This is a genomic window from Serratia entomophila, from assembly GCF_021462285.1.
Lineage (GTDB): Bacteria > Pseudomonadota > Gammaproteobacteria > Enterobacterales > Enterobacteriaceae > Serratia > Serratia entomophila.
Window position 1 is genome coordinate 4,947,956 of sequence record NZ_CP082787.1, and the last position, 46,039, is coordinate 4,993,994.

Sequence of the window (46,039 nt, forward strand, 5' to 3'; positions counted from 1 at the left end):
GAGGTGGTGTCCTCCTGGCCGGGAGTGAAAGGCGCGCATGACCTGCGCACCCGCCAATCGGGCCCGACGCGCTTCATCCAGCTGCATCTGGAGATGGAAGACTCATTACCGCTGCGGCAGGCGCATAGTTTGGCGGAGCAGGTGGAGCAGGCATTATTGCATCGTTTCCCGGGGGCAGACGTCATCATCCACCAGGATCCCTGTTCCGTGGTGCCGCCGGGCCGCCGGGGGCATTGGGAGCTATAATCAGATCGAGGCGTAACGCGCAAAGCGTTATAACAAATGTTTGAGTTAGCTCAGCGTGCCATGCGGTTTTTTTACCGCTATATTGCGTGACTTGAATCAATTCAGCTGGGTGTTTTTGATATAATATCCAGCAATAAAGCCCTAAAGCTGGTTTTCTGCAGCCGGAGAGGTTCCAAGGTAATCGGCGAAGACAGAATTCTTAAGAAATTGCATCTACAGTTCAGAGGTAGTCATGATCAAGAAAATCGGTGTACTGACGAGTGGCGGTGATTCGCCGGGTATGAACGCTGCGATCCGCGGCGTTGTGCGTGCTGCACTTTCGGAAGGTCTGGAAGTTTTTGGTATTTACGATGGCTACCTTGGCTTGTACGAAGATCGCATGGAGAAGCTGGACCGCTACAGCGTGTCTGACATGATCAATCGCGGCGGCACCTTCCTCGGTTCGGCGCGTTTCCCGGAGTTCAGGGATGAAAACGTGCGCGCCAAGGCGATTGAAAACCTGAAAAACCGCGGCATCGATGCGCTGGTGGTGATCGGCGGCGACGGTTCCTACATGGGCGCCAAACGCCTGACGGAAGAAGGCTTCCCTTGCATCGGTTTGCCGGGCACTATCGATAACGACGTAGCCGGCACCGACTACACCATCGGTTACTTCACCGCGTTGGAAACCGTGGTGGAGGCGATCGACCGCCTGCGCGACACCTCATCCTCACATCAACGCATCTCGATCGTCGAAGTGATGGGCCGTTACTGCGGCGACCTGACGCTGGCGGCGGCCATTGCCGGCGGCTGCGAGTTCATCGTACTGCCTGAAATCGAGTTCAACCGCGAAGATTTGGTGTGCGAAATCAAGGCCGGCATCGCCAAGGGCAAAAAGCACGCCATCGTGGCGATCACCGAGCACATCTGCGATATCGATGAGCTGGCGCGCCACATCGAGCAGGAAACCAAGCGCGAAACCCGCGCGACCGTGCTGGGCCACATTCAGCGCGGCGGTTCGCCGGTCGCTTACGATCGCATCCTGGCGTCCCGCATGGGCGCATATGCCATCGAACTGCTGCTGCAGGGCTACGGTGGCCGCTGCGTCGGCATCCAGAACGAGAAGATGGTGCACCACGATATCATCGACGCCATCGAGAACATGAAGCGCCCGTTCAAGGGCGACTGGCTGGAAACGGCGAAAAAGCTGTACTGATCCGCTATGGGTTCCCAAGCCTGAAGGCCTCCGCGAGCGGGGGCTTTTTTTATGCCCGCGGGCGATATATTCCAGAATCGTCTAGCCCAAAATTTTTTATTCTTTAATTGCCGGGAAAGTTTCTGGCAGGCTCTGATGCTAAATCAACCGATTGAGGTTGCGCTTAATTTTCTGGGAGAGCCTTCGATGCGTAAATGGGGTGTAGGTCTGACAATGGTGCTGTTGGCGTCCGGCGCCATGGCGAAAGATATTCAACTGCTGAACGTCTCATACGATCCGACGCGCGAGTTCTATCAGGAATATAACACCGCGTTCAGCAAGCATTGGCAGCAGCAAACCGGCGATAAGGTCACGGTGCGCCAGTCGCACGGCGGCTCCGGCAAGCAGGCGACGTCGGTGATTAACGGCATCGAGGCCGACGTGGTGACGCTGGCGCTGGCCTACGACGTGGATGCCATCGCCGAGCGCGGGCGCATCGACAAGGACTGGATCAAACGTCTGCCGGACAACTCGGCGCCTTACACCTCAACCATCGTGTTCCTGGTGCGCAAAGGTAACCCGAAGCAAATTCATGACTGGCCAGATCTGATTAAATCGGGCGTTTCGGTGATTACGCCGAACCCGAAAACCTCCGGCGGTGCGCGCTGGAACTATCTGGCGGCCTGGGGCTATGCCCTGCACCACAATAACAACGACAAAGCCAAGGCGCAGGACTTCGTGAAGAGCCTGTACAAGAACGTCGAGGTGCTGGATTCCGGCGCGCGCGGCGCGACCAATACCTTCGTTGAGCGCGGGATCGGCGACGTGCTGATCGCCTGGGAAAACGAAGCGCTGCTGGCGGAAAAAGAGCTGGGCAAGGATAAGTTCGAAATTATCACTCCGAGCGAATCCATTCTGGCCGAACCCACCGTCTCGGTGGTGGACAAGGTGGTGGATAAGCGCGGGACCCGCGATGTGGCTACGGCTTACCTGAAGTACCTGTACACGCCGGAAGGGCAGACCATCGCCGCGAAGAACTACTACCGCCCGCGCGATCCGGCCGTTGCCGCCAAGTTTGCCGAACAGTTCCCGAAACTGAAGCTGTTTACGGTGGATGATACCTTCGGTGGCTGGACCGAGGCGCAGAAGGTGCACTTCGCCACTGGCGGCGTGTTCGATGAGATAAGCAAGCGCTGATCCCGTTTAGCGGCGATAAAAAACCCCGGCGAGCCGGGGTTTTTTTATGGGCAAGCCGAATGAAATCAGGCTTTTTTCGCCGCGGCAGCGGCTTTGACGATCACGGCGAAAGCGTCGGCTTTCAGCGATGCGCCGCCAACCAGCGCGCCGTCGATGTCCGGCTGAGCGAACAGCTCTGCGGCGTTTTTGTCGTTAACCGAACCGCCGTACTGGATGATCACTTCAGCGGCGACGGCCGCATCGTGTTTGGCGATGTGATCGCGGATAAATTTGTGCACGGCCTGAGCCTGCGCTGGGGTGGCTGACTTGCCGGTGCCGATGGCCCAAACGGGTTCATAGGCGATCACTGTGCCTTTCATGGCCGGCGCGCCCAGGGTTTTCAGAACGGCGTCGATCTGGCGTGCGCAAACTTCTTCGGTTTTACCGGCTTCGTTTTCTGCTTCGGTTTCACCGATGCACAGCACTGGGATCAGACCGGCTTCTTTCAGCACGGCGAATTTCTCGGCGATCGCTTCGTCGGTTTCTTTGTGGTAGGTGCGGCGTTCGGAGTGGCCGATGATGATGTATTGGGCGCCGACGTCTTTCAGCATGTTGGCGGAAACTTCACCGGTGAAGGCGCCGGACAGGTTGATGTCCACGTTCTGCGCGCCCAGGGCGATGCGGCTGCCGGCCAACGCGTGCTTGGCCTGATCCAGGTACATTACCGGCGGTGCGATAGCGACGCCACAACCGTCAACGCTGCTCAGCTCATGGCGCAGGCCGGCGATCAGTTCGTTGACCATGTGGGTGCTGCCGTTGAGTTTCCAGTTACCCATAACTAATGGATGACGCATGTTTTTTCCTCCAACAAGGGAACGCGAGAGTCGAAATGACAACTGCCGGACCGGCAGTTTACCTGCCCAACAGTATAGAGATGATTAAGCGCGAAGGCTTTGCTTTTCGTCATTAAATGCCGTGCCGCTAAGGCTCGGATAGCGCCAGCTTAACCGGTTCAACCGCGAAGGTTACCCCTTTATCGCCGTTGTCCGACACCACATAGCGAATGGCGCCGACCTGCCGCTGGTAAAAGCGCGAACCTTTGCCTTTTTCCAGCAGGTTGGTGACTTTGCTTTGGCTTTGCTCCACCGTCAGCGCCGGTTCAAACTGGCGCATCAGCGCCGCCATATAGCTGATGGCGATGGCGCGCGCGGCCTTTTCTTCGGCGCTTTGCTGCAGCGGCAGGTGGGTTATCTGCAGCGTTTTGATTTTGCCGGTGCCTTTTTCCAGCGCGGTGGAGGCATACAGGTTCTCGTTGAGCTTGCTGGCGGCGCGGGTCAGCAGCGGCGAGTCGTCTTCGGCGGCCGCGATGGCGCGAAATTCGCCAATCGGCAGCGCCGGGTTGTCGCGGTTATATTTTTCGCGGAATTTCACCACCGTCAGATCGAAAGTTGGCGCCCCGGCCAGCAGGTAGGGGGCTGCGGGTGTCGCAGTGGCGGCATCCGGCGGATCGGCCCAGGCGCTGGCGGTCGCCAGCAGCAGGCAGGCAATGGCGGTGATTTTTCTCAGCATGGCGCATGGCATCAATAACAAAGATGGCTCCGATTAAAGCGATAAGCGGGGGGCGTTGTCAAAGATCCCGGACCCTCATCGGCTCGCTGAAGGAAAAGCTGTGCGGCGTGCCGCGTAATGCGGGGCGGAAATCTCGGCCCGACGGCGTCTATGTTACACTGCGGCGCAGAATATGGGCAGGCTTAGAGCGCAGGAATCGATGACGTTACAGCAGTGGTGTTTTTCTTTTAAGGGTCGCATCGGGCGGCGTGACTTCTGGATCTGGATAGGCGCCTGGCTGGTGCTGATGGCGGCGGCCTTTACGCTGGCGAATTATCAGCTGGTGGCGATTCAGTCGATCGCATTCTTTATCGTGGCGCTGCTGTGGCCGACGGCGGCGGTGTTGGTCAAGCGTCTGCACGATCGCAACAAGGCCGGTTGGTGGGCGCTGTTGCTGATCCTGGCATGGATGCTGGCGGCCGGCAACTGGCAGATGCTGGCGCCGCTCTGGCAATGGGGCGTCGGGCGTTTCATTCCGACGCTGATTATCGTGATGATGCTGATTGATTTGGGCGCCTTTGTCGGCACCCCCGGCGATAACAAGTTCGGCCCGGAGGCCGAACCGGTGAAGTTCCGCGCTCGATAAGCCTGCGGGGTTACCAGTAGTGTTCGCTGGTGATATGGCCGGGTTTGCGGCGCAGGTGCTTGCGCATCTGGCGCTGGTCCTTCAGGGTTTGCTGGGTATCCCGCACCATCTGCGGGTTGCCGCACAGCATCACGTGGTCGGTTTCGGCGTTGATGGTCAAACCTATCGCCGCCTCCAGGCGGCCATCTTCGATCAGCGCCGGCACGCGCCCGGTCAGTGAGCCGGCCGCCTCTTCGCGGCTGACGACGGTCTGAATGCGCAGCTTGCCATTGTAGCGCTGCTGCAGTTGCTGCATCAGAGGCAGGTAGCTCAGATCGCGCGCAAAACGGGCGGCATGCACCAGCACCAGGTTTTTGAAGCGGTCCAACCCGATACCTTCCTGCAGGATGGAAAGGTAAGGGCCGATGGCGGTGCCGGTCGCCAGCATCCACAGCGTTTCACATTCGGGCACTTCGTCCAGCACGAAGAAACCGGCGGCCTCTTTGGTGATCATCACCTCCGAACCGGGCCGCAGCTGATTGAGCCTTGGGCTCAGTTTGCCTTCGGGCACGGTAACCAGATAAAACTCCAGGTTGGGATCGCTGGGGGCGTTGACGTAGGAATAGGCGCGCTGCACGCGCTCGCCGTCGATTTCCAGCGCCAGTTTGGCAAACTGCCCGGCGGTAAAGGGATCGACAGGCGCATTGACGGTGATGCTGAACAACCCGTCAGTCCATTGTTCCACCTGTGTAACCTTGCCGTTAACCCATTCAGCCATACTCTAAAGCTCCCGTGGTCGAATCAAATAAGCACAATGTCGTGAGCCGGAGATGGCATGCGCCATGCGATCTATCTGGTAGCCGTTGCCCAACAGGCGGTGAAACAGCTGCAGTTCCGCATTGCACAGGCTGCTGCAAGAGGCGGCCGCCACGCCAATCGGGCAGTGGTTCTCTACCAGCAACACGCCCTGCGGATGTTCCACCAGCTCGGCCATATAGCCGTCATGTTGCCGCAGGCGCACCAGGCGGGCGAGTTTATCCAGATGGCTGGCCTCGGCGGCCAACGCGTCGGCGTAGCGCTGGTACAGCCTGTCTGCGCGCGCGCAGAGCAGCGGCGCCAGGCCTTCGTTGCCGAACAGCTGTGCGTGCGTTGGCGGCCGGTGCTCGCTGGCGGCGATGCTGGCGTAACCCTGATGGGTCAAAGACCAGTAGCGCGTAGGGCGGCCAACCTTGATGCGCGACTCCTCGTAACAAACCAGCTCACGTTTTTCCAGGGATTGCAGATGCTGTCGAATGCCCATCGGCGTAATGTCCAGACGATCCGCCAGCATTTTGGCCGACTGCGGGCCAAGACTCTCTAACTGCAATAAAATCAGCTCTGGTGTTTTCATGAACCAAATCCCTATGGTGTTATTTTATTTCAAGTTGATGAAAATAATTATCGATTAAATGCTAAAGCCAAACTACTGTCGGCGCGGTTTTTTTGCCTCGTTGCGCCAGACGTACAGTTTAATTTACGAGGCTGGTTGCGTTTGCTGCCAGTGTGACCTGGATCAATATCTTCCTGAAACTCGCTAAAAAAATCAGATTTGTTAGCTTATGCCGCCATAGAGGGCTGCTCGCCGTTCTGGCTGCTTCAACGGCCATACCGGGACGCTGTGACGAGTTGAAACGTTAACGAAGATAATGAGAAAAATTGAAAACTTTCACCTGTTGGTGATGCTTATCCTGTTGGTGGCCGTCGGCCAGATGGCGCAAACCATTTATGTTCCCGTTATTGCCGATATCGCGCACGACTTGTCGGTTCGTACCGGCGCGGTGCAGCGCGTGATGGCGGCCTATCTGATGACCTACGGCTTTTCCCAGCTGATTTACGGCCCGTTGTCGGACCGCATCGGCCGCCGGCCGGTGATCCTGGCGGGCATGATGATATTTCTGGTCGGCGCGTTGGGCGCGTTGTTGTCCAGCAACCTGACGATGCTGGTGGCCGCCAGCGCCATCCAGGGCATGGGCACCGGCGTGGCGGGCGTGATGGCGCGCACCATGCCGCGCGATCTGTATGCCGGCACCGCGCTGCGCTACGCCAACAGCCTGCTGAATATGGGCATTCTGGTCAGCCCGCTGTTGGCGCCGGTGATTGGTGGCGCGCTGGCGATGGTGTTTGGTTGGCGCGCCTGCTATGCCTTCCTGCTGGCGCTGTGCGCAGGGGTCGCCTTCGCCATGCTCCGCTGGCTGCCGGAAACCCGGCCGGCGTTGACGGAAAAGCGCCGCATGCTGGCCAGCTTCCGCCAACTGCTGACGGACAGCACCTTCAGCTGTTACCTGGTGATGTTGATCGGCGCGCTGGCGGGCATCGCGGTGTTTGAGGCCAGCTGCGGCGTACTGATGGGCGGCGTGCTGGGGCTGAGCGGTCTGACGGTCAGCATTCTGTTTATCCTGCCGATCCCGGCGGCGTTCTTCGGCGCCTGGTACGCCGGGCGCGACGGCAAGACCTTCCACGGCCTGATGTGGCACTCGGTGATCAGCTGCCTGTTGGCGGGGCTGATGATGTGGATCCCGGGCTGGTTCGGGGTGATGAATATCTGGACGCTGATCGTGCCGGCGGCGCTGTTCTTCTTCGGCGCCGGCATGCTGTTTCCGTTGGCCACCACCGGGGCGATGGAGCCGTTCCCTTATCTGGCGGGCGCTGCGGGCGCACTGGTCGGCGGCATGCAGAACATGGGCTCCGGCCTGGCGACCTGGCTTTCCGCCATGCTGCCGCAGACCGGGCAGTTTAGCCTGGGCCTGCTGATGTTCGCGATGGCGCTGCTGATTTTGCTGTGCTGGTGGCCGCTGTCCAACCGGATGCAGCATCAGGGACACACCGCATAAAAAAACAGGGCGCCCTCGGCGCCCTGTTTAATTACAGCAGGAACTCATGCAGCGCCGGATCCTTGCGGTCCAGATAGTGGGTCGAGCGGATGCGGCGGATGGTGCGCGACTTGCCGCGGATCAGCAGGGTTTCGGTGGTGGCCATATTGCCCTGACGGCTGATGCCGTCCAGCAGGTCGCCCTTGGTGATGCCGGTGGCGGAGAAAATGACGTTATCGTTGCGCGCCATCTGGTCCATCGGCAGCACCTTGCCGGCTTCAATGCCCATCTCCCGGCAGCGCGCCAGTTCTTCTTCACCGATGCGGCGGTTCTCGGCGCTGTCGCCCTTCACCTGATGGCGCGGCAGCAGGCGCGCCTGCATGTCGCCGTCCAGCGCGCGGATCACCGCGGCGGAAATCACCCCTTCCGGCGCGCCGCCGACGCCATACATCACGTCGACTTCGCTTTCCGGCATGCAGGTGAGGATGGAGGCGGCTACGTCGCCGTCCGGGATGGCGAACACCCGCACGCCGAGCTGCTGCATCTGCGCAATCACGCCGTCATGGCGCGGCTTGGCCAGCACGATCACCGTCAGCTGGCTCAGCGGTTTACCGAGGCGCGCGGCGACGTTCTTCAGGTTCTCCGCCAGCGGCAGGTTGAGATCGATGGCGCCGCGCGCCGCCGGGCCGACCACCAGCTTTTCCATATACATGTCCGGCGCGTGCAGGAAAGTGCCGCGATCGCCCACCGCCAGCACCGCCAGCGCGTTGGACTGCCCCATGGCGGTCATGCGGGTGCCTTCGATCGGATCGACCGCGATATCCACCGCATCGCCCTGGCCGCTGCCGACCTGCTCGCCGATATACAGCATCGGCGCTTCGTCGATTTCACCTTCGCCGATCACGATGCGGCCATCGATATCCACTTTATTGAGCATGATGCGCATGGCGTGGACCGCGGCGCCGTCGGCGGCGTTTTTATCGCCGCGCCCCAGCCATTTGTAGCCCGCCAGCGCGGCGGCTTCGGTAACGCGGGAGAATTCGATGGCTAATTCACGTTTCATGGCAAAACCTGTCTGTGAGAAAGGGAAGAAAATATCGGCAAAGTTTATCACAGCGCGGCAGCAGCGGGGCGGGGCAAAAAAAAAAGCGCCGCCCGCAGGCAGCGCTTATTGGAGTGACGCAGCAGGTCGGGCTTACTCGTGATCTTCCCACGCCTGCGCACGGGCGACCGCTTTTTTCCAGCCGCTGTAGCGGTAGTTGCGCTCGGTGGTTTCGATGCTCGGGCGGAACTCGCGCTCGATAACCGCCTTGCTCTTCACCTCATCCAGATCGTTCCAGTAGCCGATGGCCAGGCCCGCCAGGAAGGCGGCGCCCAGCGCCGTCGATTCGCGCACTTCAGGGCGCTCTACGCGGGTGCCGAGGATGTCGGACTGGAACTGCATCAGGAAGTTGTTGGCGACCGCACCGCCGTCCACGCGCAGCGATTGCAGGCGAGTGTTGGCGTCTGCCTGCATGGCGTCCAGCACGTCGCGGGTCTGATAAGCGATCGACTCCAGCGTAGCGCGGATGATGTGGTTGCTGTTGGCGCCGCGGGTCAGGCCGAAGATGGCGCCGCGAGCATACGGGTCCCAGTAAGGCGCGCCCAGGCCGGTGAAGGCCGGCACCACGTAGACGCCGTTGCTGTCTTTCACCTTGGTGGCGAAGTATTCGGAGTCGGCGGCGTCGCTGATCAGCTTCAGCTCATCGCGCAGCCACTGGATGGATGCGCCGCCGATGAACACCGCCCCTTCCAGCGCGTAGTTCACTTCGCCGCGCGGGCCACAGGCGATGGTGGTCAGCAAGCCGTTCTTGGAGCGCACCGCTTCCTTGCCGGTGTTCATCAGCAGGAAGCAGCCGGTGCCGTAAGTGTTCTTCGCCATACCCGGCTGAACGCACAGCTGGCCGTACAGCGCCGCCTGCTGGTCCCCGGCGATGCCGGCGATAGGAATACGGGTACCTCCCTTACCGCCGATGTTGGTCTGGCCGTACACTTCTGAAGAAGGGCATACCTTCGGCAACATGGCGCGCGGGATATCCAGCACTTCCAGCATGCGTTCGTCCCAGTCCAGCTCATGGATGTTGAACATCATGGTGCGCGAGGCGTTGGTGTAATCGGTCACATGCACCCGCCCCTGGGTCATTTTCCACACCAGCCAGGTGTCGACGGTGCCGAACAGCAGTTCGCCGCGCTTGGCGCGGTCGCGGGCGCCTTCCACGTTGTCCAGGATCCACTTGACCTTGGTGCCGGAGAAGTACGGGTCAACCACCAGGCCGGTATTGTGGCGAATGTATTCTTCCAGGCCGTCGCGTTTGAGTTTCTCGCAGATCTCGGCAGTGCGGCGGCACTGCCAGACGATGGCGTTGTAGATGGGCTTGCCGGTCTCTTTTTCCCAGACGATGGTGGTTTCGCGCTGGTTGGTGATGCCGATGCCGGCGATCTGATCGGAGTTGATATCGGCCTTCGCCAGCACTTCTACCAGCGTGGAGCTTTGCGATGACCAGATCTCCATCGGATCGTGTTCAACCCAGCCGGCTTTCGGGTAAATCTGCGTGAATTCACGCTGCGACACCGCGACGATGTTGGCGTCGTGATCGAGCACGACGGCGCGAGAGCTGGTGGTCCCCTGGTCGAGGGCGACAATGTATTTTTTTTCTACTGTCATGATCTTAATCCTGCTGTTGTTAACCGTTTAAAACTGCACCAATCACGCTTTGCGCTGCTGGGTCTTGGCGGCGGATTCTTCTTCCGTTACGCAGACGTCGCAAGGCAGATGGCGGCCAATCAGCGCGCGGTAGCCGAAGGCACCCAGGCCTGCGCCGATGATTGGGCCAAAGATCGGCACCAGGAAATAGGGGATATCGCGTGCGCCGGTAAAGGCCACTTTGCCCCAGCCGGCCAGATAGGCGAACAGTTTAGGGCCGAAGTCGCGCGCCGGGTTCAACGCAAAGCCGGTCAATGGTCCCATAGAGGCGCCGATGACGGCAATCAGAATGCCGATCAGCAGTGGCGCCAGCGGGCCGCGCGGAATGCCGTTGCCGTCGTCGGTCAGCGCCAGGATCAGGCACATCAGAATGGCGGTGATCACCGTTTCCACCAGGAAGGCCTGGCCGACGGAGATATGCGGATTAGGGTAGGTGGAGAAAATGCCGGCCAGATCGAGGCTTTCGTTGCTGCCGCGCACCATATGGTGTGCCGCTTCGAAATCGAAGAACAGGTTGTAATACAGCCCGTAAACCAGGGCTGCCGCGCAGAAGGCGCCGGCGATTTGCGCCAGGATGTAAGGCAGCACCTTGCGACCGTCAAAGCAGGCGAACAGCCACAGGGCGAGGGTGACCGCCGGGTTGAGGTGCGCACCTGAGATAGCCGCGGTCAGATAAATGGCCATGGCGACGCCCAGGCCCCAAATGATGCTGATTTCCCACTGGCCGAAGCTGGCGCCCGCCAGTTTCAACGCGGCAACGCAGCCTACGCCAAAGAAGATCAGCAGACCGGTGCCGAGAAACTCCGCGATGCACTGGCCTTTTAATGTCGGACTGGTGGTTTGGCTCATAATGTTGTTGTCCTGCAAAACGGCGGTTATAGGTTTATAGGCTCAAGCTTGGGTATCTGCCTGGCCTATGGGTACAGTTTTTTTCATCTCGTCCAATTATTGAATGAGGACGTGATGTAAATTTATCGTTAACGAACATAAACGAGAAATAGCGAAATCAAAATGTGTGTGCCCCGTCATAAAATTGAGCGATTTCGCGTCGTTTGGTGTTCTTTCTGAGCCATAAAACTGTGATCTGACCAGTGCTTTGCCCGCAGGTTGTTAACAACTCACCGGCGAAGGGCGCAGGCATTTTCAGTTTTTGCTGATGGCGGCGGCGGGAAAATTGCAACAGACTGCGCGATGAGCCGGTATGTTGCTAGACAGTCGGGGACAGGCTACTTACAATCGTTTTTATCGAAAGAAGCGTTTTATCGAGACAGGCGCGTTATTTTCAATAAAAGCGTGTGTCACTTGGCGCGATGCATATTCGCAGCAGTTGCAACAGACGTTGCGGCCGTTACCTATAGATGTACGCCTTGCTATCATGAGGGGACTGAAGAATGTCATTTGAAGTATTTGAGAAATTGGAAGCAAAAGTTCAGCAGGCGATTGATACCATCACTTTGTTGCAGATGGAAATTGAAGAGCTGAAAGACAAAAACAACACGCTGTCGCAGGAAGTTCAGGCGGCCTCCGGCAACCATGAGTCTTTGGTGCGTGAGAACCAGCAGCTGAAAGAAGAGCAGCACGTATGGCAAGATCGCCTGCGCGCACTGCTGGGCAAGATGGAAGAGGTCTGATTCCCTACCGCCTTGCAGCAATGAAAAAGGGCGCCTGAGGCGCCCTTTTTCATTGCTGAGGATTACTCGATGTCGAGCGGATCTTCGGAAAGGATAATACCGGTGTTGTCGGCGTACAGGTGGTCGCCGGAGAAGAAGGTGACGCCACCGAAGTTAACGCGGATATCGCTCTCACCCACGCCTTCGCTGACCGCGCCGACCGGGATCGCCGCCATCGCCTGAATGCCGATGTCGAGCTCTTCCAGATCGTCCACCTGCCGCACCGCACCGTATACCACGATGCCTTCCCATTCGTTCTGGGCCGCCAGGCGCGCCAGTTCGGCGTTGATCAGCGCGCGACGCACCGAACCGCCGCCGTCGATCAACAGCACCCGGCCGCGGCCGTTTTCTTCAAGCAGGTCGAACAACAGGCCGTTATCCTCGAAGCATTTCACCGTAGTGATCTGCCCGCCAAATGAAGTACGCCCGCCAAAATTGGAGAATAGAGGTTCAACAACGTTCACCTCTTCATGATAGATGTCGCAAAGTTCGGAAGTATCGTATTTCATAGGATTTTACGTCTGTTTGCCGCTGGAATAACCAGTATATCCCTTTATTCGCCCTGTTGGCAAAATCATCACTTTTTAACTGAGCGCAACGCCGATGGCGAACAGCAGGTTGGCCAGCAACGCCGCCTTGACCATGTGCTCCAGCATCGGCCGCATGCCGACCGGCGTCGGGTCGCGCAGCACGCGCAGGGCATGGCGGACCAGCAGCGGGATCGCCAGTACGAACAGCCAGCCCCATGGGCTGTGCAGGTTGAACAGCGTGAATAGCGCAAAGCACAGCACGGCGCCGCCCAGCAGCAACGCATGGTAGACGCGCGCGTTGTGCGGGCCGAGCCGCACCGCCAGGGTATTTTTGCCGTTTTCGCGATCGCTTTCGATATCGCGCAGGTTATTGATGTTGAGTACTGCCGTGGCCAACAACCCGCAGGCGGTGGCCGGCAGCATCACCACGCTGTCGAAGGTGTGGGTTTGCAGATAGTAGGTGCCCGCCACGCTCAGCCAGCCGAAGAACACCAGCACCGAAATGTCGCCCAACCCCAGATAGCCATAGGGTCTGGTGCCGACGGTATAGGTGATGGCGGCGACGATCGACAGCCCGCCCAGCACCAGGAAGCCTATCACGTCGCTGGGCTGCTCGCAGGCGACGGCGATCAGCGCACCGCCGGCGAGGGCTATCAACCCCACCGTCACCACCAGCGCCCGTTTCATCTGCGCCTGGGTGATCATGCCTTTTTGCATGCCGCGCAACGGCCCGATGCGGTCTTCTTTGTCGCTGCCTTTTACCGCATCGCCATAGTCGTTAGCCAGGTTGGAGAGGATCTGCAGCAGGCCGGCGGTCAGCAGCGCCAGCAAGGCTACGCCGGGTTTCAGGCTGCCGTGCCAGGCGGCGATCGCTGAGCCGACCACGATGGAGGCGAAAGCCAGCGGCAGGGTGCGGAGGCGTAAACTTTCCAGCCAGGCGGTGATCGGGGTGGTAGCGGTTGATGAGCTCATGTTTCGCTTCTGTCAGTAAGTTGCTGTGTCTGTTATAAATAATTGTGGGAGGCAAGGCCTCCCACACAGATGACTGACAGGACAGTGATAGAGCGATTATAGGATAAAACGACTCAAATCTTCATCCGCAACCAGTTCATCCAGATGACTACGTACGTAATCCGCATCAATTGTAATGGATTGGCCGTTAATTTCACTCGCATCGTAGGAAATATCTTCCATCAGACGTTCCAGCACGGTGTGCAGACGGCGCGCGCCGATATTTTCGGTGCTTTCGTTAACCTGCCATGCGGCTTCGGCGATGCGGCGGATACCGTCGGCGGTGAACTCGATATTGACGCCTTCGGTGCCCATCAGCGCTTTGTACTGTTCGGTCAGCGAGGCGCTCGGCTCGGTCAGGATGCGCTCGAAATCTTCGGTGGTCAGCGCCTGCAGCTCAACGCGGATCGGCAGGCGGCCCTGCAGCTCCGGGATCAGATCCGACGGATTGGCGGTCTGGAACGCGCCTGAGGCGATGAACAGGATGTGATCGGTTTTCACCATGCCGTGCTTGGTGGACACGGTGCAGCCTTCCACCAGCGGCAGCAGGTCGCGCTGCACGCCTTCGCGTGACACGTCTGGGCCGGAGCTCTGGCCGCCGCGCTTACAGATTTTGTCGATCTCATCGATAAACACGATGCCGTGCTGCTCAACCGCTTCGATCGCCTGTTCTTTCAGCTCTTCCGGGTTCACCAGCTTGGCGGCTTCTTCTTCCACCAGCAGCTTGAAAGCCTCTTTGATCTTCACTTTACGCGGTTTCTGCTTCTGGCCGCCCAGGTTCTGGAACATCGACTGCAGCTGGTTGGTCATTTCTTCCATGCCGGGAGGCGCCATGATTTCCACGCCCATCGGCGCGGCGGCCAGGTCGATTTCGATCTCTTTGTCGTCCAGCTGGCCTTCACGCAGTTTCTTGCGGAACGCCTGGCGGGCGGCCGAAGGTTCCTGATGCTCTTCCGGCTGGCCCCAGTTGTTCTTGGCCGGCGGGATCAGCACGTCGAGAATGCGCTCTTCGGCCAGCTCTTCGGCGCGGTTGCGGTTTTTCTCGATCGACTGCATGCGCACCATTTTGATGGCGGCGTCGGTCAGATCGCGGATGATGGAGTCCACTTCTTTACCCACGTAGCCCACTTCGGTGAACTTGGTGGCTTCAACCTTGATGAAAGGCGCGTTGGCCAACTTCGCCAGGCGGCGGGCGATTTCGGTTTTACCGACGCCGGTCGGGCCGATCATCAGAATGTTTTTCGGTGTCACTTCGTGACGCAGCATCTCGTTGAGCTGCATCCGGCGCCAGCGGTTGCGCAGGGCAATGGCGACAGCGCGTTTGGCCTTGTTTTGGCCGATGATGTAGCTGTCCAGTTCGCTGACGATCTCGCGCGGAGTCATTTCAGACATGGTATTCGATCCTTACGCTTTGGAAGGCAATTCTTCGATGGTGTGGAAGTGGTTGGTGTAAATACAGATGTCGCCGGCGATGTTGAGAGACTTATCAACGATCTCGCGGGCGCTCAGCTCGGTATTTTCCAACATCGCACGGGCAGCGGCCTGGGCATAAGGGCCGCCGGAGCCGATGGCAATCAAATCGTTCTCCGGCTGAATGACGTCACCGTTGCCGGTGATGATCAGCGAGGAGTGCTCGTCGGCGACGGCCAGCAGCGCCTCGAGTTTGCGCAGCATGCGGTCGGTGCGCCAGTCTTTCGCCAGTTCGACGGCGGCTTTCACCAGGTGGCCCTGATGCATTTCCAGCTTGCGCTCAAACAGCTCGAACAGCGTGAAGGCATCCGCAGTGCCGCCGGCGAATCCGGCAATCACTTTGTCGTTATACAGGCGACGCACTTTCTTGACGTTGCCCTTCATCACCGTGTTGCCCAGGGTAGCCTGGCCATCGCCACCGATCACTACCTGGCCGTTGCGGCGTACGCTTACAATTGTTGTCACGAGCAAACCCTCGTTGAAGACGGAAAGAAGCCCTCGCGGCCCCTGCTTGCGCAGAGGCTACGAGGCATATTGAGAGTATAGATGGGGGGGGATTGACGCTTTTCAACCCCCAACGGAGAGGGGAATGCAACTCGACATGCCAACGCCCTTCAGGCGCGAAAGGGTTTTGTCCGCGGTTGCGCGGCTGCTGTATGGGCCGAGGACTACGCGATTCCAGCCGCCGCCGGCGGTAATGCGGCTTTCGATACCTTCAAACGCCAGGCGCGCCCGCACGGATTCGGCCTGATCGGCGGCGCGGAATGAACCGCACTGCACCATCCATTTCTGTTTGGACTCAGGCTTGGTCTCCTGCTTGGCCGTTTCTTGCTTCGCTTCCGGTTTGGCTTCCTGCTTCACTTCAGGCTTGGCCTCAGGTTTCGGCTGCGGCTTAGGCTCCGGCTGTTTCACCTGCACTGGCGGTGGGGTGACCGGTTTCGGCGCGGCCGGCTTCGGTTGAGCCGCCGGCTGGTGCTGCTGCACCGGCGCGGTGGTCGCGCCGTTGTTGAACGGATTGCGCGGCTGAGCGACCTGCTGCTGTTGCTGAACCTGTTGCTGCATCTGCTGTTGCTGCATCTGCTGCTGGCGGCTATTGCTGCGCGCGGCGGCCTGTGAAGGGTCGTTGTACGGCACTTCATTCAGCTGCGTTGGGCGCTGTTGCATATCGGCCTGCATTTGCTCCAGCAGTTGGCGCTGTTCGGCGGTCAGCTGGGTTTTGGAGTTCACTTCACCGCCGGCCGTAGGTTCGGTCGGGGTCTGCACGCCAATCTGGCGATTCTCCAGCTCTTTGATGTAACGCCAGCGCTCTTCCGGTTTCGGCGGCAGGCCGTTGCCTGGGCGATTGCCGTGCGCAGGCAGCAGCGGCGCGTCGTCCGGCTTGTTGTGCGTAATGAAATAGAGGCCACCGATAAAGACAACCAGCAGTGCGGCGGCCAGCGCCAGCACGGTTTTGGAAACCTTCGGAGAACTGCGTTTTTTACGGCTGGGGGTTTTGCGCTTAGCTCCTGCTGCGCGCCCACGGCTTACATAGTCTTTTTGTGCCACTATTATTCCGCTGTGTCCTGATGAGGGGATAAGTCCGTCATGTTACTGAACCCTAAAATATTTGACTAGCGTTTAGGGGCAGCCGTGCTGCCTCTGATAATCAACTCGCTGTCCAACAGCCGCGAGCCGCTTGCCACCGTTTGCCCGTGCAGCTGCTCTAACAGCAGCAGCATCGCCTGTTGGCCAATCTGGTAACGCGGTTGCGCCACCGTGGTTAACGGCGGATCGCAATACTGCGCCAGTTTGATGTCGTCAAAACCGACGATGGACAGGTCTTGCGGCACCCGCAGACCCATTTTCTTCGCCTGCGACAACACGCCGATCGCCATCACGTCGCTATGGCAGAAGACGGCCGTCGGCGGTTTCGGCTGGGCCATCAACGCCGCCAGCGCCTGAGCGCCGGCTTCGTAAGTAAAATCACCCCGGGTAATATAGCTGCTTTCGACGCTAATGCCATTACGGCGTAGCGCCTGAATGTAACCCTGCAGCCGATAATGGCTCAGCGGCATCTGCTCCGGCCCGGCGACGCAGGCGATCTGCTTGTGGCCCAGCTGATGCAAATAATGTACGGCTTCGAAGGCCGCGGTCAGGTTATCGATATGCACCGTCGGCAGTTCCAGCTCGGGAGCAAACTCGTTGGCCATCACCATCGGCGGCAGATTGCGCTGCTCTTCCTTGCTGGCGTCGAACGGCAGGTTGGAGCCCAGCAGCAGCATGCCGTCGATCTGTTTGGTGATGATCAGATTGACGAAGGTGCGCTCCTGCTGATTTTGCTGCGCGCAGTCGCCGATCAGCACCAGATAGCCCTGCTGTGCGGCGGTTTGCTCGATCCCCTGGATCACATCGGCAAAAAAGGGATCGCAAATGTCGGGAACGATCACCAGGATAGTGCGAGACTCGTTGCGCTTGATATTGCGTGATAAGGCATGAGGAGAATAACCCACGGCCAAAACGGCCTGTTCCACTTTCTGGCGCGTCGGCGTTGACACCTTTTCCGGATTCATCAGCGCGCGCGATACGGTAGCCGTTGAAACGCCCGCCATTTCGGCGACGTCTTTCATGGTCGCCATGGATAATTCTTTCTTGTGTTCCAACGCCTTTCTCCTTGCGTCAGCCCCATGCCAACGCGACTACTGCTGTTTGCTCACAATGTCTGGCGTGCGGTGGTGTTGTTATCGTTTAGCGCCATCCGCGTTTGAACATTTTGGCCGCCGCCGCTTTCCAGCGGCAAAATTTACCTTAGCGGACATTCTAAACAGAATATGTGCCGCCTTTGTTACCTAATTTGCATAAAAAGTGTGACTTGAGAAGGTTTTTTAGCGTTCGCTCGCAATTTCAAGGGTAAACGTTTGCATTGCAGCACTTGAATCAGACTTTTCTGGGATCAGCTGTCTATCGGATCGACGTCCAGCGTCCATTTCACCTTGCGCGCCTGCGGCAGGGTGCCGATCAGCGGCAGCGAACTCTTCATTAACTGCTGCAAGACTCGCCGTGAAGGGTGCTGCAACAGCAGTTGCCAGCGGAAGCGGCCGCCGCGTTTGGACTGCAGCGCCGGCACCGGACCCATCACCCACAGCGCGTCATCCTTCAGCGGGCTGGCCTCCAACAGGTTGCGCAGCTGCTGCAGGAACTGCGGCGCCTGCTGGTTATCGTGGTCTTCCGAACGCACGATGATGTGGCTGGTGTACGGCGGCAGGAATACGCTATTGCGCTCCGCCAGCGTCTGTTTGGCGAAGGCGTCGTAACCTTGTTGCAGCAAAATTTGCAGCAGCGGATGCTCAGGATGGTGGGTTTGCAACAGCACCTCGCCCTGCTTGCCCGCCCGGCCGGCGCGCCCGGAAACCTGGGTATACAGCTGGGCGAAGCGTTCGGCGGAGCGGAAGTCGGCGGAAAACAGCGCGCCGTCGACGTCCAGCAGCGCCACCAGGGTGACGTCCGGAAAGTGGTGACCCTTCGCCAGCATCTGGGTGCCGATCAGAATGCGCGATTCGCCGCGGTGGATATCCGCCAGGTGCTGTTCCAGCGATCCCTTGCGGCTGGTGGTGTCGCGGTCGATGCGGGTGATTGGCGTTTCCGGGAACAGCGGCGCCAGCTCGTTCTCCAGCTGTTCGGTGCCGACGCCGACCGAGACCAGGTGCGTCGAGCCGCACTGCGGGCACTGGTGCGGCACCGGCCGCTGGCTGTCGCAGTGGTGGCAGCGTAGCTGGCGCTGGTTTTGGTGGAAGGTGTAGTAGTGGTCGCAGCGCTGGCATTCGGCGATCCAGCCGCACTCATGGCACAGCAGCGCCGGGGCGTAGCCGCGGCGGTTAAGGAACAGCATCACCTGATTGCCGGCCTTCAAATGGTGCTGCATGCTTTTCAGCAACGGCTGCGACAGGCCGACCTTCAGCGGCAGGCCCTTCAGATCGATCAGGTGCTGCGCCGCCGGCTTGGCGTTGCCGGCGCGCTGGGTGAGCTTGAGTTGACGGTATTTGCCCAATTGCACGTTGTGCAGCGTTTCCAGCGCCGGGGTGGCGGACCCCATCACCATCGGGATGTTTTCTTCCCGGGCGCGGAACACCGCCAGATCGCGGGCGTGGTAGCGCCAACCTTCCTGCTGTTTATAAGAGCTGTCGTGTTCTTCGTCGATGATGATTACCCCCAGCCGCTGGAACGGGGTGAACAGCGCCGAGCGGGTACCGATAACGATAGCGGCCTCGCCGCTGCGGGCGCGCAGCCATACCGCCAGCCGCTCGCTGTCGTTCAACCCGGAGTGCAGCACGTCCACCGGCGCGTTAAAGCGTTCGCGGAAGCGGGCGATGGTCTGCGGCGTCAGGCCTATTTCCGGCACCAGCACCAGCGCCTGCCGCCCTTTGGCCAGAATGTTCTCCAGCACGCTGAGGTAGACCTCGGTCTTGCCGGAGCCGGTCACCCCGGCCAGCAGCCAGGCGGCGAACTGCTCGTCCTCGCTTCTGATGGCCCCCACCGCGGTGGCCTGCTCGGTGTTCAGCCGCAGCCGTTCGCCCAGTACGGCGAAATGAGGGCGCCAGTCCTGGGTGGCGGCGAGCTGTGAGCGCAAATCGATCAACCCTTTCGCGCGCAGCGCCTGCAGGGCGCTTTCCGTCAGCTCGAGCTGGCTCACCTGGTGGCGATAGACCGGGCGCTGCAGCAACGCCGCCAACGCCTGCTGCTGCTTGGGGGCACGTTTCAGGCTTTCCGGCGGCGTGGCGCGGCCCTGTTCGGTGGCGAACCACTGCCACAGCGGCGCGGCTTCGGCCGGTTTGCCTTGCCGCAGCAGGATCGGCAGCGCATGGAACAGCACTTCGCCGATGGGGTAATGGTAGTAATCGCTGGCCCAGCGCAGGATGCGCCACAGGCTGGGGGAGAACAGCGAGGCCTGGTCGAGAACGCTGTCTATCGGTTTCAGCTTTTCGAGCGGCAGTTCGCTGGTGTCGCTGCAGCCGGTGACGATGCCGATCGCCCGCTGCTTGCCCCAGGGCACGCAAACGCGCGCGCCGGCCACCGGCTGCGGGCCTGGCGGCAGCAGATAGTCGAAGGTGCGGGCGAGGGGTACCGGCAAAGCAACGTGAACAACGGGCATGGGGTCATCCAGAGTGAAAAAAAAGAGTCCATCAGTTTACACGGCGCGCCGGCAAATGTACGGTTCCGATTGCGCGGCACTTTTAATTCTGTATAATTTGCCGCCTTTGGTATAATTCGATACCAAATTCTATTATCAACCACGTGTGGTGTCTGGCGAAACAGGGCTGGATAGCGACACGGCCTTAACTGAGGTTTCCCATGAAACAAGGTATCCACCCAAAATACGAAGAAGTTACTGCTAACTGCTCTTGCGGTAACGTGATCAAAATCCGCTCTACCGTGGGTCACGATCTGAACCTGGACGTTTGTGGCGAATGCCACCCGTTCTACACCGGCAAGCAGCGTGACGTTGCTACCGGTGGTCGCGTTGACCGCTTCAACAAGCGTTTCAGCGTACCAGGCGCTAAGAAATAAGATTTCTTATTGCCAGATGAAAAAGGCGCCTTCGGCGCCTTTTTTCGTTTCTGCCGCCTGCGTTCGCAGGCCGGCGCTTAATATTCCCAGGTATCGGGATCGACACCCAGTTCGCGCATCAGCACTTTTGCGGCTTCCGGGATCTCGTCGCTGCGTTCTTTGCGCAGGTCTTCATCGTTCGGCAGCGGCTGGCCGGTAAAGGCATGCAGGAACGCTTCGCACAGCAATTCGCTGTTGGTGGCGTGGCGCAGGTTGTTCACCTGGCGACGGGTCCGTTCGTCGGTGAGGATTTTCAGGACCTTCAGCGGAATGGATACCGTGATTTTTTTTACTTGCTCGCTTTTTTTACCGTGTTCAGCGTAAGGGCTGACATACTCGCCGTTCCACTCAGCCATGGGACACCTTAAATTTGTCAGAAAAATTACAAAATTCTAAAAACCGGCCAATTATGCCCGATCTTCACTGTTCTCACTAAATAAATGTCAATTTTACGCGACCAGGGTCACTGAATGCCAAGGTTCAATAGACTCCGCCTATGCATTTCCGGTTAACATCTTATCGTCATGTCAAACTGGCATAATTTTAGCGGGTATTGCGCCGTTGCTCAATCTATACGCAAAGAAGTTTAGATGTCCAGATGTATTGACGTCTATAGTCGCAGCGATTAATCTTTAGGCCTCATTCACCGACCTCCCGAGAGCCGAGCGATCCTATGACGCGTAAACCAGCCACGATTGCCGTACGCAGCGGCCTGAACGACGACGAACAGTACGGCTGCGTTGTTCCGCCGATCCACCTGTCCAGCACCTATAACTTTACCGACTTCAACCAACCCCGAGCCCATGACTATTCGCGCCGCGGCAACCCGACGCGCGACGTGGTGCAACGCGCCTTGGCGGAACTGGAAGGCGGGGCGGGGGCGGTGATGACCGGTAGCGGGATGTCGGCTATCCATCTGGTGACTACCGTGCTGCTGAAGCCCGGCGATCTGCTGGTGGCGCCGCACGACTGCTACGGCGGCAGCTACCGCTTGTTCGACAGCCTGAGCAAGCGCGGCGCCTACCGGGTGCTGTTCGTCGATCAGGGGAATGAGGAAGCGCTGCAGCAGGCATTGGCACAAAAACCCAAGCTGGTGCTGATCGAAAGCCCAAGCAACCCGCTGCTGCGGGTGGTGGATATTGCCGCCATCTGCGGCGCCGCCCACGCGGCGGGCGCGCTGACGGTAGTGGACAACACCTTCCTCAGCCCGGCGCTGCAGCAACCGATCGAACTGGGCGCCGATCTGGTGGTCCATTCCTGTACCAAATACCTCAACGGCCATTCAGACGTGGTGGCCGGGGCGGTGATCGCCAAAGATCCGGCGCTGGTGGTCGAGCTGGCCTGGTGGGCCAACAATATCGGCGTGACCGGCGGCGCGTTCGACAGTTATCTGCTGCTGCGCGGCATGCGCACCCTGTCGCCGCGCATCAAGGCGGCGCAACAAAACGCCGAGGCGATTGTCAGTTATTTACAGCAGCAACCGCTGGTGAAAAAGCTGTATCATCCTTCCCTGCCGGAAAACCCGGGGCATGAGATCGCCCGCCGGCAGCAGCGTGGCTTTGGTGCGATGCTGAGTTTTGAACTGGACGGTGATGAAGCGTTGCTGCGCCGTTTTCTCTCTGCCCTTGAGCTATTTACTCTGGCAGAATCGCTGGGCGGCGTAGAAAGCCTGATCTCGCATGCGGCGACCATGACCCACGCCGGTATGGCGGCGGAAGCGCGGGCGGCGGCCGGCATCTCCGAGAGCCTGCTGCGCATTTCCGTGGGTATTGAAGACAGTGAAGATTTGATTGCCGATCTGGAACGCGCTTTCCAGGCGGCGGCTACGAGGTAAGCATGAATGCAATTGCGGTAGCAGGGCCGGTGAGCGGGCGTCAACTGCACAAGTTTGGCGGCAGCAGCCTGGCGGACGTGAAGTGTTATCTGCGTGTGGCCGGGATCATGGCCGAATATAGCCAGCCGGGCGACATGATGGTGGTGTCGGCCGCCGGCAGCACCACCAACCAATTGATCAGCTGGCTGAAGCTCAGCCAGAGCGATCGCCTCTCTGCGCATCAGGTGCAGCAAGCGCTGCGCCGTTATCACAGCGAATTGATCGGCGGCCTGTTGCCGCCGGAGAGCGCGGAGCCGCTGATCGCTCAGTTCATTCAGGATCTGGAACGCCTGGCGGTATTGCTGGACGACAAGGTTGACGACGTTTGCTACGCCGAGGTGGTGGGGCACGGCGAGATCTGGTCGGCGCGGCTGATGGCGGCGGTGCTCAATCAGTTGGACATGCAGGCGGCCTGGCTCGATGCGCGCGACTTTCTGCGTGCGGAGCGCGCCGCGCAGCCGCAGGTGGACGAGGGCCGTTCTTACCCGCTGCTGCAACAGCTGCTGGCTCAGCACCCGGGCAAGCGTCTGGTGGTGACCGGCTTTATTTCACGCAACGACGCCGGTGAAACCGTGCTGTTGGGGCGTAACGGCAGCGACTATTCCGCGACCCAAATCGGCGCATTGGCCGGTGCCGAGCGCGTGACCATCTGGAGCGACGTGGCCGGGGTCTACAGCGCCGATCCGCGCAAGGTGAAGGACGCCTGCCTGCTGCCGCTGCTGCGGCTGGACGAGGCCAGCGAGCTGGCGCGCCTGGCGGCGCCGGTGTTGCACACCCGCACCCTGCAGCCGGTTTCCGGCAGCGATATCGATTTGCAGTTGCGCTGCAGCTACCAGCCTGAACAGGGTTCGACGCGCATCGAGCGCGTGCTGGCCTCCGGCACCGGCGCCAAGATTGTCACCAGCCACGACGACGTTTGCCTGATCGAACTGCGCGTGGCCGGCCAGCATGATTTCAAGCTGGCGCAAAAAGAGTTGGATCTGGTGCTGAAGCGCGCGCAGATCAAACCGCTGGCGGTGGGTATTCACCCGGACCGCAGCCTGGTGCAGCTGTGCTACACCTCCGAAGTGGCCGGCAGCGCGTTGCGCATCTTGCAGGATGCCGGGCTGCCGGGTGAGCTGCAGCTGCGGGAAAGCCTGGCGCTGGTGGCGCTGGTGGGGGCGGGCGTATGCAAGAACCCGCTGCACAGCCACCGCTTCTATCAGCAATTGAAAGATCAGCCGGTGGAGTTTATCTGGCAGGCGGAAGACGGCATCAGCCTGGTGGCGGTGCTGCGTCAGGGCCCGACCGCGCTGTTGATCCAGGGCCTGCACCAGAGCCTGTTCCGCGCGGAAAAACGCATTGGCCTGGTGCTGTTCGGCAAGGGCAACATCGGTTCGCGCTGGCTGGAGCTGTTTGCCCGCGAGCAAAAGAACATTTCCGCCCGCAGCGGCTTTGAGTTCAGCCTGGCGGGGGTGGTGGACAGCCGCCGCAGCCTGCTGAATTACGACGGGCTGGACGCCAGCCGCGCGCTGGCGTTCTTTGAAGAAGAGGCGCAGGAGCTGGACGAAGAGTCGCTGTTCCTGTGGATGCGCGCGCATCCGTTTGACGATCTGGTGGTGCTCGACGTTACCGCCAGCGAAAACCTGGCCGAGCAGTATCTGGACTTCGCCAGCTACGGCTTCCATGTCATCAGCGCCAACAAGTTGGCCGGGGCCTCATGCGGCGATACCTATCGCCAAATCCGCGACGCCTTCGCCAAAACCGGCCGCCACTGGCTGTATAACGCCACCGTCGGCGCCGGCCTGCCGGTCAACCACACGGTGCGCGATCTGCGCGACAGCGGCGACAGCATTTTGGCGATCAGCGGCATTTTCTCCGGCACGCTGTCCTGGCTGTTCCTGCAGTACGACGGCACCGTGCCTTTCACCGATTTGGTGGATCAGGCCTGGCAACAGGGGTTGACCGAGCCGGATCCGCGGGTCGATTTGTCCGGCCAGGACGTGATGCGCAAGCTGGTGATCCTGGCGCGCGAAGCGGGCTATGACATCGAGCCTAATCAGGTACGGGTTGAGTCTTTGGTGCCGGCGGGCTGCGAGCAAGGTTCGGTCGATCAGTTCTTCGAGAACGGCGATGCGCTAAACCAGCAGATGCAGCAACGCTTCGAGGCCGCGAGTGAAATGGGGTTGGTGCTGCGCCACGTGGCGCGTTTCGACGCCAACGGCAAGGCGCGGGTCGGCGTGGAAGCGGTGCGCCCCGAGCACCCTCTGGCTTCGTTGCTGCCGTGCGACAACGTGTTCGCTATCGAAAGCCGTTGGTATCGCGATAACCCCCTGGTCATTCGCGGGCCGGGCGCCGGCCGCGACGTGACTGCCGGAGCGATCCAGTCGGATCTTAACCGCCTGGCGCAGCTGCTTTAATTTTCCCGGGGCGCGCCTCACCGCGCCCCTTCGTTTTTCCTGCCATAATTACCTCCAGTTGCCATCATGAAATTCTTTCTCTTAACGGGTGAGGATTAATCATCTTATTACCCTCACTTTCCTGTTGACTCTTTAGTCAACATACGGCATTTTCTATCTAGACGTCTAAACGTATAGACGCTTATTAAAACAAGCAAAACAGTGATCGACAAGAGGCGGGCAGGGTATGAGTTTTTTCCACGCAAACCAGCGGGAAGCGCTGAATCAGAGTCTGGCGGAGTTGCACGGCCAGATTAACGTATCATTCGAGTTCTTCCCGCCGCGCACCAGCGAGATGGAAGACACTCTGTGGCAGTCGATCGATCGTCTGAGCAGCCTCAAACCCAAGTTCGTTTCTGTGACCTACGGCGCCAACTCCGGCGAACGCGATCGCACCCACAGCATCATCAAGGGGATCAAGGATCGCACCGGCCTGGACGCCGCACCGCACCTGACCTGCATCGACGCCACGCCGGCTCAGCTGCGCGATATCGCCACCGACTACTGGAACAGCGGTATCCGCCATATCGTGGCGCTGCGCGGCGACCTGCCGCCGGACGGCGGCAAGCCGGAAATGTACGCCACCGATCTGGTGGCGCTGCTGAAAGACGTCGGTGATTTCGATATTTCCGTCGCCGCCTACCCGGAAGTGCACCCGGAGGCGAAAAGCGCCCAGGCTGACCTGATCAACCTGAAGCGTAAAATCGACGCCGGCGCCAACCGCGCCATCACCCAGTTCTTCTTCGATGTGGAAAGCTACCTGCGTTTCCGCGACCGCTGCGTGACCGCCGGCATCGACGTGGAGATAGTGCCGGGCATTCTGCCGGTATCGAACTTCAAACAGCTGCAGCGCTTCGCCACTATGACCAACGTGCGGGTGCCGAGCTGGATGACCAGCATGTTCGAAGGCCTGGACGACGATGCGGAGACCCGCAAGATGGTCGGCGCCAACATCGCCATGGATATGGTGAAGATCCTCAGCCGTGAAGGGGTGAAAGACTTCCACTTCTACACGCTGAACCGCGCCGAAATGAGCTATGCGATTTGCCACACCCTGGGTGTGCGGCCGGCGGCGATTGCCTGATAGGACTGACGAATAGACGACGAGGGCGCTGTGTTACCACAGCGCCCTTTTTGTTTGAAAAGCAACGGCCCCGGTGAACGGGAGCCGTATTGCGCGGCCTAGCCGGTGTTGCGCATCCCGGCGGCGACGCCGGCGATGGTGACCATCAGCGCCTGCTCGACGCGGGCGTCCGGGTGTTCCTGCTGGCGTGAGCGGTGCAACAGCTCCGCCTGCAGCACGTTCAGCGGGTCGGTGTAGACGTTGCGCAGTGCGATGGATTCGGCGATCCACGGCAGATCTTCCATCAGGTGCGCGTCGTTGGCGATGGTCAGCACCACCTTGATGTCGCTTTCCAGCTGATCGCGCAGCTGCTGGCCCAATGGCCACAGCGATTGGTCGACCAGGCGCTGATCGTAGTATTCCGCCAGCCACAGGTCGGCTTTGGCGAACACCATTTCCAGCATGGCGATGCGGGTGGAGAAGAATGGCCAGTCGCGGCACATCGCCTCCAGTTCCGGCTGCTTGCCGGCTTTTACCGCTTCCTGCAGGCCTGCGCCGGCACCGAGCCAGGCCGGCAGCATCAGGCGGTTCTGGGTCCAGGCGAAGATCCAGGGAATGGCGCGCAGGCTTTCTACGCCGCCGTTCGGTTTGCGCTTGGCCGGGCGCGAGCCCAGAGGCAGTTTACCCAGCTCCAGTTCCGGCGTGGCGGCGCGGAAGTAAGGCACGAAGTCCGGGTTCTCACGCACGTAGCCGCGATACATCTGGCAGGAGGTGTCCGACAGTTCGTCCATCAGCGTGCGCCACTCTTTCTTCGGTTCCGGCGGCGGCAGCAGGTTGGCTTCCAGGATGGCGCCGGTATACAGCGCCAGGCTGCTGATGGTGACCTCCGGCAGGCCGAACTTGAAGCGGATCATCTCGCCCTGTTCGGTGACGCGCAGGCCGCCTTTCAGGCTGCCCGGCGGCTGCGACAGCAGCGCCGCATGTGCAGGCGCGCCGCCGCGGCCGATGGAGCCGCCGCGGCCGTGGAACAGCGTCAGCGCCACGCCGGCTTTCTCGCAGGTTTTGATCAGCGCGTCCTGTGCGCGGTACTGCGCCCAGGATGCCGCCATCACGCCGGCGTCTTTCGCCGAGTCGGAATAGCCGATCATCACCATTTGTTTGCCCTGAATGAAACCGCGGTACCAGTCGATGCTCAGCAATTGGGTCATCACATCGTCGGCGTTGTTCAGGTCGTCGAGGGTTTCGAACAGCGGGGCGACCGGCAGCGCGAACGGGCAACCGGCCTCTTTCAACAGCAGATGCACCGCCAGCACGTCGGAAGGCGTACGCGCCATCGAGATCACGTAGGCGGCGATCGAGCCCTGCGGCGCTTCGGCGATCACCCGGCAGGTTTCCAGCACTTCCTGGGTGTCGGCGCTCGGTTCCCATTTCAGCGGCACCAGCGGGCGTTTGGAGTTCAGTTCGCGGATCAGGAACGCCTGTTTATCGGCTTCCGACCAGCTTTCGTAATCGCCCAGCCCCAGATAGCGGGTGAGCTCGGCGATGGCTTCGGTATGGCGGGTGCTTTCCTGGCGCACGTCGATGCGCACCAGCGGCACGCCGAAGCAGCGTACGCGGCGCAGGGTATCCAGCAGCTGACCGTTGGCGATGATGCTCATGCCGCAGGCCTGCAGCGACTGATAGCAGGCGAACAGCGGTTCCCACAGCTGCTCGTTGTTCACCAGCAGGTCGTGCGGTTTCAATACGCGCTCGCCCTTCAGGCGGCCTTCCAGATAGGCCTGCGTGTTGATCAACTGGCTGCGCAGCTGCTTCATGATTTCGCGGTACGGTTCCTGCACGTCGTCGCCGCCGGCAAGGGCGCGCAGCTCCGGCGTGCATTCGGTCATCGACAGTTCAGACACCAGCACCTGGATATCGCGGGTGAACAGATCGCAGGCCTTCCAGCGGCTGAGCAACAGCACGTGGCGGGTGATCTCGGCGGTCACGTTCGGGTTGCCGTCGCGGTCGCCGCCCATCCAGGAGGTGAAGCGCACCGGCACGGCTTCCACCGGCAGGCTGTAGTCGATGGAGTTTTCCAACTGCTCGTTGAATTCACGCAGGAAGGCCGGCACGCCTTCCCACAGGCTGTTTTCCACCACCGCGAAGCCCCACTTGGCTTCGTCGACAGGCGAAGGGCGGTGCTTGCGGATTTCGTCGGTGTGCCAGGATTGGGCCACCAGCTGACGCAGACGGCGCATGATTTTGTTGCGTTCGTAGTCGGCCAGGTCGTTATGGTCGAGCTGGCTCAGGCAGGTGTTGACCTCCACCAGCTTGTGGATCAGGGTGCGGCGGGTGATTTCGGTCGGGTGCGCGGTCAGCACCAGCTCGATGGAAAGCTGGGACACGGCGTTTTGCAGCTCTTTGGTGCTGAGTTTCTTGTCTTTCAGCCGGGTAAACAGCTGCGCCAGCGCTTCCGGGTTGCTGGCGGCTTCGCCATTGGGGGAGATGCTGTGGTACTGCTCGGCGACGTTGGTCAGGTTAAGGAACTGGCTAAAGGCGCGCGCCACCGGCAGCAGCTCGTCGTTGGACAGGTTCTGCAGGGTGGTGAGCAGTTCCTGGCGGTGCGCTTCGTTGCCGGCGCGTGAAGATTTGGAAAGCTTACGGATAGTTTCAACGCGGTCGAGAATATGCTCACCCAGCGCTTCTTTGATGGTATCGCCGAGCAATTTGCCGAGCATACTGACATTACTTCGCATTGCCGAATATTGTTCGTTCATATAACCCCTGACCCAGTTCTGTATGATTTTTATCTTGTAAGTAAATTTCACGCGTCAGGCGCAGACCGCCTGTTTCATTACGCCGTTTTCCTGTCCAATCGTCAATTGACACTATTTTTAGCAAAAAAACATCAAAATCGGCGCATTCTCTGAAATTTAATTACTGCGCGCCGGTTATCAGTCTGGCTTATTTCAGCCTTTTTATACTTATTCAGAGGTAGGGGGAATCATACGATGATTCCCCTGATTACTGTAAGGGTTACTGCTGGCAAAAATGATCGACCAGTTGCCCCAGCAGTTTGCGGGTCGGCTCGATAAACGCCGTATCTATGTATTCGTCCGGCTGATGCGCCTGGTTGATTGAACCCGGGCCCAGCACCAGCGTCGGGCACACCTGTTGAACAAACGGCGCCTCGGTGCAGTAGTTGACTACCTGGGTGCGGGTGCCCAACAGTTCCTCAATCACCGCCACCATACGGTGATCGGTCGGGCACTCGTAGCCCGGCACCGAAGCGTGCAGCTCCTCGATGGTCAGACGGCCCGGCCAACGCTGGCTTACCGGCTCCAGCGCCTGGTGCACCAGCTCGTTGATGTTGTCGAGCGTCATGCCGGGCAGCGGGCGGATATCCAGGTGCAGCTCACAGCAGGCGCAGATGCGGTTGGCCGCGTCGCCGCCGTTGATATGGCCGAAGTTCATGGTCGGGTAAGGCACGGCGAACGCCGGGTTGTTGTAGCGTTCCTGCAGCGTTTTGCGCAGCTCAATCAATTGGCCGATGGATTCATGCATCAGATCGATGGCGTTGACGCCGCGTGCCGGATCGCTGGAGTGGCCGGACTGGCCGACGATGCGAATGGCGTTGGCGATATGGCCCTTGTGGGCGCGCACCGGCTGCAGCGAGGTTGGCTCGCCGATGATGGCGAAGTCTGGGCGAATGGCGGTAGAGGCGGCGAAATAACGCGCGCCGGCCATCGTCGTTTCTTCATCTGCGGTTGCCAGAATGTACAGCGGCTTGGTCAGCTTGCCGGCGTCGATGTCGCGCACCGCGTCCAGAATAAAGGCGAAGAAGCCTTTCATGTCGGCGGTGCCCAGACCGTACAGCTTGTTGTCGTGTTCGGTCAGGGTAAAGGGATCGCGCGTCCAGCGGCCGTCGTCGTAGGGCACGGTATCGGTGTGGCCCGCCAACAGCAGGCCGCCGCTGCCTTCGCCAATGCTGGCCAGCAGGTTGAATTTGTTGCGGGTGTCCGGCACCGGCTGAACGTCGACGCGAAAGCCCAGATCGGCAAACCAGCCCGCCAGCAAGTTGATTAATGCTTCATTACTCTGATCGAGGGCGCCGTCGGTGGCGCTGATCGACGGAGTGGCGATCAACGCCCGGTACAGCTCAATAAATGGAGGTAATTTCATCTTCACTGTTGACAGCCTTTGGTTAGGGTAGTATCAATATTCATGCATTTATTTTGAATAAAAATACAGTAAGCTGGAGCGTAAGGGAACCCGATACCCGGATGTTTATAAAAACATCAACGCTCGACCTGGTGGGTGAACGGCGAAACAACGCTGGCGAGCCCTGTTACCTGAGTCGAATACGACTATACGCAGTCAAGAAGGTGAACGGCCACATGTTGAATACGCTGATTGTTGGTGCCAGCGGTTACGCCGGAGCGGAGCTCACGGCCTACCTTAATCGCCACCCACACATGAACATAACCGCTTTAGCGGTTTCAGCGCAAAGTGCAGATGCAGGAAAATTGCTTTCCGATCTGCATCCCCAGTTGAAAGGCATCGTCGATCTGCCGCTGCAGCCGCTGGTGGACGTTGCCGAAGCGGCCAAAGGCATCGACGTGGTATTTCTCGCTACCGCCCATGAAGTCAGCCACGACATCGCGCCGGCGTTCCTGGCGGCGGGCTGTGTGGTGTTCGACCTCTCCGGCGCCTTTCGCGTGCAGGACGCCGGTTTCTACAGCCAGTATTACGGCTTCGAACACCAGCATGGCGATCTGCTGGCGCAGGCGGTGTACGGCCTGGCGGAATGGCAGAGTGAGCAGATCAAACAGGCGCAGCTGATCGCCGTACCGGGCTGCTACCCGACGGCGGCGCAGCTGGCGCTGAGGCCGCTGATTGAAAAACAGCTGCTGAACCTCGATCAGTGGCCGGTGATCAACGCCACCAGCGGCGTCAGCGGCGCCGGGCGCAAGGCCAGCGTCACCACCAGCTTCTGTGAGGTGAGCCTGCAGCCGTACGGCATCTTCAACCACCGTCACCACCCGGAAATTGTGGCGCATCTGGGCGTGCCGGTCATCTTTACGCCACATTTGGGTAACTTCCCGCGTGGTATTCTCGAAACCATTACCTGCCGCCTGAAGGCCGGCGTGACCGCGCAAGACGTGGCCGCCGCCTATCACGCCGCTTATGACGACAAACCGCTGGTGCGCCTGTACGACCAGGGGGTACCGGCGCTGAAAGCGGTGGTGGGTTTGCCGTTCTGCGACATCGGTTTTGCGGTGCAGGGCGAGCATCTGATCGCTGTAGCGGCGGAAGACAACCTGCTGAAAGGCGCGGCCGCGCAGGCGGTGCAATGCCTGAATATTCGTTTCGGGTTCCCGGAAACCCAGTCACTACTTTAAACCAGCGTGAGTAAACAGCGATGAACCCGTTAATTATCAAGTTAGGTGGCGTGTTATTAGACAGTGAAGAAGCGCTGGAGCGCCTGTTTACCGCGCTGGTCAGCTACCGTCAGCAGCATCAGCGCCCGCTGATCATCGTGCACGGCGGCGGTTGCGTGGTGGATGAGCTGATGAAGCAGCTTTCTCTGCCGGTGGTGAAGAAGAACGGCTTGCGGGTAACCCCGGCCGATCAGATCGACATCATTACCGGCGCGCTGGCGGGCACCGCCAACAAAACGCTGCTGGCGTGGGCGATCAAGCACCAGATTAACGCGGTCGGCCTGAGCCTGGCGGACGGCGGCAGCGTATCCGTAACTCAACTCGATCCGGCGTTGGGCCACGTGGGCAACGCGCAGCCGGGGTCGCCGGCGCTGGTCAATACCCTGCTGGGCGCCGGCTATTTGCCGGTTGTCAGCTCCATCGGCATCACCGCCGAAGGGCAGCTCATGAATGTAAACGCCGATCAGGCGGCGACGGCGCTGGCCGCTACCCTGGGTGCGGATTTGATCCTGCTGTCGGACGTCAGCGGCATCCTCGACGGCAAAGGCCAGCGCATCGCGGAAATGACGGCGCAAAAAGCGGAGCAACTGATTGCTCAGGGCATCATTACCGATGGTATGGTAGTGAAGGTGAATGCGGCGCTTGATGCCGCCCGTACCCTCGGCCGCCCGGTGGATATCGCCAGCTGGCGCCATGCCGATCAGCTTCCTGCTTTGTTTAACGGCGTGTCGATTGGCACCCGGATCCTCGCTTAAATATAGAATTAACAAGGAATAGATCATGCAAAACCAAGGCATCAAAAAAATCGTTCTGGCGTACTCCGGTGGCCTGGATACTTCGGCCATCATTCCATGGCTGAAAGAAAACTACGGCGGCTGCGAAGTGGTGGCGTTCGTCGCGGACATCGGCCAGGAGCGCAGCGATCTGGAAGGCGTGGAGCAAAAAGCCCTGCAATCCGGTGCCTCTGAGTGCCACGTGGTTGATCTGCGTGAAGAATTTATCCGCGATTATGTTTACCCGGTGCTGCAGACCGGCGCACTGTACGAGGGCAGCTACCTGCTGGGTACCTCGATGGCGCGCCCAATCATCGCCAAGGCGCAGGTTGAGCTGGCGCTGAAGGTCGGCGCCGACGCGCTGTGCCACGGCGCGACCGGCAAGGGCAACGATCAGGTGCGTTTCGAAACCACCTATACTGCCCTGGCGCCGCAGCTGAAGGTGGTGGCGCCTTGGCGTGAGTGGAACCTGCGTTCCCGTGAAGCGCTGCTGGATTACCTGAAAGAGCGCAATATCCCGACCACCGCGTCGCTGGAAAAAATCTACAGCCGTGACGAGAACGCCTGGCACATTTCTACCGAAGGCGGCGTGCTGGAAAGCCCGTGGAACGCCCCGAACAAAGATTGCTGGGTCTGGACCGTCGATCCGCAGGAAGCGCCGGATCAACCGGAGCAGGTGACCATCACCGTGGAAAAAGGCCGCGTGGTGGCGGTGAACGGCGAGTCGCTGTCGCCGTACAAATGTCTGGAAACCCTGAACGTGCTGGGCGCCAAACATGGCGTGGGCCGCATCGACATCGTGGAAAACCGGCTGGTGGGCATCAAATCCCGCGGCTGCTACGAAACCCCGGGCGGCACCATCATGGTAGCGGCGCTGCGCGGCGTTGAACAGCTGGTGCTGGACCGCGACAGCTTCAAATGGCGCGAGCAGCTGGGCCTGGAAATGTCTTACGTGGTGTATGACGGCCGCTGGTTCGCTCCGCTGCGTCGTTCACTGCAGGCTTCCGCCGAGGCGCTGGCCGAAGAGGTGAACGGCGAAGTGGTGCTGCAGCTGTACAAGGGCCAGGTAACGGCGATCCAGAAAAAATCCGCCAATAGCCTGTACTCCGAAGAGTTCGCCACCTTCGGCGAAGACGAAGTTTACGATCACAGCCACGCGGGCGGCTTTATCCGTCTGTTCTCGCTGTCTTCGCGCATCCGCGCGTTGAACGAGAAAAAGAACAAGTAATTTCATTATTCGGCGTGACTTATTAAGGGCGCAGCATGCTGCGCCTTTTCGTATAAAATTCATACCCTAAATAATTCGAGTTGCAGGAAGGCGGCAAGAGCGAGAGTCCCGATGAGCTTACATCGGTAAGTGATTCGGGTGAGCGCTCGCAGCAACACACCTGCGGCTCGAAGTATGACGGGTACAGGAGTAAAGGTATGGCACTTTGGGGCGGGCGGTTCACTCAGGCGGCGGATCAGCGGTTCAAACAGTTAAACGATTCACTGCGTTTCGATTATCGCCTGGCGGAACAGGACATCGTGGGGTCGGTGGCCTGGTCAAAAGCGCTGGTGACCGTCAACGTATTGACGGCAGAGGAACAGCAGCGGCTTGAGCAGGCGCTGGGCGTGCTGTTGGAAGAAGTGCAGGCCGATCCGCAGGCGATCGTCAGCAGCGATGCCGAAGATATTCACAGCTGGGTGGAGCAAAAGCTGATCGACAAGGTCGGCGACCTGGGCAAAAAACTGCACACCGGCCGCAGCCGCAACGATCAGGTGGCAACCGATCTGAAGCTGTGGTGCAAACTGCAGGTCAGCGAACTGCATCAGGCCATCGTGCAGCTGCAGCAGGCGCTGGTGGAAACCGCCGAAGCCAATCAGGACGCGGTGATGCCGGGTTACACCCACCTGCAGCGCGCGCAGCCGGTGACCTTCGCTCACTGGTGCCTGGCCTACGTTGAGATGCTGGCGCGTGACGAAAGCCGTTTGCTGGATACCCTGAAGCGCCTGGACGTCAGCCCGCTGGGCAGCGGCGCGCTGGCCGGCACCGCCTATCCTATCGATCGTGAGCAGCTGGCCGGTTGGCTGGGCTTCGCCTCGGCGACCCGCAACAGCCTGGACAGCGTTTCCGATCGCGACCACGTGCTGGAGCTGTTGTCCAACGCCGCGATCGGCATGGTGCATCTGTCGCGCTTTGCCGAAGATTTGATCTTCTTCAACAGCGGCGAAGCGGCCTTTGTCGAGCTGTCTGATCGCGTGACCTCCGGCTCTTCGCTGATGCCGCAGAAGAAAAACCCGGACGCGCTGGAACTGATCCGCGGCAAGTGCGGCCGCGTGCAGGGTGCACTGACCGGCATGATGATGACGCTGAAAGGCCTGCCGCTGGCGTACAACAAAGACATGCAGGAAGACAAGGAAGGGCTGTTTGACGCGCTCGACACCTGGATGGACTGCCTGCAGATGGCGGCGCTGGTGCTGGACGGCATTCAGGTGAAGCGCCCGCGCTGTAAGGAAGCGGCGGAGCAGGGCTACGCCAACTCCACCGAGCTGGCGGACTATCTGGTCGCCAAGGGCGTGCCTTTCCGCGAGGCGCACCATATCGTCGGTGAGGCGGTGGTGGAGGCCATCCGCCAGGGCAAGGCGCTGGAAGCGCTGCCGCTGGCAGACTTGCAGAAGTTCAGCGCGGCGATTGGCGACGACGTCTACCCGATCCTGGCGCTGCAGTCCTGCCTGGACAAGCGCGCGGCCAAGGGCGGCGTTTCGCCGCAGCAGGTTGCCGCAGCCATCGCCGAAGCGAAGCGGCGTTTGGCTTAAGCGAAATTAAGGGCAGCAGAAGGCTTAATGCTTGTCAGTTAGCGTTTTTCTGCGGGTGTTCGTGAAGTTTTCGGTCGATAAATATGAGATGTACCATGAGACTCACGCGCCTCGACCGAGCAAGGGACCCTGGGCGCGGTCCCTTGCAACCCGCGCCCTTGCCCAATCAGACGGTTGGCTGCGTCAACGTTACTCGGCCCATCCTTGGGCCTCGCCCCTTCGGGGCCGCTGCAAGCAGCGTTCAAATCTGTTCCTGACAGATTTGTCCCTCCGTCACTGCGCATCACGGCCGGCTACGACAGGCGTCCCTGCCTGTCTCGCCTGAAACCGCCGTCCATGGCGGTTTCGCCTATGCGCCGCTCCTGCGTTCGGCGTCTTCAAGGGCGCCCAACACCCTGCTCATCTCACTATTTTCACTGTCTTCGATAACGCAATATCAAACTGAGGGGACAGGTTGCCCGGTGGCGGCAGATTCGGGTGTTTGACCCTAGCGCGCATCACCGGCTGCCGAGCAAGACGGCGTTGTCAGGGGCAACCGGCCAGGGAAGGCCGGTTGAGGCGAGACTAACAGGGACGTTTGTCGTAGCCGACCCGCCCGACAACGCGGGTGCAGCGAGGGTATTCGCGCAGCGGACAGACGGTGTTAAGCGAGGGCGCGGGTGGAGGGGCCGCGCCTTCGGCCCCTCCAATTGCCGTTCATTGCGGCAGCAGATAAATGCGGGATATTTACGGCAATTCATCCTGCGCAGAGCGTACAGAGATTGGATAAAAAAATGCCAGTCAGGCTTAACTGATCGGCATTACAGCAGAAGGCTGCCCTTTTTATTACCCCCGCCACAGGCAACGGTTGCGGCTTACCCCCTCCTGCATGGCGCTAAGCGGGCTTACTCGCCCGGGCAGCGCTGGCAGCGTTCCGCTTCGGCCTCGCCGAGCTTCAATTTTGCCTGCAGGTCGCGCAGTGCGGTGCGCAGCCCTTCTTCGATTACCGGATGGTAGAACGGCATGTCCAGCATCTGATTGACGGTCATCTGCTGCTGATGCGCCCAGGCCAGCAGGTGGGCGATATGCTCGACCTCCGGTCCCATCATCTCGGCGCCGAGGAAGCGGCCGGTGCCCTGTTCGCCGTAAACGTGCAACAGGCCTTTATTGCGCAGCATCACCCGTGAGCGGCCCTGATTCTCAAACGAGACCTCGCCGACTTCGAAGCAGCCGCAGGCGCTGAATTTCTCGCTCAGCTCGCGGAAGGTGGAACCGACCATGGCGATCTGCGGATCGGAGAACACGACCGAAATGGCGCTGCGGCGCAGGCCCGGGTTGATCTCCGGGAAGCTGCCGGCGTTGGCGCCGGCGATGCGCGCCTGGTCACTGGCTTCATGCAGCAACGGCAGCTGGTTGCTGGCGTCGCCGGCGATAAAGATATGCGGCACGCTGGTTTGCATTGTCAGGCGGTCGGCCAGCGGCACCCCTTTGGCGTCGAGCTGCAGGCGGGTGTTTTCGAGATCCAGGCCGTCGACGTTGGGCCGGCGCCCGGTAGCGGCCAACACGTAATCCACCATGATGTCCTGCGGTTGGCCCTGTTTATCCTGATAGCGGATAAACACTTTGTCGCCTTCGCGCTGCATCATCTCCAGCTGAACGTCCGCATCGAGGTAAAACTCCTCGCTCAGCGCTTTGGCGGCGTAGTTGCGCACCGCGCCGTCGGTCAGCGGCCCAACCGCGCCGCCGACGCCGAATACCTTGGTGTCCACGCCCAGGCGATGCAGCGCCTGGCCCAGCTCCAGCCCGATCACACCGGGGCCGAACACGGCGACGGACTGCGGCAAATCGTCCCAGTCGAAGACTTCATCGTTGACGATCAGCCGATCGCCCAGATCGTTCCACGCCGCCGGCCAGCTCGGGCGAGAGCCGGTAGCGATCACGATGCGCTGGGCCACGATGCGCGTGTGTCCGTCTACCTGCAAAGTATTGTCGTCGATAAAACGGGCGTAGCCCTGGATCTTGTCGCCGGCGGGGATGTTATCGACCCCTTCCAGCACGAAGCCGACGAAGCGGTCGCGCTCGCGTTTGACGCGGTCCATCACCTCGCGGCCGTCGATGCGCGTCTTGCCGGCGGGGTGCACGCCGAAGCCCGGCGCGCGTTCGATTTGATGCACCGCCTCGGCGGCGGCAATCAGCAGTTTGGACGGCATGCAGCCAACGCGCGCGCAGGTGGTGCCGTAAGGCCCGCCTTCGATCATCACCACGTTGGGGGTGGAAAGTTTGGCCGCGCGATAGGCGCCGAGCCCGGCGGTGCCGCCGCCGATCACCGCGACGTCAACGTTCAACTGTTTCATATCCGCTCCTGAAAGGTAAAAAAAGGGCGGGCCGGAGCCCGCCAAAGTTCACGTTGCTTTAGTTATTACTTATTAATCAGGCTGACAGGAAAGTTTCCAGGTCATCGCTGCCGCCGATGTGACGGCCGCCGATGAACACCTGCGGTACGGTAGCGCGGCCGCTGACGGCGCGCAGGCTGACGGTAGTGGCGTCTTTGCCCAGCACGATTTCTTCATACTGAATGCCGCGTTCTTGCAGCATTTGCTTGGCCTTGGCGCAGAATGGGCAGCCCGGTTTGGTGAACAGGGAAACCGATTCCTGCACTTTGAATTCCGGTGCCAGGTATTTCAGCATGGTGTCGGCGTCGGACACTTCAAACGGGTCGCCCGGCTGGTTGGGTTCGACGAACATTTTTTCTACCACGCCGTTGCGCACCAGCATCGAATAGCGCCATGAGCGCGGGCCAAAGCCCAGATCGGCCTTTTCGACCAGCATGTTCATGCCTTTGGTGAACTCACCGTTGCCGTCTGGCACGAAGGTGATGTTTTCCGCGTGCTGATCGGCTTTCCAGGCGTTCATCACGAAGGTGTCGTTCACCGAGACGCACAGGATGCCGTCAACGCCGTGCTGCTTGAATACGCTGGACAGCTCGTTGTAGCGCGGCAGATGGCTGGAAGAGCAGGTCGGCGTAAAGGCGCCCGGCAGTGAGAATACGATGACGGTTTTATCTTTGAACAGGTCATCAGTGGTCACATCAATCCATTGGTCGCCCTTACGGGTGTGGAACGTAACCTGAGGGACTTTTTTGCCTTCTTGACTGGTAAACATTGATTAACCCCTTAATTAGGAAAATGATTTTTAGCTTTTAGCGCTGTATCGCGTTGTTGGGGCACATTATTGACGCAGGGGCTTGATAGTTCTAATCGCTCATTGCTATCTTATCTATCGCCATGAGCTATCATGGTTTGGAGGGAAACAATGAATATTCGTGATTTAGAGTATCTGGTCGCCTTGGCCGAGCACCGGCACTTCCGCCGCGCCGCCGATTCATGCCACGTTAGCCAACCCACGCTCAGTGGGCAGATCCGCAAGCTCGAGGACGAGCTGGGCGTGATGCTGCTTGAGCGCACCAGCCGCAAGGTGTTATTTACCCAGGCGGGTTTGTTGTTGGTGGAGCAGGCGCGTACCGTGCTGCGCGAAGTCAAAGTCCTGAAAGAGATGGCAAGCCAGCAGGGCGAAGCGATGTCCGGGCCGCTGCATATCGGTTTGATCCCGACGGTGGGGCCCTATCTGTTGCCGCAGATTATCCCGACGCTGCACAAGACTTTCCCCAAGCTGGAAATGTATCTGCACGAAGCGCAAACCCAACAGCTGCTGGCGCAGCTCGACAGCGGCAAGCTGGACTGCGCCATTCTGGCGCTGGTGAAGGAAACGGAGGCCTTTATCGAAGTGCCGCTGTTTGATGAGCCGATGAAGCTGGCGGTGTATTCCGATCACCCTTGGGCGCAGCGCGACCGCGTGGCGATGCCGGATTTGGCGGGGGAGAAGCTGCTGATGCTGGAAGACGGGCACTGCCTGCGCGATCAGGCGATGGGCTTCTGCTTCCAGGCGGGCGCGGACGAGGATACCCATTTCCGCGCCACCAGTCTGGAAACGCTGCGCAATATGGTCGCGGCCGGCAGCGGCATTACCCTGCTGCCATCGCTGGCGGTGCCGCCGCAGCGCGAGCGCGACGGCGTTTGCTATCTGGACTGCTACAAACCGGAACCGAAGCGCACCATTGCGTTGGTATACCGCCCCGGTTCCCCATTGCGCAGCCGCTATGAGCAATTGGCCGAGGCGATCCGCGAGCACATGCAGAACTACATCGGCAGCACGTTAAAACAGGCGGTTTAAGCCGTTTAGCGCCGCTACCCGGTAGGCTTCGGCCATGGTCGGATAGTTGAAGGTGGTATTAACGAAATACTCGATAGTATTGCCTTCACCTTTCTGTTCCATGATCGCCTGACCGATGTGGATGATTTCCGCCGCACGCTCACCGAAGCAGTGGATCCCGAGGATCTGCAGGGTGTCGCGATGGAACAGGATCTTCAGGCTGCCGACGTTCATGCCGGCAATCTGCGCGCGCGCCAAATGTTTGAACTGCGCGCGGCCCACTTCATAAGGCACTTTCATCGCCGTCAGCTCCTGTTCGGTCTTGCCGACGGAACTGATTTCCGGAATGGTGTAGATGCCGGTCGGAATGTCTTCGATCAGGTGGCCGCTGGCTTCGCCGGAGGCGATGGCCTGAGCGGCGATGCGGCCCTGATCGTAAGCGGCCGACGCCAGGCTTGGGTAACCGATCACATCACCTACCGCGTAAATATGCGACAGTGCGGTCTGGTACATGCTGTTCACTTTCAGCAGGCCGCGGCTGTCGGACTCCAGGCCGACGTTTTCCAGCCCCAGCGAGTCGGTATTGCCGGTGCGGCCGTTGGCGTAGAGCAGGCAGTCCGCCTTCACCTTCTTGCCTGACTTCAGGTGAACAATCACCCCGTCGTCGGTGCCTTCAATCTTCTCGAACTCTTCGTTGTGGCGGATTACCACGCCGTTGTTCCAGAAGTGATAAGACAGGGAATCCGACATTTCCTGATCGAGGAACGCCAGCAGGCGATCGCGGGTGTTGATCAGATCCACCTTGACGTTCAGCCCACGGAAAATCGACGCGTATTCGCAGCCGATCACCCCGGCGCCGTAAATGATCACGTGGCGCGGTTCGTGGCTCAGTTCGAGAATGGAATCGCTGTTGTAAATACGCGGGTGATTGAAGTCGACGCTGGCCGGCAGGTAAGGGCGCGAACCGCAGGCGATCACGATATGGTCGGCGCGGATGGTGTCCTGGGTGCCGTCCATGTAGCTGACGCTGACGGTGTTGGCGTCGATGAAACGCGCGTCGCCGGCGAACAGTTTGCACTGGTTCCGCTCATAGAACCCCTGACGCATGCGGGTTTGCTGATCGATGACGTTGTCGGCGTGGCGTAGAATGTCAGGGAATGTCGCGCTGAGCGTACGTGAGTTGTTGTAAAGCGGGTTCTGGTTGAATTCGATAATGCGGCTGACGGCGTGGCGGAGGGCTTTGGATGGGATGGTGCCCCAATGGGTGCATCCGCCGCCTACGTTATTGTACCGTTCGATAACGGCCACGCGGGCGCCCTGTTTCACCAGCCCCATGGCGGCACCTTCACCACCAGGGCCCGAGCCAATTACAATGGCATCAAATTGATAGTGCTGTTGCATGTAGGAGAGACCTGTTTTTATACAAGATTACAACGGTATCTTAACATCATAGCGCTGCACGCCCAATCACCATTAGGCTTTTTGAGGCAAAGCACAATTGGTTCAGGCCAGAACTGTGATTGCGCGCGTTAGTATAAATGCTGTTGCAATAAAATTTGCTATATTGCCGGCTCTAGGGCGTTAGACTGATTGAATGGAACTTATCTGGATATGCATATGGGCGTCAGAGCACAACAAAAAGAACGGACGCGTCGTTCCCTGATCGAAGCCGCGTTCAGCCAGCTGAGCGCCGAACGCAGCTTTGCCAGCCTGAGCCTGCGCGAAGTCTCGCGCGAGGCGGGGATCGCGCCCACCTCGTTCTATCGCCACTTCCGCGACGTGGATGAGCTTGGGCTGACCATGGTCGACGAAAGCGGCCTGATGCTGCGCCAACTGATGCGCCAGGCGCGCCAGCGCATCGCCAAGGGCGGCAGCGTGATCCGCACCTCGGTCTCCACCTTTATGGAGTTTATCGGCAACAACCCCAATGCATTTCGCCTGCTGCTGCGTGAGCGTTCCGGCACTTCGGCCGCGTTCCGTGCGGCGGTGGCGCGCGAGATCCAACATTTTATCGCCGAACTGGCGGATTACCTCGAGCTGGAAAACCATATGCCGCGCAGCTTTACCGAGGCGCAGGCGGAGGCCATGGTGACCATCGTGTTCAGCGCCGGCGCGGAAGCGCTGGATATTGACCCCGAACAGCGGCGCCAGCTGGAAGAACGTCTGGTGCTGCAGCTGCGGATGATTTCCAAGGGGGCGTATTACTGGTATCGCCGCGAGCAAGAAAAAGCTTCTGTATCCCACGTATAAAAAGGTAGAAAGTGATGGAAAAACCAGGTCGTGAGAATGGCACCTTACTGCTGGCGTTGATTGCCGGCCTTTCGATTAATGGCTCGTTCGCCGCGTTGTTCAGCTCGGTGGTGCCGTTTTCAGTCTTCCCGATAATCGCGCTGGTGCTGGCGGTGTACTGCCTGCATCAACGTTACCTGAACCGCGCCATGCCGGACGGCATGCCGAAGCTGGCCGCCGCCTGTTTCCTGCTGGGGGTGCTGCTGTACAGCGCCATCGTGCGCGCGGAATACCCGCAGATCGGCTCCAACTTCCTGCCTTCGATCGTCTGCGTGGCGCTGGTGTTCTGGATAGGTTTCAAGCTGAAGGCGCGCAAAACGCCGGATGAAAATACCCAAGGGTAATAGAGCCGGGGCGCCATTGCGGCGCCCCGACGATATCAGCGGCGTTTTTCCAGCAGCACGCCGCATTCCATATGGTGGGTATAAGGAAACTGGTCGAACAGCGCCAGGCGGCTGACCCGGTGGGTCTCCTGCAGCGTTTCCAGGTTGGCGCACAGCGTTTCCGGATTGCATGAGATATACAGAATGCGCGGATAGGCCTGCACCATTTTCACCGTATCGTCATCCAGCCCGCTGCGCGGCGGATCGACAAAAATCGTCTCGCAGTTATAGCCGCTCAGATCGATGCCCTTCAGCCGGTTAAATTCGCGCACCCCGTTCATCGCCTGGGTAAAATCTTCCGCCGCCATGCGGATAATCTGCACGTTGTCGATGTGGTTGGCTGCAATGTTGTACTGCGCTGCCGCAACGGAAGGTTTGGCTATCTCGGTCGCCAACACCCGCTCGAAGTTGCGCGCCAGCGCCAGCGAGAAGTTGCCGTTGCCGCAGTAAAGCTCGAGCAGGTCGCCCTTCGATCCGGCGGTGACGCCCAGCGCCCATTCCAGCATCTGCACGTTCATTCCCGCATTCGGCTGGGTAAAGCTGTTTTCAACCTGACGGTAGATCATATCGCGGCCGGCGACCGGCAGGACTTCGTCGACATAGTCCTGATCCAGCATGATTTTCATCTTCGAGGCGCGGCCGATCAGCTGCAGATCGAAGCCCTGGGCGCGCAGGCTGTCGCGCAGCTCGCCAGCGCGTTGCTGCCAGGCGTCGTCCAGCTTGCGGTGGTACAGCAGCGAAGCGATGATTTTGCCGCTTTGCGTCGACAGATAATCGATCTGGAACAGCTTATGGCGCAGCGTCGGGTCCGGTTTGATGGCGGCAATCAGTGCGCTCATCAGGCGGTTGATCAGTTCGCTGGCGGCCGGGAATTGATCAACGCGGATGCGCTGCTTGGTCTGCTGGTCGAACATGATGTGGTACATATCGTCTTCATCATGCCAGATGCGGAATTCTGCGCGCATGCGGTAATGCTCGACTTGCGAGCGGAACACTTCCGGCTCGGGTGCCGCGAACGGTAACATCAACGTCTTCAGGCGGGCGGTTTTCTCCGCCAGCTGGTCATCGTAACGTTCAATAGGCAAATTCTCGGGCGTCATGTGTTTCTTCTCGTCAGGCAAATTTGATCAGCGGGGATTGTAGGGAATCAGCCCGTGAAGTCCAGTTTTGTCGCGTTTATTATTTGTAACATTAGTGGAAGTCTAGACATCTATTTACATTGATCGTAGCATTGCCGTCCGGCCTCAAGCAGCGAGTGAAAAGGGAATCCGGTGTGAATCCGGAGCTGACGCGCAGCGGTAAGGGGAAGTCACGGCGATAGCGTGTTGACGCAGACACTGTCCACTGCAGGATGGGAAGTCATCGCCCGGTGTCGGTTGCGAAAGCAGCCTGCAAATCCCAAGCCCGAAGACCTGCCGGTGTTACGTCGCAATGTCCGTGGCCGTCGCGAACTACCGGCCATGATCCTGCGGCATCCGCCAATTAAGTTTGGATGCTTTTTCATGACAATTACAAAAAATACGCTGCTGATGGTGGTTTCCTCCGTCACGGCTTTTTCTGGATGGGCGCAAGACAACACCACAGCGAATAAGGGCGATAACCTGGTGGTTACCGCCAACCGTTTCCCGCAGCCGGTTTCCTCCGTGCTGGCGCCAACTTCTATCGTGACCCGCAACGATATCGACCGCTGGCAGGCCAAGAGCCTGACCGACGTGATGCGCCGTTTGCCGGGCGTGGACGTTGGCCAGAACGGCGGGTTGGGGCAAAAAAGCTCGCTGTTCATCCGCGGCACCAACTCCAGCCACGTGCTGGTGTTAATTGACGGCATTCGTCTTAATCAGGCGGGCGTCAGCGGTTCTTCCGACCTCAGCCAGATCCCGATCTCGCTGGTGCAGAAAATCGAGTACATCCGTGGCCCGCGTTCGGCGGTGTACGGCTCAGACGCCATCGGCGGGGTGGTCAACATTATTACCACCCGCGAAAAGAACGGCACTACGCTCTCCGCCGGCCTCGGCTCGAACGGCTACCAGGCCTACGATGCCTCGACTCAGCAACAGCTGGGCGACAGCACCGTGGCAACGATTGCGGGCAACTACACCTATACCAAAGGGTATGACGTGGTGGCGCAAGGCAATACCAGCATCCCACAGCCCGATCGTGATGGTTTTATGAGCAATTCGCTGTACGGTGCGGTGCAGCACCAGTTCAACGAGCAAATCAGCGGTTTTGCGCGCGGGTATGGCTACGATAACCGCACCGGTTACGATGGCTTCTATTCTTACGACAAAAATTTCAACATTACTGGCCTCCCCGATACCCGCAAGCTGTATAGCCAAACCTGGGACACCGGGCTGCGCTATCAGGAAGGGATTTACGCCACCCAGTTAGTGGGCAGCTATAGCCACAGCAAAGACTACAATTATGATCCGCGCAAGGGGCAGTACGCGGTGTCCTCCAGCCTGGACGATGCCGAGCAATACAACCTGCAGTGGGGCAATACCTTCAAGGTCGCACAAGGCACCGTAAGTGCGGGGGCCGATTGGCAGGACCAACAAATAAAACCCGGCACCGCGTCGGTCAGCAGCGAGAAAAGCCAGCGCAATACCGGCGTCTATCTGACCGGGCAGCAATTGGTTGGGCCGGTTACGCTGGAAGCCGCGGCGCGCGGCGATGATAACTCGGAATTTGGTTGGCACGGCACCTGGCAAACCAGTGCGGCCTGGGAGTTTGTTGAAGGGTATCGGTTCATCGCCTCCTACGGTACGGCGTTCAAAGCGCCAAACATGAATCAGCTGTTCAGTACCACTTACGGCAACGATAATTTGAAGCCGGAAGAAAGCAAACAGTGGGAGGGCGGTTTTGAAGGCTTGACCGGGCCAGTGACCTGGCGCGTATCAGGTTACCGTAATGACATTGATAACCTGATTGACAGCGATCCCGTGACTTACCGTTATTACAACATCGGTAAAGCGACCATTAAAGGCGTAGAGGCCACGGCTTCGTTTGAAACCGGCCCGCTGACGCATCAGATTGGTTACGACTATGTCGACCCGCGCAATGCCAAAACCAACGAAGTGTTGCTGCGTCGCGCCAAGCAACAGGTGAAATATGAGCTGGATTGGCAGCTGTATGATTTTGACTGGGCGGTGACCTATCAATACCTGGGTGAACGTTACGACAAGGACTACGGCGTTTATCCAAGTCCAACGGTCAAACTCGGCGGCGTTAGCCTGTGGGATCTCGCAGTTTCGTATCCGGTCACATCTCATCTGACAGTTCGTGGTAGAATTGCCAACCTGTTTGATAAAGATTATGAGACGGCCTATGGCTACGCTACTCCAGGAAGGGAATACTACATTACTGGAAGCTATACCTTCTAACAGCTCCACAACACTCCGCCCGACAGTGCTGGTATTTGATTCCGGCGTCGGCGGGCTGTCGGTATATCAAGAGGTTCGGCAACTGCTGCCGGACCTCCACTATATATATGCCTTCGACAACGTGGCGTTCCCTTACGGCGAGAAGTCCGAAGAGTTTATCGTTGAACGCGTGTTGGAGATTGTCGGCGCGGTGCAGCAACGCCACCCGCTGGCGATCGTGGTCATCGCCTGCAACACCGCCAGCACCGTTTCCCTGCCTGCATTGCGCGAGCGCTTCAGCTTCCCGGTTGTGGGCGTAGTGCCCGCCATCAAACCCGCCGCTCGCCTGACCGCCAACGGCATCGTCGGCCTGCTGGCTACCCGCGGCACCGTTCAGCGCACCTATACCCATGAGCTGATCGCCCGCTTTGCGACCGATTGCAAGATTGAGCTGTTGGGCTCTTCGGAGCTGGTGGAGTTGGCGGAAGCCAAGCTGCACGGGGAAGCCGTTCCTCTGCCGACCCTGAAGAAAATCCTGCAGCCGTGGTTGAGCATGCGCGAGCCGCCGGACACCGTGGTGCTGGGTTGTACCCATTTCCCTTTATTGGCGGAAGAGTTAATGCAGGTGCTGCCTGAAGGTACCCGGCTGGTGGATTCCGGCGCCGCTATCGCCCGCCGCACCGCCTGGCTTATCTCAACGCAGGAAAATCTGGTGTCGACGCAGGAAGACAATCTGGCGTACTGCATGGCGTTAAATGAAGATACCGACGCTTTATTGCCCGTTTTACAGGGCTACGGCTTCAAAACGTTGAAAAAACTGCCGCTTTAATCG

40 protein-coding genes and 1 riboswitch (1 of these 41 only partly in view) are annotated in these 46,039 nt (G+C 59.7%); of the genes, 19 read left to right on the forward strand and 21 right to left on the reverse strand.

Annotation, left to right across the window (positions count from 1 at the left end; translation table 11 throughout):
* The 3 genes from fieF to KHA73_RS23665 form a co-directional block, all read left to right on the forward strand.
* A protein-coding gene (gene fieF / locus KHA73_RS23655) for a CDF family cation-efflux transporter FieF (protein WP_234587188.1) crosses the window boundary here: on the forward strand, positions 1-246 show its 3' portion. The gene continues 657 nt to the left of window position 1, outside the view; 246 of the gene's 903 nt are visible here — the last part of the coding sequence; its start codon lies off the left edge, out of view; it ends in the stop codon at positions 244-246.
* A 232-nt stretch (positions 247-478) separates the two neighbouring features.
* Positions 479-1,441: a 6-phosphofructokinase gene (pfkA, locus tag KHA73_RS23660; RefSeq protein ID WP_234587190.1), complete on the forward strand. Its 963-nt coding sequence runs from the start codon at positions 479-481 to the stop codon at positions 1,439-1,441.
* A gap of 186 nt (positions 1,442-1,627) precedes the next feature.
* Positions 1,628-2,617, forward strand: coding sequence for a sulfate ABC transporter substrate-binding protein (locus tag KHA73_RS23665; RefSeq protein WP_234587192.1), 990 nt, complete (start codon positions 1,628-1,630; stop codon positions 2,615-2,617).
* Positions 2,618-2,682: 65 nt separating this feature from the next.
* Here KHA73_RS23665 and tpiA read toward each other — a convergent pair whose 3' ends face one another.
* Together tpiA and KHA73_RS23675 are read right to left on the reverse strand one after the other, a co-directional pair.
* Positions 2,683-3,450, reverse strand: coding sequence for a triose-phosphate isomerase (tpiA, locus tag KHA73_RS23670; protein WP_234587194.1), 768 nt, complete (start codon positions 3,448-3,450; stop codon positions 2,683-2,685).
* A gap of 127 nt (positions 3,451-3,577) precedes the next feature.
* On the reverse strand, positions 3,578-4,165 hold the full coding sequence (locus KHA73_RS23675) for a DUF1454 family protein (RefSeq protein WP_234591383.1): 588 nt from the start codon (positions 4,163-4,165) through the stop codon (positions 3,578-3,580).
* Positions 4,166-4,364: 199 nt separating this feature from the next.
* Here KHA73_RS23675 and KHA73_RS23680 point away from each other — a divergent pair, with 199 nt between their 5' ends.
* Positions 4,365-4,790 carry a DUF805 domain-containing protein gene (locus tag KHA73_RS23680; RefSeq protein WP_234587196.1) on the forward strand — a complete coding sequence of 142 codons (426 nt, stop codon included), beginning with the start codon at positions 4,365-4,367 and terminating at the stop codon, positions 4,788-4,790.
* A 10-nt stretch (positions 4,791-4,800) separates the two neighbouring features.
* Here the strand turns inward: KHA73_RS23680 and fpr are convergent, their stop codons facing one another.
* Together fpr and KHA73_RS23690 are read right to left on the reverse strand one after the other, a co-directional pair.
* Positions 4,801-5,547: a ferredoxin--NADP(+) reductase gene (fpr, locus tag KHA73_RS23685; protein WP_234587198.1), complete on the reverse strand. Its 747-nt coding sequence runs from the start codon at positions 5,545-5,547 to the stop codon at positions 4,801-4,803.
* A gap of 3 nt (positions 5,548-5,550) precedes the next feature.
* The gene (locus KHA73_RS23690) at positions 5,551-6,159 is read right to left on the reverse strand and encodes a helix-turn-helix transcriptional regulator (RefSeq protein ID WP_234587199.1); all 609 of its coding nucleotides are present in this window, start codon (positions 6,157-6,159) and stop codon (positions 5,551-5,553) included.
* A 295-nt stretch (positions 6,160-6,454) separates the two neighbouring features.
* On the opposite strand from KHA73_RS23690, the gene emrD reads away from it, so the two are divergent.
* Positions 6,455-7,639, forward strand: coding sequence for a multidrug efflux MFS transporter EmrD (emrD, locus tag KHA73_RS23695; RefSeq protein ID WP_234587201.1), 1,185 nt, complete (start codon positions 6,455-6,457; stop codon positions 7,637-7,639).
* A gap of 31 nt (positions 7,640-7,670) precedes the next feature.
* Here the strand turns inward: emrD and glpX are convergent, their stop codons facing one another.
* The 3 genes from glpX to KHA73_RS23710 form a co-directional block, all read right to left on the reverse strand.
* Entirely contained in the window at positions 7,671-8,681 is a 1,011-nt protein-coding gene (glpX, locus tag KHA73_RS23700; protein ID WP_234587202.1) for a class II fructose-bisphosphatase, read from the reverse strand.
* Positions 8,682-8,813: 132 nt separating this feature from the next.
* A complete protein-coding gene (glpK, locus tag KHA73_RS23705; protein WP_234587204.1) occupies positions 8,814-10,322 on the reverse strand; it encodes a glycerol kinase GlpK in 1,509 nt (502 codons plus the stop codon).
* Positions 10,323-10,364: 42 nt separating this feature from the next.
* On the reverse strand, positions 10,365-11,210 hold the full coding sequence (locus tag KHA73_RS23710) for an MIP/aquaporin family protein (RefSeq protein WP_234587206.1): 846 nt from the start codon (positions 11,208-11,210) through the stop codon (positions 10,365-10,367).
* Between the two features lie 542 nt (positions 11,211-11,752).
* On the opposite strand from KHA73_RS23710, the gene zapB reads away from it, so the two are divergent.
* Positions 11,753-11,992: a septal ring assembly protein ZapB gene (gene zapB / locus KHA73_RS23715; RefSeq protein ID WP_234587208.1), complete on the forward strand. Its 240-nt coding sequence runs from the start codon at positions 11,753-11,755 to the stop codon at positions 11,990-11,992.
* Between the two features lie 62 nt (positions 11,993-12,054).
* On the opposite strand, the gene rraA is transcribed toward zapB, so the two are convergent.
* The 7 genes from rraA to priA all read right to left on the reverse strand — a co-directional run bounded on the left by rraA (position 12,055) and on the right by priA (position 20,167).
* Positions 12,055-12,540 carry a ribonuclease E activity regulator RraA gene (gene rraA, locus KHA73_RS23720; protein ID WP_234587210.1) on the reverse strand — a complete coding sequence of 162 codons (486 nt, stop codon included), beginning with the start codon at positions 12,538-12,540 and terminating at the stop codon, positions 12,055-12,057.
* A gap of 75 nt (positions 12,541-12,615) precedes the next feature.
* On the reverse strand, positions 12,616-13,533 hold the full coding sequence (locus tag KHA73_RS23725) for a 1,4-dihydroxy-2-naphthoate polyprenyltransferase (RefSeq protein ID WP_234587211.1): 918 nt from the start codon (positions 13,531-13,533) through the stop codon (positions 12,616-12,618).
* A gap of 96 nt (positions 13,534-13,629) precedes the next feature.
* A complete protein-coding gene (gene hslU, locus KHA73_RS23730; protein ID WP_234587213.1) occupies positions 13,630-14,964 on the reverse strand; it encodes an HslU--HslV peptidase ATPase subunit in 1,335 nt (444 codons plus the stop codon).
* 12 nt (positions 14,965-14,976) lie between these two features.
* Complete coding sequence (hslV, locus tag KHA73_RS23735) at positions 14,977-15,507, reverse strand: ATP-dependent protease subunit HslV (protein WP_004953184.1); 531 nt, start codon at positions 15,505-15,507, stop codon at positions 14,977-14,979.
* Positions 15,508-15,609: 102 nt separating this feature from the next.
* The gene (ftsN, locus tag KHA73_RS23740; RefSeq protein ID WP_234587215.1) at positions 15,610-16,587 is read right to left on the reverse strand and encodes a cell division protein FtsN; all 978 of its coding nucleotides are present in this window, start codon (positions 16,585-16,587) and stop codon (positions 15,610-15,612) included.
* A 65-nt stretch (positions 16,588-16,652) separates the two neighbouring features.
* Positions 16,653-17,681 carry a DNA-binding transcriptional regulator CytR gene (cytR, locus tag KHA73_RS23745; protein ID WP_234587217.1) on the reverse strand — a complete coding sequence of 343 codons (1,029 nt, stop codon included), beginning with the start codon at positions 17,679-17,681 and terminating at the stop codon, positions 16,653-16,655.
* A gap of 290 nt (positions 17,682-17,971) precedes the next feature.
* Positions 17,972-20,167 (reverse strand): primosomal protein N', encoded by a 2,196-nt coding sequence (priA, locus tag KHA73_RS23750; RefSeq protein WP_234587219.1) that lies wholly within the window; start codon positions 20,165-20,167, stop codon positions 17,972-17,974.
* Between the two features lie 200 nt (positions 20,168-20,367).
* Here priA and rpmE point away from each other — a divergent pair, with 200 nt between their 5' ends.
* Positions 20,368-20,583, forward strand: coding sequence for a 50S ribosomal protein L31 (rpmE, locus tag KHA73_RS23755; protein WP_012147462.1), 216 nt, complete (start codon positions 20,368-20,370; stop codon positions 20,581-20,583).
* Between the two features lie 77 nt (positions 20,584-20,660).
* Here the strand turns inward: rpmE and metJ are convergent, their stop codons facing one another.
* Complete coding sequence (gene metJ / locus KHA73_RS23760; RefSeq protein ID WP_006317756.1) at positions 20,661-20,978, reverse strand: met regulon transcriptional regulator MetJ; 318 nt, start codon at positions 20,976-20,978, stop codon at positions 20,661-20,663.
* A 317-nt stretch (positions 20,979-21,295) separates the two neighbouring features.
* Between metJ and metB the strand changes: the two genes are divergently transcribed.
* The 3 genes from metB (at position 21,296) to metF (ending at position 26,017) form a co-directional block, all read left to right on the forward strand.
* On the forward strand, positions 21,296-22,456 hold the full coding sequence (gene metB / locus KHA73_RS23765) for a cystathionine gamma-synthase (RefSeq protein WP_234587221.1): 1,161 nt from the start codon (positions 21,296-21,298) through the stop codon (positions 22,454-22,456).
* Positions 22,457-22,458: 2 nt separating this feature from the next.
* The gene (locus KHA73_RS23770) at positions 22,459-24,894 is read left to right on the forward strand and encodes a bifunctional aspartate kinase/homoserine dehydrogenase II (protein WP_234587223.1); all 2,436 of its coding nucleotides are present in this window, start codon (positions 22,459-22,461) and stop codon (positions 24,892-24,894) included.
* A 226-nt stretch (positions 24,895-25,120) separates the two neighbouring features.
* Positions 25,121-26,017 carry a methylenetetrahydrofolate reductase gene (metF, locus tag KHA73_RS23775; protein ID WP_234587225.1) on the forward strand — a complete coding sequence of 299 codons (897 nt, stop codon included), beginning with the start codon at positions 25,121-25,123 and terminating at the stop codon, positions 26,015-26,017.
* 98 nt (positions 26,018-26,115) lie between these two features.
* Here metF and ppc read toward each other — a convergent pair whose 3' ends face one another.
* Together ppc and argE are read right to left on the reverse strand one after the other, a co-directional pair.
* Positions 26,116-28,752, reverse strand: a complete 2,637-nt coding sequence (ppc, locus tag KHA73_RS23780; protein WP_234587227.1) for a phosphoenolpyruvate carboxylase — start codon at positions 28,750-28,752, stop codon at positions 26,116-26,118.
* A gap of 259 nt (positions 28,753-29,011) precedes the next feature.
* Positions 29,012-30,157, reverse strand: a complete 1,146-nt coding sequence (gene argE / locus KHA73_RS23785; RefSeq protein ID WP_234587229.1) for an acetylornithine deacetylase — start codon at positions 30,155-30,157, stop codon at positions 29,012-29,014.
* A gap of 215 nt (positions 30,158-30,372) precedes the next feature.
* Here argE and argC point away from each other — a divergent pair, with 215 nt between their 5' ends.
* The 4 genes from argC to argH all read left to right on the forward strand — a co-directional run bounded on the left by argC (position 30,373) and on the right by argH (position 34,988).
* On the forward strand, positions 30,373-31,377 hold the full coding sequence (gene argC / locus KHA73_RS23790) for an N-acetyl-gamma-glutamyl-phosphate reductase (RefSeq protein ID WP_234587230.1): 1,005 nt from the start codon (positions 30,373-30,375) through the stop codon (positions 31,375-31,377).
* A gap of 20 nt (positions 31,378-31,397) precedes the next feature.
* Positions 31,398-32,171 carry an acetylglutamate kinase gene (gene argB / locus KHA73_RS23795; protein ID WP_234587232.1) on the forward strand — a complete coding sequence of 258 codons (774 nt, stop codon included), beginning with the start codon at positions 31,398-31,400 and terminating at the stop codon, positions 32,169-32,171.
* A gap of 25 nt (positions 32,172-32,196) precedes the next feature.
* Complete coding sequence (locus tag KHA73_RS23800) at positions 32,197-33,417, forward strand: argininosuccinate synthase (protein ID WP_061799731.1); 1,221 nt, start codon at positions 32,197-32,199, stop codon at positions 33,415-33,417.
* 197 nt (positions 33,418-33,614) lie between these two features.
* Positions 33,615-34,988, forward strand: a complete 1,374-nt coding sequence (gene argH / locus KHA73_RS23805; RefSeq protein WP_234587234.1) for an argininosuccinate lyase — start codon at positions 33,615-33,617, stop codon at positions 34,986-34,988.
* Positions 34,989-35,872: 884 nt separating this feature from the next.
* Here argH and KHA73_RS23810 read toward each other — a convergent pair.
* Positions 35,873-37,321: a dihydrolipoyl dehydrogenase gene (locus KHA73_RS23810; RefSeq protein WP_234587235.1), complete on the reverse strand. Its 1,449-nt coding sequence runs from the start codon at positions 37,319-37,321 to the stop codon at positions 35,873-35,875.
* Positions 37,322-37,397: 76 nt separating this feature from the next.
* Positions 37,398-38,129, reverse strand: coding sequence for a glutathione peroxidase (locus KHA73_RS23815; protein ID WP_234587237.1), 732 nt, complete (start codon positions 38,127-38,129; stop codon positions 37,398-37,400).
* A gap of 150 nt (positions 38,130-38,279) precedes the next feature.
* On the opposite strand from KHA73_RS23815, the gene oxyR reads away from it, so the two are divergent.
* Positions 38,280-39,197, forward strand: coding sequence for a DNA-binding transcriptional regulator OxyR (oxyR, locus tag KHA73_RS23820; protein WP_234587238.1), 918 nt, complete (start codon positions 38,280-38,282; stop codon positions 39,195-39,197).
* Here oxyR and sthA read toward each other — a convergent pair.
* Entirely contained in the window at positions 39,180-40,577 is a 1,398-nt protein-coding gene (sthA, locus tag KHA73_RS23825; RefSeq protein WP_234587240.1) for a Si-specific NAD(P)(+) transhydrogenase, read from the reverse strand. The two genes, oxyR and sthA, sit on opposite strands and share 18 nt — an antisense overlap.
* A gap of 216 nt (positions 40,578-40,793) precedes the next feature.
* Here sthA and fabR point away from each other — a divergent pair, with 216 nt between their 5' ends.
* On the forward strand, positions 40,794-41,426 hold the full coding sequence (gene fabR / locus KHA73_RS23830; RefSeq protein ID WP_061799719.1) for an HTH-type transcriptional repressor FabR: 633 nt from the start codon (positions 40,794-40,796) through the stop codon (positions 41,424-41,426).
* A gap of 14 nt (positions 41,427-41,440) precedes the next feature.
* Positions 41,441-41,809 (forward strand): YijD family membrane protein, encoded by a 369-nt coding sequence (locus KHA73_RS23835; RefSeq protein WP_234587242.1) that lies wholly within the window; start codon positions 41,441-41,443, stop codon positions 41,807-41,809.
* A 35-nt stretch (positions 41,810-41,844) separates the two neighbouring features.
* Here KHA73_RS23835 and trmA read toward each other — a convergent pair whose 3' ends face one another.
* Positions 41,845-42,948 (reverse strand): tRNA (uridine(54)-C5)-methyltransferase TrmA, encoded by a 1,104-nt coding sequence (gene trmA / locus KHA73_RS23840; RefSeq protein ID WP_234587244.1) that lies wholly within the window; start codon positions 42,946-42,948, stop codon positions 41,845-41,847.
* A 115-nt stretch (positions 42,949-43,063) separates the two neighbouring features.
* Positions 43,064-43,282: riboswitch (cobalamin riboswitch) on the forward strand.
* Positions 43,283-43,350: 68 nt separating this feature from the next.
* On the opposite strand from trmA, the gene btuB reads away from it, so the two are divergent.
* Both btuB and murI read left to right on the forward strand, forming a co-directional pair.
* The gene (btuB, locus tag KHA73_RS23845; RefSeq protein ID WP_234587246.1) at positions 43,351-45,228 is read left to right on the forward strand and encodes a TonB-dependent vitamin B12 receptor BtuB; all 1,878 of its coding nucleotides are present in this window, start codon (positions 43,351-43,353) and stop codon (positions 45,226-45,228) included.
* Positions 45,173-46,036: a glutamate racemase gene (murI, locus tag KHA73_RS23850; protein WP_234587248.1), complete on the forward strand. Its 864-nt coding sequence runs from the start codon at positions 45,173-45,175 to the stop codon at positions 46,034-46,036. The genes btuB and murI overlap by 56 nt, the downstream gene beginning before the upstream one ends.
* Positions 46,037-46,039 lie beyond the last annotated feature (3 nt).

Excerpts from the sequence above, each read along its gene's own strand:
- metF (WP_234587225.1), top strand. The coding sequence starts at position 25,121 with ATGAGTTTTTTCCACGCAAACCAGCGGGAAGCGCTGAATCAGAGTCTG.
- ppc (WP_234587227.1), bottom strand. The coding sequence starts at position 28,752 with ATGAACGAACAATATTCGGCAATGCGAAGTAATGTCAGTATGCTCGGC.
- argE (WP_234587229.1), bottom strand. The coding sequence starts at position 30,157 with ATGAAATTACCTCCATTTATTGAGCTGTACCGGGCGTTGATCGCCACT.
- trmA (WP_234587244.1), bottom strand. The coding sequence starts at position 42,948 with ATGACGCCCGAGAATTTGCCTATTGAACGTTACGATGACCAGCTGGCG.
- priA (WP_234587219.1), bottom strand. The coding sequence starts at position 20,167 with ATGCCCGTTGTTCACGTTGCTTTGCCGGTACCCCTCGCCCGCACCTTC.
- KHA73_RS23680 (WP_234587196.1), top strand. The coding sequence starts at position 4,365 with ATGACGTTACAGCAGTGGTGTTTTTCTTTTAAGGGTCGCATCGGGCGG.
- KHA73_RS23725 (WP_234587211.1), bottom strand. The coding sequence starts at position 13,533 with ATGAGCTCATCAACCGCTACCACCCCGATCACCGCCTGGCTGGAAAGT.
- KHA73_RS23835 (WP_234587242.1), top strand. The coding sequence starts at position 41,441 with ATGGAAAAACCAGGTCGTGAGAATGGCACCTTACTGCTGGCGTTGATT.
- zapB (WP_234587208.1), top strand. The coding sequence starts at position 11,753 with ATGTCATTTGAAGTATTTGAGAAATTGGAAGCAAAAGTTCAGCAGGCG.
- glpX (WP_234587202.1), bottom strand. The coding sequence starts at position 8,681 with ATGAAACGTGAATTAGCCATCGAATTCTCCCGCGTTACCGAAGCCGCC.
- KHA73_RS23815 (WP_234587237.1), bottom strand. The coding sequence starts at position 38,129 with ATGTTTACCAGTCAAGAAGGCAAAAAAGTCCCTCAGGTTACGTTCCAC.
- fabR (WP_061799719.1), top strand. The coding sequence starts at position 40,794 with ATGGGCGTCAGAGCACAACAAAAAGAACGGACGCGTCGTTCCCTGATC.
- KHA73_RS23770 (WP_234587223.1), top strand. The coding sequence starts at position 22,459 with ATGAATGCAATTGCGGTAGCAGGGCCGGTGAGCGGGCGTCAACTGCAC.
- KHA73_RS23800 (WP_061799731.1), top strand. The coding sequence starts at position 32,197 with ATGCAAAACCAAGGCATCAAAAAAATCGTTCTGGCGTACTCCGGTGGC.
- KHA73_RS23710 (WP_234587206.1), bottom strand. The coding sequence starts at position 11,210 with ATGAGCCAAACCACCAGTCCGACATTAAAAGGCCAGTGCATCGCGGAG.
- glpK (WP_234587204.1), bottom strand. The coding sequence starts at position 10,322 with ATGACAGTAGAAAAAAAATACATTGTCGCCCTCGACCAGGGGACCACC.
- rraA (WP_234587210.1), bottom strand. The coding sequence starts at position 12,540 with ATGAAATACGATACTTCCGAACTTTGCGACATCTATCATGAAGAGGTG.
- rpmE (WP_012147462.1), top strand. The coding sequence starts at position 20,368 with ATGAAACAAGGTATCCACCCAAAATACGAAGAAGTTACTGCTAACTGC.
- btuB (WP_234587246.1), top strand. The coding sequence starts at position 43,351 with ATGACAATTACAAAAAATACGCTGCTGATGGTGGTTTCCTCCGTCACG.
- metJ (WP_006317756.1), bottom strand. The coding sequence starts at position 20,978 with ATGGCTGAGTGGAACGGCGAGTATGTCAGCCCTTACGCTGAACACGGT.
- argB (WP_234587232.1), top strand. The coding sequence starts at position 31,398 with ATGAACCCGTTAATTATCAAGTTAGGTGGCGTGTTATTAGACAGTGAA.
- KHA73_RS23665 (WP_234587192.1), top strand. The coding sequence starts at position 1,628 with ATGCGTAAATGGGGTGTAGGTCTGACAATGGTGCTGTTGGCGTCCGGC.
- metB (WP_234587221.1), top strand. The coding sequence starts at position 21,296 with ATGACGCGTAAACCAGCCACGATTGCCGTACGCAGCGGCCTGAACGAC.
- KHA73_RS23675 (WP_234591383.1), bottom strand. The coding sequence starts at position 4,165 with ATGCTGAGAAAAATCACCGCCATTGCCTGCCTGCTGCTGGCGACCGCC.
- tpiA (WP_234587194.1), bottom strand. The coding sequence starts at position 3,450 with ATGCGTCATCCATTAGTTATGGGTAACTGGAAACTCAACGGCAGCACC.
- fpr (WP_234587198.1), bottom strand. The coding sequence starts at position 5,547 with ATGGCTGAATGGGTTAACGGCAAGGTTACACAGGTGGAACAATGGACT.
- KHA73_RS23690 (WP_234587199.1), bottom strand. The coding sequence starts at position 6,159 with ATGAAAACACCAGAGCTGATTTTATTGCAGTTAGAGAGTCTTGGCCCG.
- argH (WP_234587234.1), top strand. The coding sequence starts at position 33,615 with ATGGCACTTTGGGGCGGGCGGTTCACTCAGGCGGCGGATCAGCGGTTC.
- murI (WP_234587248.1), top strand. The coding sequence starts at position 45,173 with ATGGCTACGCTACTCCAGGAAGGGAATACTACATTACTGGAAGCTATA.
- oxyR (WP_234587238.1), top strand. The coding sequence starts at position 38,280 with ATGAATATTCGTGATTTAGAGTATCTGGTCGCCTTGGCCGAGCACCGG.
- hslU (WP_234587213.1), bottom strand. The coding sequence starts at position 14,964 with ATGTCTGAAATGACTCCGCGCGAGATCGTCAGCGAACTGGACAGCTAC.
- pfkA (WP_234587190.1), top strand. The coding sequence starts at position 479 with ATGATCAAGAAAATCGGTGTACTGACGAGTGGCGGTGATTCGCCGGGT.
- KHA73_RS23810 (WP_234587235.1), bottom strand. The coding sequence starts at position 37,321 with ATGAAACAGTTGAACGTTGACGTCGCGGTGATCGGCGGCGGCACCGCC.
- emrD (WP_234587201.1), top strand. The coding sequence starts at position 6,455 with ATGAGAAAAATTGAAAACTTTCACCTGTTGGTGATGCTTATCCTGTTG.
- argC (WP_234587230.1), top strand. The coding sequence starts at position 30,373 with ATGTTGAATACGCTGATTGTTGGTGCCAGCGGTTACGCCGGAGCGGAG.
- sthA (WP_234587240.1), bottom strand. The coding sequence starts at position 40,577 with ATGCAACAGCACTATCAATTTGATGCCATTGTAATTGGCTCGGGCCCT.